General features: G+C 70.3%; 37 protein-coding genes and 1 rRNA gene. 23 read left to right on the top strand and 15 right to left on the bottom strand.

Annotated elements, in window-relative coordinates; all coding sequences use genetic code 11:
- Positions 1-223: leucine zipper domain-containing protein (locus ACZ4LX_RS34290; RefSeq protein WP_467650893.1), on the bottom strand; the 223-nt coding region annotated here is incomplete at its 3' end.
- Between the two features lie 493 nt (positions 224-716).
- Here ACZ4LX_RS34290 and pstS point away from each other — a divergent pair.
- The 4 genes from pstS to pstB all read left to right on the top strand — a co-directional run bounded on the left by pstS (position 717) and on the right by pstB (position 4,891).
- Positions 717-1,853: a phosphate ABC transporter substrate-binding protein PstS gene (pstS, locus tag ACZ4LX_RS34285; RefSeq protein ID WP_467650892.1), complete on the top strand. Its 1,137-nt coding sequence runs from the start codon at positions 717-719 to the stop codon at positions 1,851-1,853.
- Between the two features lie 165 nt (positions 1,854-2,018).
- The gene (pstC, locus tag ACZ4LX_RS34280; protein WP_467650891.1) at positions 2,019-3,011 is read left to right on the top strand and encodes a phosphate ABC transporter permease subunit PstC; all 993 of its coding nucleotides are present in this window, start codon (positions 2,019-2,021) and stop codon (positions 3,009-3,011) included.
- On the top strand, positions 3,008-4,090 hold the full coding sequence (gene pstA, locus ACZ4LX_RS34275) for a phosphate ABC transporter permease PstA (RefSeq protein WP_467650890.1): 1,083 nt from the start codon (positions 3,008-3,010) through the stop codon (positions 4,088-4,090). The genes pstC and pstA overlap by 4 nt, the downstream gene beginning before the upstream one ends.
- Positions 4,091-4,114: 24 nt before the next feature.
- On the top strand, positions 4,115-4,891 hold the full coding sequence (pstB, locus tag ACZ4LX_RS34270) for a phosphate ABC transporter ATP-binding protein PstB (protein ID WP_467650889.1): 777 nt from the start codon (positions 4,115-4,117) through the stop codon (positions 4,889-4,891).
- 126 nt (positions 4,892-5,017) lie between these two features.
- Here pstB and ACZ4LX_RS34265 read toward each other — a convergent pair whose 3' ends face one another.
- Both ACZ4LX_RS34265 and ACZ4LX_RS34260 read right to left on the bottom strand, forming a co-directional pair.
- Positions 5,018-6,016, bottom strand: a complete 999-nt coding sequence (locus ACZ4LX_RS34265) for an inorganic phosphate transporter (RefSeq protein ID WP_467650888.1) — start codon at positions 6,014-6,016, stop codon at positions 5,018-5,020.
- Between the two features lie 5 nt (positions 6,017-6,021).
- A complete protein-coding gene (locus tag ACZ4LX_RS34260) occupies positions 6,022-6,642 on the bottom strand; it encodes a DUF47 domain-containing protein (protein WP_467650887.1) in 621 nt (206 codons plus the stop codon).
- A 200-nt stretch (positions 6,643-6,842) separates the two neighbouring features.
- On the opposite strand from ACZ4LX_RS34260, the gene ACZ4LX_RS34255 reads away from it, so the two are divergent.
- Positions 6,843-7,247: a metal-sensitive transcriptional regulator gene (locus ACZ4LX_RS34255; RefSeq protein ID WP_467650886.1), complete on the top strand. Its 405-nt coding sequence runs from the start codon at positions 6,843-6,845 to the stop codon at positions 7,245-7,247.
- Positions 7,248-7,385: 138 nt separating this feature from the next.
- Here the strand turns inward: ACZ4LX_RS34255 and ACZ4LX_RS34250 are convergent, their stop codons facing one another.
- On the bottom strand, positions 7,386-7,580 hold the full coding sequence (locus tag ACZ4LX_RS34250; protein ID WP_467650885.1) for a hypothetical protein: 195 nt from the start codon (positions 7,578-7,580) through the stop codon (positions 7,386-7,388).
- Positions 7,581-7,724: 144 nt separating this feature from the next.
- Complete coding sequence (locus tag ACZ4LX_RS34245) at positions 7,725-8,597, bottom strand: SCO4651 family lipoprotein (protein WP_467650884.1); 873 nt, start codon at positions 8,595-8,597, stop codon at positions 7,725-7,727.
- Between the two features lie 151 nt (positions 8,598-8,748).
- Between ACZ4LX_RS34245 and ACZ4LX_RS34240 the strand changes: the two genes are divergently transcribed.
- Positions 8,749-8,937: a hypothetical protein gene (locus ACZ4LX_RS34240; protein ID WP_467650883.1), complete on the top strand. Its 189-nt coding sequence runs from the start codon at positions 8,749-8,751 to the stop codon at positions 8,935-8,937.
- Between the two features lie 47 nt (positions 8,938-8,984).
- Entirely contained in the window at positions 8,985-10,598 is a 1,614-nt protein-coding gene (locus tag ACZ4LX_RS34235; protein ID WP_467650882.1) for an FAD-binding oxidoreductase, read from the top strand.
- Between the two features lie 220 nt (positions 10,599-10,818).
- Here ACZ4LX_RS34235 and ACZ4LX_RS34230 read toward each other — a convergent pair whose 3' ends face one another.
- From ACZ4LX_RS34230 to ACZ4LX_RS34210, 5 genes are all read right to left on the bottom strand, one after another.
- Positions 10,819-11,550 (bottom strand): phosphatase PAP2 family protein, encoded by a 732-nt coding sequence (locus ACZ4LX_RS34230; protein ID WP_467650880.1) that lies wholly within the window; start codon positions 11,548-11,550, stop codon positions 10,819-10,821.
- Positions 11,551-11,818: 268 nt separating this feature from the next.
- Positions 11,819-12,817, bottom strand: coding sequence for a C40 family peptidase (locus ACZ4LX_RS34225; RefSeq protein ID WP_467650879.1), 999 nt, complete (start codon positions 12,815-12,817; stop codon positions 11,819-11,821).
- A 177-nt stretch (positions 12,818-12,994) separates the two neighbouring features.
- Entirely contained in the window at positions 12,995-13,618 is a 624-nt protein-coding gene (locus ACZ4LX_RS34220) for a hypothetical protein (RefSeq protein WP_467650878.1), read from the bottom strand.
- Positions 13,615-16,101, bottom strand: a complete 2,487-nt coding sequence (locus tag ACZ4LX_RS34215) for an alpha/beta hydrolase (RefSeq protein WP_467650877.1) — start codon at positions 16,099-16,101, stop codon at positions 13,615-13,617. Before ACZ4LX_RS34215 ends, ACZ4LX_RS34220 begins: the two co-directional genes overlap by 4 nt.
- Before the next feature lie 637 nt (positions 16,102-16,738).
- Complete coding sequence (locus tag ACZ4LX_RS34210) at positions 16,739-18,496, bottom strand: hypothetical protein (protein WP_467650876.1); 1,758 nt, start codon at positions 18,494-18,496, stop codon at positions 16,739-16,741.
- Between the two features lie 432 nt (positions 18,497-18,928).
- Here ACZ4LX_RS34210 and ACZ4LX_RS34205 point away from each other — a divergent pair, with 432 nt between their 5' ends.
- Entirely contained in the window at positions 18,929-20,098 is a 1,170-nt protein-coding gene (locus ACZ4LX_RS34205) for a low temperature requirement protein A (protein ID WP_467650875.1), read from the top strand.
- Between the two features lie 116 nt (positions 20,099-20,214).
- On the opposite strand, the gene ACZ4LX_RS34200 is transcribed toward ACZ4LX_RS34205, so the two are convergent.
- Positions 20,215-21,411: a hypothetical protein gene (locus ACZ4LX_RS34200; RefSeq protein WP_467650896.1), complete on the bottom strand. Its 1,197-nt coding sequence runs from the start codon at positions 21,409-21,411 to the stop codon at positions 20,215-20,217.
- Positions 21,412-21,685: 274 nt separating this feature from the next.
- Between ACZ4LX_RS34200 and ACZ4LX_RS34195 the strand changes: the two genes are divergently transcribed.
- On the top strand, positions 21,686-22,960 hold the full coding sequence (locus ACZ4LX_RS34195; RefSeq protein WP_467650874.1) for a tetratricopeptide repeat protein: 1,275 nt from the start codon (positions 21,686-21,688) through the stop codon (positions 22,958-22,960).
- A 268-nt stretch (positions 22,961-23,228) separates the two neighbouring features.
- Positions 23,229-24,011, top strand: coding sequence for a DUF4232 domain-containing protein (locus ACZ4LX_RS34190; protein WP_467650873.1), 783 nt, complete (start codon positions 23,229-23,231; stop codon positions 24,009-24,011).
- Between the two features lie 149 nt (positions 24,012-24,160).
- Here the strand turns inward: ACZ4LX_RS34190 and ACZ4LX_RS34185 are convergent, their stop codons facing one another.
- Positions 24,161-24,577 carry a VOC family protein gene (locus ACZ4LX_RS34185; protein ID WP_467650872.1) on the bottom strand — a complete coding sequence of 139 codons (417 nt, stop codon included), beginning with the start codon at positions 24,575-24,577 and terminating at the stop codon, positions 24,161-24,163.
- A 93-nt stretch (positions 24,578-24,670) separates the two neighbouring features.
- The gene (locus ACZ4LX_RS34180) at positions 24,671-25,030 is read right to left on the bottom strand and encodes a helix-turn-helix domain-containing protein (protein WP_467650895.1); all 360 of its coding nucleotides are present in this window, start codon (positions 25,028-25,030) and stop codon (positions 24,671-24,673) included.
- A 383-nt stretch (positions 25,031-25,413) separates the two neighbouring features.
- Here ACZ4LX_RS34180 and ACZ4LX_RS34175 point away from each other — a divergent pair, with 383 nt between their 5' ends.
- From ACZ4LX_RS34175 to ACZ4LX_RS34135, 9 genes are all read left to right on the top strand, one after another.
- Positions 25,414-26,145, top strand: a complete 732-nt coding sequence (locus ACZ4LX_RS34175) for a DUF5701 family protein (protein WP_467650871.1) — start codon at positions 25,414-25,416, stop codon at positions 26,143-26,145.
- Between the two features lie 234 nt (positions 26,146-26,379).
- Positions 26,380-26,967: a hypothetical protein gene (locus ACZ4LX_RS34170; RefSeq protein WP_467650870.1), complete on the top strand. Its 588-nt coding sequence runs from the start codon at positions 26,380-26,382 to the stop codon at positions 26,965-26,967.
- Between the two features lie 61 nt (positions 26,968-27,028).
- Positions 27,029-27,769 (top strand): ribonuclease FAU-1 family protein, encoded by a 741-nt coding sequence (locus ACZ4LX_RS34165; protein ID WP_467650869.1) that lies wholly within the window; start codon positions 27,029-27,031, stop codon positions 27,767-27,769.
- 279 nt (positions 27,770-28,048) lie between these two features.
- Complete coding sequence (locus ACZ4LX_RS34160) at positions 28,049-28,357, top strand: hypothetical protein (protein ID WP_072489575.1); 309 nt, start codon at positions 28,049-28,051, stop codon at positions 28,355-28,357.
- A gap of 183 nt (positions 28,358-28,540) precedes the next feature.
- Positions 28,541-29,404: a DUF8175 domain-containg protein gene (locus ACZ4LX_RS34155; RefSeq protein WP_467650868.1), complete on the top strand. Its 864-nt coding sequence runs from the start codon at positions 28,541-28,543 to the stop codon at positions 29,402-29,404.
- A complete protein-coding gene (locus tag ACZ4LX_RS34150) occupies positions 29,394-30,767 on the top strand; it encodes a hypothetical protein (protein WP_467650867.1) in 1,374 nt (457 codons plus the stop codon). Before ACZ4LX_RS34155 ends, ACZ4LX_RS34150 begins: the two co-directional genes overlap by 11 nt.
- Positions 30,764-32,314 carry an SCO6880 family protein gene (locus tag ACZ4LX_RS34145; protein WP_467650866.1) on the top strand — a complete coding sequence of 517 codons (1,551 nt, stop codon included), beginning with the start codon at positions 30,764-30,766 and terminating at the stop codon, positions 32,312-32,314. The genes ACZ4LX_RS34150 and ACZ4LX_RS34145 overlap by 4 nt, the downstream gene beginning before the upstream one ends.
- A 40-nt stretch (positions 32,315-32,354) precedes the next feature.
- Positions 32,355-33,782 carry an ATP-binding protein gene (locus tag ACZ4LX_RS34140; protein ID WP_467650865.1) on the top strand — a complete coding sequence of 476 codons (1,428 nt, stop codon included), beginning with the start codon at positions 32,355-32,357 and terminating at the stop codon, positions 33,780-33,782.
- Position 33,783: 1 nt separating this feature from the next.
- Entirely contained in the window at positions 33,784-35,430 is a 1,647-nt protein-coding gene (locus ACZ4LX_RS34135) for a type IV secretory system conjugative DNA transfer family protein (protein ID WP_467650864.1), read from the top strand.
- Positions 35,431-35,647: 217 nt separating this feature from the next.
- Here the strand turns inward: ACZ4LX_RS34135 and ACZ4LX_RS34130 are convergent, their stop codons facing one another.
- Complete coding sequence (locus ACZ4LX_RS34130) at positions 35,648-36,205, bottom strand: GNAT family N-acetyltransferase (protein WP_467650863.1); 558 nt, start codon at positions 36,203-36,205, stop codon at positions 35,648-35,650.
- A 141-nt stretch (positions 36,206-36,346) separates the two neighbouring features.
- On the opposite strand from ACZ4LX_RS34130, the gene ACZ4LX_RS34125 reads away from it, so the two are divergent.
- The 4 genes from ACZ4LX_RS34125 (at position 36,347) to ACZ4LX_RS34110 (ending at position 40,208) form a co-directional block, all read left to right on the top strand.
- On the top strand, positions 36,347-37,387 hold the full coding sequence (locus ACZ4LX_RS34125; protein WP_467650862.1) for an ABC transporter ATP-binding protein: 1,041 nt from the start codon (positions 36,347-36,349) through the stop codon (positions 37,385-37,387).
- Positions 37,384-38,208, top strand: coding sequence for an ABC transporter permease (locus ACZ4LX_RS34120; protein WP_467650861.1), 825 nt, complete (start codon positions 37,384-37,386; stop codon positions 38,206-38,208). Before ACZ4LX_RS34125 ends, ACZ4LX_RS34120 begins: the two co-directional genes overlap by 4 nt.
- A gap of 129 nt (positions 38,209-38,337) precedes the next feature.
- A complete protein-coding gene (locus tag ACZ4LX_RS34115) occupies positions 38,338-39,546 on the top strand; it encodes a sensor histidine kinase (protein WP_467650894.1) in 1,209 nt (402 codons plus the stop codon).
- Positions 39,543-40,208, top strand: a complete 666-nt coding sequence (locus ACZ4LX_RS34110; RefSeq protein WP_467650860.1) for a response regulator — start codon at positions 39,543-39,545, stop codon at positions 40,206-40,208. The genes ACZ4LX_RS34115 and ACZ4LX_RS34110 overlap by 4 nt, the downstream gene beginning before the upstream one ends.
- Before the next feature lie 85 nt (positions 40,209-40,293).
- Here ACZ4LX_RS34110 and rrf read toward each other — a convergent pair.
- Positions 40,294-40,379, bottom strand: a 5S ribosomal RNA gene (gene rrf / locus ACZ4LX_RS34105); the annotation flags it as partial.

Genomic DNA, 40,379 nt, shown 5'->3' with positions numbered 1-40,379 from the left:
CGGTACGGGTCGGTGTCCGGCGCGGGCTGCGGTGCGGTCGGGAGGACCGGTCGGACATCCCGACCGCACCGAACTCGCGGTACCGGGCGGCCCACCTCTGAGCGGTGGTGGGCGAGACCTGGAAGCGTTCGGCGGCCCGGCGCAGGGGCCATCCGTCGTCCACGACGCAGCGGGCCAGGCGCAGGCGTCCGGTCTCGGTCAGGGGTGCATTACGGTGGGGCATGAGGGCCTTCTGGTCGTTCGATGTTGATGTCGCAATCCACACCGAACCCGGAAGGCCCTCACTCGTTCAAGATCACCCCACCGTGAAACCTGTCACCAACCTCCGTGGACAGAACAGCTAGGGCGCGTTTGCACGCGTTCGCACCGTGCGGGAAGCCTGCCCGCACTCCCCACGGCCCGGCGCCGCTCCCCACGGCCGGGCCGTTCCCGTACCGCGGCACGCGCGGGACCCGGCCGTCCCCATGTGAGCGCACGCCCTCGTGCGCCCCTTCACGCCCCTCGGGCCACAGGCCCCCGGCGGCCGGAACCAGGCCGCCCGACACGGTTCACCTCCCGTTCACTCACCCCCGCAGACCGCTTCACCTGTTCTGCCTAATTTCGGCGGTGCACGGTGCGAGGCACACACCGCACCGGCCACGACTTCCGTACCACCCACACCTCGCACGCCGTCGTAGTCGAAACGCCTCGGCGGCTCCTGGAAGGAACACCCGAAAGTGAAGCTTCAGCGCAAGAACCGGCTTCGTGCCACCGCGCTCGGTGCCCTCGCCGTCTCCGGCGCCCTGGTCCTCACGGCGTGCGGTTCGGACAACAACAGCGGCGGCGACACCGGCGGGAGCGGCGGGCAGACGAAGGCCGCGTCGAACGTCACGTGCGACGGCGCCAAGGGCCAGCTGCGGGCCTCCGGCTCCAGCGCGCAGAAGAACGCCATGGACCTCTGGGTCAAGGAGTACATGGCCGCCTGCTCCGGCGTCGAGATCAACTACAACTCCTCCTCGTCCGGCGAGGGCATAGTCGCCTTCAACCAGGGCACCGTCGGCTTCGCCGGCTCCGACTCGGCGCTGAAGCCCGAAGAGGTCGCCGACTCCAAGAAGATCTGCAAGACCGGCCAGGGCATCAACCTTCCGATGGTCGGCGGCCCGATCGCGGTCGGCTTCCACCTGGAGGGTGTCGACAGCCTGGTCCTGGACGCCCCCACCCTCGCCAAGATCTTCGACACGAAGATCAAGAAGTGGAACGACGCGGCGATCGTCAAGCTCAACCCGGACGCCAAGCTCCCGGACAAGGCGATCCAGGCCTTCCACCGCTCCGAGGACTCCGGCACCACCCAGAACCTCGGCAAGTACCTCAACGCCGCGGCTCCGGCCGACTGGAAGTACGAGGCCGAGAAGAAGTGGCCGGCCCCCGGTGGCCAGGGCGCGACCGGCTCGTCCGGCGTCGCCACCCAGGTCAAGCAGGTCGACGGCTCGATCGGCTACTTCGAGCTCTCGTACGCCGCCTCGCAGCAGATCACCACGGTCGACATCAACACCGGCGGCGCCGCCCCGGTGAAGGCGTCCTCGGAGAACGCCTCCAAGGCCATCGCCGCCGCCAAGGTCAAGGGCACCGGCAAGGACCTGGCGCTCGACCTCGACTACACGACCAAGGCCGAGGGCGCGTACCCGCTGGTCCTGGTGACGTACGAGGTCGTCTGCGACACCGGCAACAAGGCCGACACCCTCGGCACCGTCAAGTCCTTCCTGACCTACACCGCCTCCGCGGACGGCCAGAAGCTCCTGACCGAGGCCGGCTACGCCCCGATCCCCGAGGCGATCAACGCCAAGGTCCGCGAGACGGTCGCCGGCCTCTCGTAACCCGCACGACGCGGACAGCGAAAAAAGCACAGCGCACGACGTACGAAGCGACACAGGCGGACCGGTCCGGCGCACCCCTCCGGACCGGCCCGCCCCACCCCCCACCCCCATCCGGTGCACCGCCGCCAGGGGAGCCCCGGCTCCCCCACACAGACCGGAAAGACCATGGCTTCCACCACACAGACAGAAGTTCCACCGGCCCCGCCGGGCAGGCGCACCCGCGCCAGGTCCACCGGCCGCGCCGGTGACAGGATCTTCCTGGGCCTCTCCCGCGGCTCGGGCATCCTGCTGCTCGTGATCATGGCGTCGATCGCCGTGTTCCTCACCTACCGCGCCGCCATCGCCATCTCGAAGGACGAGAGCAACTTCCTCACCACCTTCGACTGGAACCCGGCCGGTGACCCTCCCGTCTTCGGCATCGCCGTCCTGCTCTTCGGGACCGTCGTCAGCTCGGTCATCGCGATGGCCATCGCCGTTCCGGTAGCCGTCGGCATCGCCCTGTTCATCTCGCACTACGCACCGCGCAAGCTGGCCGGCCCGATCGCGTACGTCATCGATCTGCTCGCCGCTGTGCCCAGCATCGTCTACGGCATCTGGGGCGCGCTCGTCCTCGTGCCGTATCTCGAAGGCCTGAACCTCTGGCTCGACCAGTTCTTCGGCTGGACGTACGTCTTCGAGAAGACCGAGATCGGCGTCGCCCGCTCGCTCTTCACCGTCGGCATCCTGCTCGCCATCATGATCCTGCCGATCGTGACCAGCGTCAGCCGCGAGGTCTTCCTCCAGGTCCCGAAGATGAACGAGGAGGCCGCGCTCGCGCTCGGCGCCACCCGCTGGGAGGTCATCCGCCTCTCGGTCCTGCCGTTCGGCCGCTCCGGCATCATCTCCGCCTCGATGCTGGGCCTCGGCCGTGCGCTCGGCGAGACGATGGCCGTCGCCACGGTCCTGTCGCCGAGCTTCCTCATCTCGCTGCATGTGCTCAACCCGGGCGGCGGGACGTTCGCCCAGAACATCGCCGCGAAGTTCGGCGAGGCCGACGCGTTCGGGCGCGACGCCCTGATCGCCTCCGGCCTGGTCCTCTTCGTCCTCACCCTGCTGGTCAACGGCGCCGCGCGGCTCATCATCGCCCGCCGCAAGGAGTACTCGGGGGCCAACGCATGAGCCACGCATCCACGAGCGTCCAGGAACGCCCGACACCGGCCCCGCCCGCTCCGGCGTCCACCCTCAGCAGCCGGGCCCTGCCCCGCCTCGCGCCCCTCGGCTTCGCCGTCGTCTCGATCGCGCTGGGCGTCGGCCTCAGCGCGGCTGCCGGCTGGCAGAGCCGCGTCCAGTGGGGCCTGATCTCCGCGCTGCTCTTCCTGGTGATCTCGTACGTCGCGACCAGCGTCGTGGAGAACCGGCGCCAGGCGAAGGACCGCCTCGCCACCAGCCTCGTCTGGGTCTGCTTCCTGATCGCCGTCGTCCCGCTGGCCTCCCTGCTCTGGACGACCATCAGCCGCGGCTCCGAGCGCCTGGACCTCTACTTCCTGACCCACTCGATGGCCGGTGTCCTCGGGCCCGAGGCCAGCGGCGGTGTCTACCACGCCCTGATCGGGACGCTGGAGCAGGTCGGCATCGCCACGGTGATCTCCGCCCCGCTCGGCCTGCTCACCGCGGTCTACCTGGTGGAGTACGGCAAGGGCGCGCTCGCCAGGGCCGTCACCTTCTTCGTCGACGTGATGACCGGCATCCCCTCCATCGTCGCCGGTCTGTTCATCCTCTCGATCATGCTGATCGCGGGACTGGAGCCCTCCGGCCTGATGGGCGCCCTGGCCCTGACGATCCTGATGATCCCGGTCGTGGTCCGCTCCACCGAGGAGATGCTGAAGCTCGTCCCCAACGAGCTCCGCGAGGCCTCCCTCGCCCTCGGCATCCCGAAGTGGCGCACCATCCTGAAGGTGGTCCTGCCGACCGCGATCGGCGGCATCGCCACCGGCGTCATGCTCGCCGTCGCGCGCATCGCCGGCGAGACCGCGCCGATCATCCTGCTGGTCTTCGGCAGCCAGCTGATCAACCCGAACCCCTTCGAAGGCGCCCAGTCGTCACTGCCGTTCTACATCTACGAGCAGTACAAGATCGGTGAGGCCGCGTCCTACGACCGCGCATGGGCCGCCGCCCTGGTCCTGATCGCCTTCGTCATGATCCTCAATCTGGTGGCCCGCGGCATAGCCCGCTGGAAGGCCCCGAAGACCGGCCGCTAGGGCCGACGGAAAGCAGTGATTCAGATGGCCAAGCGCATCGACATCAGTGGCCTGTCCGCCTACTACGGCAGCCACAAGGCGATCGACGACATCTCCATGACCGTGGAACCCCGCTCCGTGACCGCCTTCATCGGCCCGTCCGGCTGCGGCAAGTCCACCTTCCTGCGCACCCTGAACCGGATGCACGAGGTCACCCCGGGTGGCCGCGTCGAGGGCAAGGTGCTGCTGGACGACGAGAACCTGTACGGACCGAACGTCGACCCGGTCACCGTGCGCCGCACGGTCGGCATGGTCTTCCAGCGCCCGAACCCGTTCCCCACCATGTCGATCTTCGACAACGTGGCGGCGGGCCTGCGGCTCAACGGCTCCTACCGCAAGAGCGCCCTGAACGACATCGTGGAGAAGTCGCTGCGCGGCGCGAACCTCTGGAACGAGGTCAAGGACCGGCTGAACAAGCCCGGATCCGGCCTCTCCGGCGGTCAGCAGCAGCGGCTGTGCATCGCCCGCGCCATCGCGGTCGAGCCGGACGTGCTGCTGATGGACGAGCCGTGCTCCGCCCTGGACCCGATCTCGACCCTCGCCATCGAGGACCTGATCGGCGAGCTGAAGGAGCGCTTCACGATCGTCATCGTGACGCACAACATGCAGCAGGCGGCCCGCGTCTCGGACCGTACGGCGTTCTTCAACCTCGCGGCGGTCGGCAAGCCCGGCAAGCTCATCGAGATCGACGAGACGGAACGCATCTTCTCCAACCCCTCCGTCCAGGCCACGGAGGACTACATCTCCGGCCGCTTCGGCTGACCCGGTCCCTCCCCAGACGGCCTTGGGGTGCTGCATGGCGGTGCCACCACAAGGCGAAGGGTCCGCCCCGCTCTCCGGGAGGAGAGCGGGGCGGACCTGTTCGTACGGTGTACGGACGCTGCGCGGTCAGCCGAACAGCAGCACGACGACCCCGTAGCTCGCCCCGGCGACCAGCGCCGCGGCCGGCATCGTGATGAACCAGCCCAGGATGATGTTCTTCGCGACACCCCAGCGCACCGCGTTCACCCGCTTGGTCGCGCCCACACCCATGATCGCCGAGGTGATCACATGCGTCGTCGAGATCGGCGCGTGGAACAGGAACGCCGAACCGAACATGATCGACGCCCCGGTCGTCTCGGCGGCGAAGCCCTGCGGCGGGTCCAGCTCGATGATCTTCCGGCCGAGCGTCCGCATGATGCGCCAGCCGCCGGCGTACGTACCCAGCGACAGCATCAGCGCGCAGACCAGCTTCACCCAGACAGGGATCGGGTCGCTGTAGGTCTCGTGGCCGGAGATGACCAGGGCCATCACCACGATGCCCATCGTCTTCTGCGCGTCCTGCAGACCGTGACCGAGCGCCATGCCCGCGGCCGAGACCGTCTGCGCGATCCGGAAACCACGCTTGGCCTTGTGCGGGTTGGCCTTCCGGAACATCCACATGATGGCGACCATCACCAGATAACCGACCACCAGGCCGATCACCGGCGAGATGAACATCGGGATGACGACCTTGTCGAGCACGCCGTCCCAGTGGACCAGCGTCCCGCCCGCGAGAGCGGCGCCGACCATGCCGCCGAACAGGGCATGGGAGGACGACGACGGCAGACCGAAGTACCAGGTGATCAGATTCCAGATGATCGCGCCGACCAGTGCGGCGAAGAGGATGCCCATCCCCTTGTCGCCCGTGGGCGTCGCGATCAGACCCTCGCTGACGGTCTTGGCGACCCCGCTGCCGAGGAACGCGCCGGCGAGGTTCATCACCGCCGCCATGGCCAGGGCCGCACGGGGGGTGAGCGCCCGGGTGGAGACCGACGTGGCGATGGCGTTCGCCGAGTCGTGGAAGCCGTTCGTGTACGTGAAGCCGAGCGCGACGCCGATGGTCACGACCAGTACAAAGGTGTCCACGTGGTTCAGGACTCCTTGACCGCGATGGTCTCCACCGTGTTCGCGACGTGCTCGAACGCGTCGGCAGCCTCTTCCAGCACGTCCACGATCTGCTTGAGCTTCAGCACCTCTATGGCGTCGTACTTGCCGTTGAAGAGCTGGGCGAGCAGCTTGCGGTGGATCTGGTCGGCCTGGTTCTCCAGACGGTTGACCTCGATCCAGTACTCGGTGAGGTTGTCCATGGTCCGCAGGTTCGGCATGGCGGACGCGGTCAGCTCAGCCGCCCGTGCCAGCACCTCGACCTGCTGCTCGACACCCTTCGGAAGCTTTTCGACCTGGTACAGCACGACCAGGTCGACCGCCTCTTCCATGAAGTCCATGATGTCGTCGAGCGACGAGGCGAGATTGTAAATGTCCTCGCGGTCGAACGGCGTAATGAAGGAGGAGTTCAGCTGGTGGAAGATCGCGTGGGTGGCATCGTCCCCCGCGTGCTCCGCTGCCCGCATGCGCTCCGCGATCTCGACTCGGGAGGCAGAATCCGCCCCGAGCAGTTCCATCAGGAGTTTCGAGCCCGTGACGATGTTGTCCGCTGATGCGGAGAACATGTCGTAGAAGCTCGTCTCCCTGGGGGTCAGACGAAAGCGCACGTGGGGTCCTCGGGGTGCTTTGGATTCGGTCAGGCTGATGCTAGGCGCATCATCCGGCCACGGCTAACCGGCATTCTTCAGTGTCGCGCATCAGGCACAGTGATCAGCACGGGGCCCCGGTCACGTTTCAGCTGAATTCGTTAGGATATACCCACCAGGGGTATATAAACGGCAGGGTAAAGGGAAAACGGGAGGCAGCAATGACCACCACCGAGGCGGACCGGACGCCGGACGCGGCACACGGCACGGACACCGCCGACGCCACGGAAACGGCCGACGCCACGGCTCCCGCCGAAGTGATCGTGACCGACCACGACCGGGGAATCCACGGCTACCACCACCAGAAGGCCGAGCACCTCAAGCGCCTGCGCCGCATCGAGGGACAGATCCGCGGTCTCCAGCGCATGGTCGACGAGGACGTCTACTGCATCGACATACTCACCCAGGTGTCGGCGTCCACCAAGGCACTCCAGTCCTTCGCGCTCCAGCTCCTGGAGGAGCACCTGCGTCACTGCGTCGCCGACGCCGCGGTCAAGGGCGGCGAGGAGATCGACGCGAAGGTCGAGGAGGCCACCAAGGCCATCGCCCGCCTGCTGCGCACCTGACCGGGGCACGGCTCGCACCCGGCCAGCACCTCGGCCCCGCACTCGGCCAGCACCTCGGCTTCGCACCTGGTCAGGACTTTCGGCCTCGGACCCGACCGGGGCCCCGGCCTTCCGGCCCGCTGCCCGGCGCCCGCCCCGTCACCCCCGGTATTCCGCCTGCCGGGGGACGGTGGTGCGCTCGGCGATCGACTTGACGTCGAGCACCTCGTCGATCCGGTCCGCGCTCAGCCGCTCCCCGATCGCCGCCGACGCGGCGATCATCAGCTCCCCGCACAGTTCGATCTCGGCGAGAGCCACATGGTCCGATGCGGTCCGCGGGCTGAGCGTCACCACGTCACTCACCTCTCACTGCCGTCGCCGGCTTCCCAGGGTAGGGATTGCGCCACATGCCGCGCATGGCACGGACGGACCATTTCGCGTCCGCCAGATGCCTAGACAGCGGCATCGAGGGCGGCCGAGAGCGACGGGCCGGGCCGGTCAATCCCGCCACCCCTGCTCGATCTCACCGGTATAGATGTCGCCCGCGTCCGGCAGCGGTACGGAGACCGCCACCCCGAACCCGTACAGCAGCGTCGTCGACACCACTTCCCGCGTATGCCCCTCGTTGGCGAAACTGAACCGGTGCCGCACCTTGCGCAGCCGGCCCTGTTCGTCCAGATACGCGTCGAACGGCACCGTACTCCTACGGAACCCGTTGGCCGCGGCCGTCAGCGCACCCCGCGAGGCGGGCGAGGCGCGGCGCGCGGCCTGCGCGATATCGGTGGTGCCCCGGTAGTGCCGCACCGTCACCCCGGCCAGGTCGGTCTCCCCCACGTACGTCACCGTGCGCGCCCCGCCCAGCAGTTCGGCCGCCGCCATCGGATCGGTGACGCCACCGGTCACCAGGTTGCCGTCCGCCAGCGCCGTCGTGTCGATCCTGACCCATTTGTCCGCGGGCACCCCGGCGCCGCGGTTCATCATGTACAGCGCGCCCGGGGCCAGCAGCTCCGTGATGGGCCGGTGCTCGTCCTCACCCGCCGCGTCCTGCGGCAGCACGACCTTCAGCCGGCCGGACTGGGTACGGAAGTCGTATGTCCCCTTGCCCCGGATCGTCACCCTGGTACCGCCGACCGCCGTCTCCATCGCCGTGACCACCTCGGCGCTTCCGGCCGCGGACCCGTCCCCGGGCCCCACGAGCACCGCCGCGGCCCGCTGCACGGCCTCGACCGCGGCCGGACCGGACCGGTCGCCGTCCTCGGCACCACCCCCGCCGTCCACCGCACACCCGGCGGCCGCCGCCATCACGCCCACCGCGGCAAGGGCGCACACAGCGCGCGCCCCGCCTCTGGACCTGTGCTGCTGCACCACCATCGCCTGCCAACCCCCAACGCCGACCGACTGCCCGTGCCCCACCCGTTCCGCATAACGACGGCCCCCGCGCCCCGTAACGACCGGACGCCAGGTCGTCACACTGCCCGCACACACCTCACCACCGGACGGCCCCGCCCAGTACCGTGGACGCGTGTACGACCAACACACCGCCGAGGTCCCGCCGTCCGTTCCGCCGGCCCGGCCCGCCCATGAAGCCACCACCGTCGAACGCGGCTCGTTCTGCACCGCCCGCTGCGACTGCGGCTGGTCGGGGCCGGCCCGCAGATCCCGCGACCTGGCCCGCGCGGACGCCGCGGGCCACCGCGCGTCGGCGGCCTGACCCGCGCCCCTCCCCGTCCTCGCCCTCTCCCCCACCCCGGAGGCCCGATGACCCTGCCCAACCGGCGCACCGTCCTGACCGCGGGCGCCGCGGCCGTGCTCACGGGCGCCGCCGCCACCGCGTGCGACAGCGGCGGCCCCGGAGCACCGGCCGCGGGCCCCACCCCGGCCACGTCGGCGGCCACCGCCACCTCACCCGGCTCACCCGCCTCCCCCACCTCGTCCGCGACGGCCTCACCCGTCGTTCCGGCGGACTGGCCGGCCCTGGGCAGGAGCCTCGCCGGTTCCCTCGTACGCCCCGACGACGCGGCCTATCCGACCGCCCGTCAGCTCTACAACACCCGCTACGACGGACAACGGCCCGCCGCGGTCGCCTACATCCGGCACGAGGCCGACATCCGCGAGTGCCTGGCCTTCGCCCGCCGCAGCTCCGTGCCCGTCGCCATCCGCAGCGGCGGACACTCCTACGGCGGCTGGTCCAGTGGCGACGGGCGGCTGGTCATCGACGTCTCGTCACTGAACCGCGTCGACGGGAACGGCACGATCGGGGCGGGCGCCCGGCTCCTCGACGTCTACCAGGGCCTCGCCGCCCACGGCGTCACGATCCCCGGCGGCTCCTGCCCCACGGTCGGCATCTCCGGACTGACCCTGGGCGGCGGCCACGGCGTCGCCTCGCGCGCCTACGGCCTGACCTGCGACAGCCTCACCGCCGCGACGATCGTCACCGCCGCCGGCAGGACACTCACCGCCGACGCCACCCACCACCCCGACCTGTTCTGGGCGCTGCGTGGCGCGGGCAACGGCAACTTCGGCGTCGTCACCGAACTGCGCTTCCGCACCCGACCCGCCCCGCAGACCGTCTCCGCCTACATGTCCTGGCCGTGGTCGCGCGCCCGAGCGGTGGTGACGGCCTGGCAGGAGTGGGGCCCGGACCAGCCCGACGAGATCTGGTCCGCCGCGCATGTCGCGGCGGGTCCGGGCGGCGGCAGCCCGACGGTCTCGGTCTCGGCCTTCAGCCTCGGCACGTACAGCGATCTGCAGAACGCCGTCGACCGCCTCGCCGACCGGATCGGCGCCTCCGCGTCCTCGGTCTCGCTGCGCCGCCGCAGCTACCAGGAGGCGATGCTCGTGTACGCGGGCTGCTCGGGCATCACCGACGCCCAGTGCCACCTGCCCGGCACCACACCGGGCCGCGCCGTCCAGGGTTCGCTCCAGCGCGAGACCTACGCGGCGGCGTCCGACTTCTACGACCGCTCCCTGCCCCCGCAGGGCGTCCAGGCGCTGCTCGAACGGACCGAGGCCTTCACCCGCATCGGCGCGGACCAGGGCGGCGGCGGCTCGGTCGCGCTCACCGCCCTGGGCGGCGCGGTCAACCGGGTCGCCCCGCGGGCCACCGCGTTCGTCCACCGCGGTTCACGGGTGCTCGCCCAGTACATCGGCGCCTGGCGCACGGGCACGGCCGGCACCGCTCAGCAGAAGTGGCTGAAAGACACCCATGCCACGCTGCGCCGTTACGCCTCGGGAGCGGCCTACCAGAACTACACGGACCCGGAACTGACGGACTGGCGCAAGGCGTATTACGGCCAGGCCGTCACTCGCCTCGGCGAGGTGAAGAGGAGTTACGACCCGGAGGGATTCTTCACGTACCCGCAATCACTCTGACCGGATCGGTGAGCGGGCCGACGGGCCCGGTCGGGGGCAGGCCGGGGAGCGGGCCGGGGACCGGATCGAGGTCGGAGCGGGACCGGGACCGGGTCGGGTCGGGTCGGGTCGGGTCGGGTCGGGTCGGGTCGGGTCGGGTCGGGGGGACCGTTTCGGAGCGGAGCCGGTCCGGGCGGTGAAGCCCGGACCGGAATGAGTCCCGAATGGGCCTCGGCCTCCCTCAGGCGGCGAGGCCCTTCTCACCCTCCGAGCCGCCGCCCGAGCCGGGGCGCGGCTCGGGAATCCCGCGCGCCTGACCGCTGTCCCCGGCCGTCACCGCGATCGGGGTGCGCGACCTGACCAGCCTGCCCAGCCGGCCGGACCGCGAGACAGCGGCCACCAGCGGCGTCAGCAGCATCATCGCCAGCGGCGCGAGCAGCAGCGCGGCGGCTGTGCCGAGCGCGAAGCCGCCGATGACGTCGGTCGGGTAGTGGACTCCCATGTAGATCCGGCAGAAACCCTCCAGCAGCGCGAGCGCGATCGCCGCGATGCCGAACTTCCGGTTCGCCACGAAGAGCCCGACACCGAGGGCCATCGCCATGGTGGCGTGATCGCTGACGAAGGAGAAGTCGTTCTTCCCGTTCACCAGGACTTCCAGCCCCTGGTGGTCCTTGAACGGTCTCGGCCGTTCCACGAATCCACGGATCGGGATGTTGATCAGCAGCGCGATCCCGGCCGACAGCGGCGCCCAGACGAGCCCGGCGACGCCGGTCACCGAATCCTCGGCCGTGCCGCGCCGGCGGACACTCCACCAGCACCACAGGACCACCAGGACCATGCCGAGCATGATCCCGTACTCACCGACGAACTCCATGACCCGGTCGAACCAGGTGGGAGCGGACTTCGCGAGCCCGTTGATGTCGTAGAGCAGGCTGACATCGGGGTTCGACCCATCCAGTGCGAGTCCAGCCATCTGCCGCGGCCCCTTGCCTTGTCTGCTGCCGCGGCGCACGCCCATGTGCGCCGCTATGACGAACCCCCGTATTCGGTTCGATCACTTACTTCCGTCGGGGCGACGCCAGGTCAATGGCTGCGGCCCCGGTCCCACCAGAGAACGACGCGCCCCGTGCGTACGTTCCACTCTCTACCGAATGATCACCATGACGTTATCGAAGAGTGACTCATCGTCGCAGCTCAGGGCCCAGGCTTCACAGAGAGTTCCGGCCACCGTCGGCCGGCGGTCATGCCGCCGGCCGGGCGGTCGGAAGAGCCGCGGCCCCTTCCTTGGTGACGCGTGTCGCACCGAAGTAGTCGGGCGTGTCGATCTTGTCGAACCGGATGACGGCCCCGGTGTACGGAGCGTTGATCATGTACCCGCCCCCGACATAGAGGCCGACGTGGTGAATGGCCCGCGAGTTGGTCAAGTCGTCGGAGAAGAAAACCAGGTCACCGGGGAGCAACTCGTCGCGCGCGGGGTGCGGACCGGCGTTGTACTGATCGTTCGCCACCCGGGGAAGCTCGATGTCGACGGTCCGGTACGCGGCCTGGGTCAGCCCCGAACAGTCGAACCGCCCGCCCTGCGCCGCCGTACCGTTGCCGCCCCACAGGTACTTCGTACCGAGCTTCTTCTGAGCGAAGTAGATCGCGCCCGCCGCCTGCTGGGACGGCTGCACCCGCCCCACGGGCCGGGCGAAGCTCTTCTCCAGCGAACGGATGATCCTGACGTAGTTCTGTGTCTCCGAAATGGAGGGGACACCACCGGACTTGATCACCCGGTACGCACCGGCGTTGTAGGCCGCCAGCATGTTGTCCGTCGGGTCCCCGGGGACCTTCTTCACATAGCCGGCCAGCTCGCAGTCGTACGAAGCAGCGGACGGAATCGCGTCGGCCGGATCCCAGACGTCCCGGTCACCGTCGTTGTCCCCGTCGACCCCGTGCGAGGCCCAGGTGCCGGGGATGAACTGCGCGATGCCCTGAGCGGCGGCCGGACTCTGCGCGCGCGGGTTCCAGCCGCTCTCCTGGTAGAGCTGAGCGGCGAGGAGTGCGGGGTTGATCGCGGGGCAGAGGTTGCCCCACTTCTGCACAAGAGGCTGGTACTTGGCCGGCACGGCCCCCTTGGCCAACGCCACGGCCCCGCCCCCGCCCGCACCGCCGACGAGTCCGGCGGCGGCGGAGTACGTACCGACGACGAGCAGCGCCACGAAGGTCATGGCGACGCCTACGCCGATCCCACCTGCCATCCAGTATTTCCGCACCCCTCAACCATCCCCCATCCGACCGGGGTTCATGGCCGTTCTCGACGGTGTGTGCGAGTCGGGTGAGGCATTGGGGTCACAGACCGACCGTTCCGGCGCACCGGACACCCGGCCCGGCGCGCCGGGTGCGCCGGGCCGGGACATCCGTGCGCCGACCGGCCGTCAGGAGGCGCCGGAGGACCAGTAGTCGGACCGGACATTGGGGCCGGGCAGCGGATAGACGCCGTCGTAGTCCGGCCCGTTCGGCTCGGACGCGGAGTCGGTGACCTTCGACTCCTTCACACACGGGGTGTCCGCCTCGAAGAAGGCCTGTCCCTTGGCGCGGACGCTCACGCTGATGCCGAACCCGTCCTTCGTCACCGCGTAGACCGCCGGGAACACCGTGTCCTCGTTCTTCGCCTTGATGCGGTAGTCGCTCGTGCGCCAGAACTGCTCGACCTGCTCCAGGAACGTCTGCCGACGGTCGGCGGAGACGATGGTCATGACGGTGCGTCTGCGGGTCACGTCACAGCTGCCCTTGGTCGTCGGCCCATGGGCCCACTGCACCTCGGGGTCGATCTTCTTCAGTACGGCGTCGAGCATGCCGTCGGCCCGGTCCGCGGCCTCCTGCATGTTCATGTTCTTCCCCTTGGTGCCTTGGGTGTCCTTGGTGTCCTTGGTGTCCTTGGGGCTTTCGCCGGCCGCGGTGCCCGCGTCCGCTGCCGCCGGACCCTTCTCGCTGCCGCAGGCGGACAGCGTGAAGCCGACAGCCAGAGCCACCGCCACGATCTGGAACCTTCGGCTCATCGCTGTTCCTCCATCTTGAGCCGGTCGGCATGTCCCGACACGATAAGAGCAATGGCGTCGGCGGACATGGCGTCCCGTGCCGGGTTGAAGTAGTTCGAGTGTGCGTCGAAGCTCAGACCGTCACCACTGACGAGTGGCTGGCCGGGGGCCACGGGGAACCGGACGGCCCCGAAGGCCTTGCTCGCCGGGTCCTTGCCGAACCAGAGGTCGTCGTCGCCCGGGTCGGCCAGGTCCCCGGCCGCGTACGCACCGGCCGGCCCGCCCAGGATCATCCCGATCGCGCCCACGACCGTCTGCGTCTTGGACGGGAGCTTGGTCACCGGGTCGTTGGCGGCCGCTCCCACATAGACGTGCGCGGCGCCGACCCCGAGGTCCACGGCATGGTCCACACCCACCCCGGGGCTGCCGACCAGAATGATGTCGTCCACCCCGGGTATCCCGCCCAGGCGCTGGGTGGCGGCCCCGACCGTGCGGGAACCGTAGGAGTGCCCGATGGCCGTGATGTGCGGATCCTTGTTCTGGTTCGTGGCCACGATGCCGCCCATGAAGTCGTCGTAGGCCGCACCGCCCTTCTCCGCCCGGCCGGTGCCCGCCACTGCCAGACTCTGCCACCCGTCCGGGGTCTGCGGTGCGTCGTAGCCGAGCCAGACGATCGCCGCGCTGGACGGGTCGTAGCCCTGGGCGCCGATCGCTGTGTCACGCGCACGCTTGAGGTCGTTCTTCGCGAACTCCTCGTCGAGGGAGGTGTTCAGCCCCGGAACGTACGCCGACACGTTCTGCGAGGTATCGGGGTTCCCGTAGGCGACGATCGCCCGGCCGTTGCCCTCGTTGCTGATGCCTATGAGGTACATCGGAGGCTGGCTGCCCTCCTTCAGCTGCCGGTCGATCTCCCGGAGCCCGGCCAGCTTCTCCTTCGAGGCCTTGTCGCTCCGGCCCTCCAGCTCCGAGATCAGGTTCGGAAGGTTCCGGCGGTTGGCCGTGTCCCGGTCGGCGGCCGGAATACCGTCCAGGTTGCCGATCCGGTCCGGGGAGAGCTCCAGGTAGCGATCGCGCTCCTGCTGCGAAAGCCCGTCCCACCACGCCTTCCGGCCTGCCGCGCTGGAACCGGTCGGGATGCGCCCGTTGAGGTACTGCCGCTCCGAGTCGCGTACGGCCGAGTCGACGCGCGTACCCGACCCGGGCAGACCGGTGAGCGCGCCACCGACCCCACCGGGCCCCGTGGCCACGTCCCAGGCGGCGGACACGTACTGCCCCTTGTCCCACTTGCCGCCCGACTTGTTCGCGGCCTGCGCGTACTGGTCGACGATGCCCTTGGCGGTGTCCACGGGGTGGGCGATCGTGTCGATGGCTCCGGTGACGTCGCCGAGCAGTCCGCCGTCGCCCATGAGGCCGGTGAAGAAGCTGCCGTCCGAGCCGTTGCCGGAGGAACCCTTGGTCGAGGACTGTCTACCCGCGTCGACTCCTGAAGAAGAGCCGCCGGTCGCGTCCGAACCACCCGAGGCGGAATCGGACCCGCCGGAGGCGGAGCCGGACCCGCCGGAGGCCCCGGACGCACCGGCGCCGGACGTACCGTCGCCGCTGCCGCCGGAACCACTGCCTCCGCTGCCGCTGCCTCCGGACGCGTCGGATGAGCCGCTCGCGCCGGATGCGCCGGATGCACCTGAGTCGGCACCGCTGGAGCCCGATCCGCTGGAGTCACTGCCGGCGGATTCGCTCCCGCTGGAGCCCGATCCACCGGTCACGGTCGCGCCTTCGAAGCCGTCGCCGGAACTGGTGCCGCTGCCGCCGGTCTTGCCCTTCCCGCTGTTGCTGCCGTCCGCGACGACCACGGGGGCCGGGCAGGAATTTCCGGTCACCTCGCAGACGGCACCGCGGAACCGGCCGGACACCTGCCCGCCCATCCCGGTGGCCAGGAGCCCGCCGACGATGGCCACCACCACAAGGATCAGGCCCACGTACTCCAGCGCGGACTGCCCGGTGTCCACCCGCCACCTCATCATCCGGGGGACGCTGAACTTCTGCTGCTCGGCGCGCTGTTCGGATGCGAGCCGGAACCACGCACGCGACGTGGGGCGGCACAACAGGATGACAGCGGCCACGGGCAACGCCAGCTGCGTCAGGCTCCGGGTGTTGTCCGCGTCGTTCAGCGTCGCCAGCGCACCGAGGAGGAGCCAGGCATGCACGGCAAGCAAGCCGTACCAGACCCGGGGGCCACCGGCCCGCGCGTAGAGCGACAGCACGAACCCGGCAATGCCGGGAAGCACGGCGTACAGCACCATGCCGAGCAGCCGTCCGTCCACCGCGTCGACCGACGCGGCCACGAGCAGCGCGTTGAACGCGCCCACGATCGTGACGACGAAGAGCAGACGGACGAGAATCAGCACGGCCTGCAAGGGACTCGGCAGCGCCTGCCGGCCCGGACGCACCTCGGCGGCGCCCACGTCGGCACCCTCCGGTGACGCTACTTCTCCTATGCCAGACACGACGAGTCTCCCCAGCTTTGTGAGCAGGCGCAGCGACAATTCCCCCCGGTATTCGTATGCGACCACAACACCGCGGGGTTCTGCATGGGCCCCAGGGCCCAAATGCCGGTCTCAACATCCGGTCACGGAGCCTTTGTTACCGCTGACGATCACCCGCTGCGGTCCCCACGAAAGTGATGTGACGTCAAGAATGCCTGCCGGTCCATAAGTCGGAAAGGGCACCGGGTGCCGCCACCGAACCGCCCCCGTGCCGCGTCATGCCAGGCCGCCGTGCGCGGCGCGGCACAGGAGCTGAGGCCCCCATCCACACCAGGCAGCCGCCTCGAAGAAGGCTCGGGCACCTCCGCCCATGAGGAGCCGTCAAGCCCGAAAAGCCTCTGTCGTACCGAAGAGAACGTCGGACGCGCCGCGTTCGCATGGGCTCCACTCCGACGGCACCCGGCTTCCCGGCACCCGTGTTCCACCACGCCCGGAGAACTCCCCCCGAGCGCCCAGGAAATGACGGGTTTCGGGCCGACTGCCCAAGCCTGTCCACGGCAGCGGCCACCTCTGCTCCCCGTCGACCCGCCTCAGCCGGCCCGCACCGGCACGACCGCCGCCCCTGACGCCGGCCGTCGGATCGCTCGGTCACCGGGCGCTACACGCCGTACGTCCTCGGGTCCGCCGTGCCGAGCCTGCGCAACGCGTCGGCCGCACGGGTCCCGGGCGGGGGGCCGTCCTCCGGGATGTGCCACATGCGGTACGCCGGGGAGCCGTCCTCCCCCTCGTACCTCAGACACAGCGCCGTACGGTCCGGGTCCCGGAAGTCCGTGCCGATCCAGCTCAGTTCCATGCCCCAGCGGCTGAGCAGTTCCGGCCGGTCACGCAGCTCTGCCGCCATCAGCCTGGCGACCTTGCGAGCCGGCCACGTCCACGCGTGGTCGTTCTCGGCACGGCTGATCTCGGCGTCGTACGCGGTCGCGTCGAAGCGGAGGTCCGGGATGGCACGCACGTGCAGAGGGGAGGGCGGAGGTGGCGGGCAGCGCCAGTCGGACCAGATGACCTGGTCGCCGTCGCGCCTGATCGTGACGTGCAGCGCACCGCAGCAGCCCTCGGTGCAGCAGGCCTCCGCGAGCCGTATCTCGCGCGGCTCCTCCGTGGCGCGCAGCCGGCCACTGTCCAGCAGCCACTCCGGACTGTGCGCGGGGCCCCTGCCGAACACCTCCGGCACCAGGGGCCGGCCGTCGATCAGGATGCGGACCTCGACCGTGTCGGAGTCGACCGGATCGCGCACAACCGTCTCGATCCGCAGAATCCGCCGTGCTGGGCCCCCGGGGCCTACAGGGCCCACCGGGCCCACCCCACCGGCGAACGGCCGCCCCGCATTGCGCCGGGCCCACCGGAACCGCCGGTGCGCGACCCGGTCCGCGCCCTCCCCCGGCTCGGCGTCCGGGGACGTCACGGCGCACCACTCGGGCCGCCGCAGTACGGAGTCCAGCTCCGCCAGCAACGCCTCGCGCCGGCCCGGCCCCCAGTCGTGCAACCGGCTCGGCCCGCTGTGGAGGTCGAACGCGGCGGAGAGCAGCAGCCCGAAGTGGTCGAGCGTGGGCTCCAGCACTCCGGCGCACGAAACGAACGCCTCGTACGACCGGACCGCCTCCGAGCAGTAGAGGATCTCGGCCCGGTCGTCACGCAGGCTCGACGCACGGAACAGCAGCCACCCGGTGCGCGCGGCCAGCGCGGCGCGCAGCGACGTCGGCATCGGTGGCGGTGGCGGTGGCGGGGCCGGTGGCGGCAGGGGGTTCGGGATCTGCAACGGCAAAGCCTCCGCCGTTCCCGCTCCTCCTCCTGCCCCTGCCCCTGCCCCTGCCCCTGCCCCTGCCCCTGCCCCTGCCAGGATGTCGGCCGGTCGCACCGCCTCCAAGATTCTCCGTGCGGTCTCCGCCCCCACGATGCCGGGATCCCGGGTAACCACCGCCATTCTCCGGAGCACCGCCGCCCCGTCCGCCGCCTCCAGGGCAGCGGCCAGTCCCCGCAGTTCCGTCCCCGCCGCGTGGCACCCCAGCCACACCAACGCCGCGGCCTGCCGGTCGATGGTGTCGAGGGCGTGCACGACCGGGGTCACCAAGTCACGGACGCCACCGAGGGGCTTGAGGTACGGCACGTCCTCCGGCTCACCGAGCCCGGCCAGCAGGGCGAGGCCGACACAGACGGCCTCGAAGCTGCTTCCCGTACGGGTCAGGCACCGCGCGAACGCCCGAGCCCGGTCTTCGTCGCGCAGCTCCACATCGCGTACGGCCAACAGGATCTGGCTGCCCCTCACCGGGTGTCGCAGGGCAGCGAGGCGCCGTTCGGCCTCGGCTGCGGCCCGGACCGCATCGGGGTCGGTGAGCAGTGTTCTCAGGAGATCAGCCACCGCGGTCCGGGTCTCCCGCCAGTTGCCGCCGGAGCGGCGTCCCGGCGCGGCAGGACCGGGCAGCGCGTATCCCCCTTCAGGGGGCAGCCCATTGGGCTCCGCGCGGGAAAGACGCAGGGCGCACGAGTGCAGCGACGGCCGCGAGGTGAACGCTTCGCGCGCTTCCGGGGCGCTCAACGGGCGGGGTGGTTCTCGATTCGTGAAGTCATGCGGCGGATTGTGGCAGGGCCCGCGTTGCCGCACCAATGGATTTCGCCGTCGCCGCCCGCAAGCGGTGTCCACGAGAGCACTGCCGGCCACTCCCGACCGGAGCAGCGGGAAGAATATGCCCCCATGAGCCATTCACCCCCTTCTCCTTCTTCCTCTTCTTCCTCTTCTTCCCCTTCCTCCCCGTCACTCCCCCCGCCGTCCCCCGCCTCGTGGCGCCGGCCCATGGTCGCCCGCCTCGCGGACGAGCAGCACCGCACCGCGACCATGCTGGAGCTGTTCTTCGACCTCTGCTTCGTCACGGCCGTGGCCCAGGCAGCGGCGGCGTTCGAGCACGAAGTCGCGGAGGGGAACGTCGCCCACGGTGTCCTCGGCTACGCGATGGTCTTCTTCTCGATCTGGTGGGCGTGGATGAACTTCACCTGGTTCGCCTCCGCCTACGACACCGACGACGTGCCCTACCGGCTGCTCACCCTGGTCCAGATCACCGGCGCCCTCGTCCTCGCCGCGGGGGCCTCCGAGGCCCTGCGGCAGGAGGATTTCACGGTCATCACCTGGGGCTACGTGATCATGCGCCTCGCCATGGTCACGCAGTGGCTGCGCGCAGCCAGGTCCGACCCCGAGCGGCGCTCCACCTGTCTGCGTTACGCCGTGGGGATCCTCGTCGTACAGATCGGCTGGCTCGTGCGCCTGACGCTCCCCGAGGACACCGGACTCGTCACCTTCGCCGTCCTCGTCCTGGCCGAGATCGCCGTGCCCGCCTGGGCGGAGCGTGTGACCGCCACCACCTGGCATCCGCACCACATCGCCGAGCGGTACGGCCTGTTCACCCTGATCGTGCTCGGCGAGTCCATCACCGCGGCCACCGGAGCGGTGCATGCCGCACTGGACTCCGACGCGGCGCTCAGCGATCTCGCCGCCCTCGTCGCCGGGGGCATCCTGACCGTCTTCGCCCTCTGGTGGCTCTACTTCGCACGGAGTGCCCGCGTGCACGACCGGCTCACCACCCTGCGCATGGCCCTGCTGTGGGGGTACGGCCACTACCTGGTCTTCGCCTCGGCGGCGGCCGTCGGCGCCGGTCTCGCCGTCAACGTCGCGCACGCCACCGGCCACGGCCACCTCTCCGACCGTACAGCGGCAGCGGCCTACACCATCCCTGTCGCCGTCTTCGTCATCCTCGTCTGGCTTCTGCACCACCGCACCGGCGGGCTGCGCCGACCGGTCGACGCGCTCCATCCTCTTGCCGTCATCGCCGTCCTGGCCGCGACGTTCGTACCCTCGTCGGTCCTGGTCACGGGCATCATCACCGCACTCCTCATCGCCGCGACGACCGCGTTCTCCGCACAGAACGCGCATGCCGGAACCACTGCCGAGCCCGGCCCTCCGGCCGCATGATTCCGCCCCGGCCCTCCGGCCGTCCGAACCCGCCTCGGGCCGCCCTCCGGCCGTCTGAACCCGCGCCCGGGGATCGCGGCCCATCCGCCCCGCCCCGCCCCGCAGCGCGGCGCAGCTCAGCGAGTGGTCCGGGCAGCCGCCGCCTGTCCCGGGAGCACGATCCCCTGTGCCTGGGCGGTCCTTCCCGGGCGCAGGGTCCACGGCACGGGAGCCGTCTCGGTCAGCCACCCGTCGGCGAGGATTCCGCTCACGACGAGTCCGCGCAGCGAGCGCGAGAGCTTCTTCCAGCCCAGGCCCTTGCACAGCTGTCCGTACGACGGCCCGTGGCCGTGTTCCGCACGGAAGGCCACGGTGAAGGCGGCGGCCTCCCGGCCGCACTCCGGATGCGCTTCCCGCCACGCCTCATGGTCGCCGGCGGCCGGCCGGGGCGCCGGGACCGGTGACGGCGCGGACATGAACGCCTTCGCGAGCCGCCCGAAGGAGCACCGGCACAACCCGCACTGCTCCACGGCCTCCACATGCCGCAGCAGCGCCGGGCTGACGCCGGACTTCCACTCCGCCCACTGTGCCGGGGTGATCTCCACGAGTTCGGCCGCGGCCGCCGCCTCACGCGCCGCCCTGCGCACCGCCTCCTCGGCCTCGATCTCCGCGACCTCCTCGGGGGTACGGAACATGCCGGCGAGGTGCCGAACCGCCGGGCCCAGCCGGTACGTCCGCCCGGACACCTCGGCCAGGAAGCCCTTCTCCAGGAGGACGGGAACGGCCGCGTAGCAGCCGACGGGCAAGTCGCCGGGCGCCTCCCCGACGAGTTCGTCCGTGCAGTACGCGGCCAGGAACAGGGCGGCAAGCCGGGCGGCGGGCGAGGCCTTCTTCACGGGCTTCGCGATCCTCGTACGCATGGCCCATCCCGAGACCTTCGACCGCGTGCCCTTCCCCAGGGGCAGCACGTGATCCGGCCCCGGCGTCATCTCCGGCACGATGATCCCGGACGGCTTGTCCGGATCCCCGTCGAGCAGCGAGCCGGGCACCTGCCATCCGGCGGCGGCGAGTTCGGCGACGGCCTGCTCCGGGTCGTCCAGCCGGAGCGACCGCAGATCCGTGCCCGTAAGGTTCCCCACCCCGGCCCGCGCGGCCCGGATCGCCACGACGACGGCGAGGAGTTGCGCGTCGACGGACGTCAGCGGAAGGCCGACCACGTACGAGAGAAGCTCACGCGCCGCCTCTCCCTGGCGTGGCGTCAGAAGAAAGGGCAGGGGCGCGGGAGGCGGAGGCGGCACGGCAGCCGTCTCGGCGGAAAAGGCAGGCTTGGGCACATCACATCTAACGGTGATCAGACCGCAGAAGTCACGCGTGACGTGAAGCACACTCACGCCCCGCTCGCGCCGCTGTCCTCCTCGCGCCCCTCTCACCCCGCCCGGCCGCTGCCGGTACCCGCGACCGGGCCCGGCCGCCGGGCCCGGGGCCCGGGACTCTGGCCCCGCGTTCCGCGATCCGCGCTTCGGGCCTCGGGCCTCGGGCCTCGGGCCCCGTGCCCCGGGCGAAGAAAGACATTGCGTCACTCCACCCGCTCACCCATGATCTCCCGCAATGACACATGAACTCGCAGGAGCGGCTGAACTCCTGGATGCCGGGGACGTACCCGGAACCGTACGGGCCCTGCGCCCCCTCGCCGACAAGGCGCCCCTCAAGAACCTGGCGAAGCTCGTGCACCGGCTCGCCGCCACCGCCGGCGTCGACGACCTCGCCGCTGCGGCCAAGGCTCTGGCTGGAGAACCCGGCCGACCGCAGCAGCTCTACGACTTCGGTTACGCCTGCGTGGAGCACGACCTCGCCTTCCTCGCGGTTCCCGCCCTGCGTGAGGCCCTTCGCCTGGTACCCGGCTCCCGGGCGGCACGGTCCGAGCTGGTCTCCGCGCTGGAACGCGAGAACCGCAACGCGGAGGCGGTGACCGTACTCGCCGCGGCCGGCGACGAGCTGCCCGCCTGGCCCGAGCGCTATCTCCTCGTCCACAACTCGCTGCTGGCCGGAGACCTTTCCGGAGCCCGGGACGCCTTCGGCCGGCTGCCGGCACCCGACGACGCGAAGTGGGAGTGGGCGCACGGCCGCGTCACCCACATGCTGCGCCGGGCCGGGAGCGCCGCACTGGCGGGACCGCTCGACCGCCGGGACCTCCGCGGCTGGCACTACGCCCTCACCGGCGGATACCTGGCCATGCTCTCCCCGTACGGCTTCGACGCCGCGATGACCGGCCGGTACGCGTATCTGGGGGACACCGTCGAGCTGTGCCGGTACGGCCTCGGCCGGCTGGCCCTGGTCCTGCGCACCACGGGACGCACGCCCCGTTCCGTCTCCCTGCTGCCCGGCCGGAGCGACCGCGTGCTGGGTCTCGCCGCGGCGCGACTGCTGGGACTGCCCACGGAGCCGTACGACCCGCAGCGGACCGACACCCTCGTCGTCGCCTACGACATCAACGCGGTGGAGCCGGACGTGGCCGTCACCCTGCGGCGGCGTCCGGCGCGCCAGATCCTGTTCGAGCACGCCACCTGCTGGACGAATCCGCCGGTCGCGACAGCGGACGTGAGCACGTTCCTGGTGCAGACCGTGGTCGAGCCGTGGGGCGCAACCATGCGGATGGGCGACAACGGCGTGGAGCAGTCCCCTCCGGACGAACGCCCGGAGCCGGAGATCGCCGAGGCGATCGTACGGGCGGACGGCACTCCCGAAGGCGGCGACGGCGAGACCCCACCGGACGGCGACGCGGTGTTCGGCGCATTCGTCTCCGCCACATCGGCGGACTGGGCCATGGCGCCGCGCGACCGTGTCGACGCCCCCGGTCCGGTCCCGAGCTCCCGGTTCGCGTAGCGACGGAACAGCGCAACGACGGACCGGACCGGGCGGGGCGGGCGGATCCGACGGGCAGGCGGACCCGGCGGGCGGACCGGCAGGTCGTGCGAGGGGCCGGGCACCGATTCCGGGCGCGTCAGCGGGACGACAAGCGGGCGTTAGCAGAACATGAGCGGCGGGCGGGAAGCTTCATAAGTCAGCAGGTCAGGAGGGGGAGCGGTTCGCCGCAAGTTCCGGGCCTCGGCAGCACCGCCACACTCGACCGCCACACACTCGGGGAATTCACATGCGTACGATCCACACCCGCAAGCGCACCGCCACCCTCGGCGCCGCAGTCACCGCCGTACTCGCCCTGGCCCTCACGGCCTGCGGTGGAGACGGCAGCGGCACGAAGTCCGCCGGCCCGGCGGACGACTCCTCGAAGACCGTCGCCTCCGCGGACGCCACGCAGCCCGCCGGCTCCGCCGATTCCGCGGACACCGCGAAGTCCGGCGGCTCCGCGAAGACGGCCACCTCCCACAAGGGCTCGGGCTCGGACACGGGTTCGTCCGAGGGCGGCTCCGCGAAGACCGGCACGACCACCGGCGGGAACACCAGCGACAGCTACGCCTACAAGCACCCGTGCAAGAGCGAGGACCTGTCGGTGCGGGTGTACGCCCGTGAGGGCTCGGCCACCCAGCACGTGATCGAGGTCAACAACACCGGCGCGAACTCCTGCGGTCTGAGCTACTTCCCGAGGGTCAGCCTGGGCAGCGCGAGCGCGAAGGACCACAGTGGCGACATCACTCCGCTGATCCCCAGCGGCCTCGGCGGCGCTCCCGCCTACCCGGTCAAGCCCAAGAACGCCGCCATCGCGGTGATCGACCTCAACCCGAGCGGTGCGAGCGGCGCCCTGACCTGGATCAACGAGCTGAATGTGCTGGCCGACGGCGACCACATGCCCAACGCGGAGCAGCTCAACTTCCCGCTCGGTCCCGACGTGAAGGTCCTCGACCCGAAGCTGGGCCTGTACAGCAGCACGATCGCCGACGCGGTGGCCTCCATGAAGCAGGCGGACTCGAAGTCCTGACCCCGGCCCCCCGGACCCCGGGCACCAAACAACGGACACCAGGCACCCAAGCACCGGGCACCAAGCACCGGGCACCCGCACCCGACCGGGCCGAGTGGCAGTGGCTCCGGACCGACCACGACGGCCGGTCCGGAGCCTCTGCCACTCCGTCAGCCCACCTGCTTCGGCTGCGTGAAGCGGATACGGTTGCCGAACGGATCGCGGAGCCCGCAGTCCGTACCGTACGTACGCTCGGTGGGCTTCTCGGTGAACTCGACGCCCCGGGCGAGCAACGTCTCGTACGTCTTGCGGCAGTCGTCCGTGGTGAGGATGAGCCAGCCCCCCATCGCCCCCTTTGTCACGAGGTCGCGGACCTGTGCCGCCGTTTTCTCGGACATCGCCGGGGCGCCCGGCTTCTCCAGAAGGATCTGGCGTTCCGGATGCCCGGGGACGCTGACGGCCAGCCAGCGCATGAACCCGAGGTCGGTGTCGGCGGCCACCTCCAGCCCGAGCTTGCCGACGTAGAAGTCGAGGGCCTCGTCCTGGTCGAGGACGTACATCTGCGAGTGCGTGATTGCGGTGAACATGACGTTCACGCTACGGCGGGAACGGCACAGGAACTTATCCAGAACTGCTCAGTCACCACCCGGAAGCCCTCGGTCGCAGAGCTGCACGCACACTCAAGAACTCGGCCGGGTCCACGCCATCGTGAAGCAGGTCGGCACCCCGGTGGCCATCGCTTCCCTGCGGTACGTCCTCGGCGGCCGGCCGACGATGTCGCGGAAGGTCCGGCTGAACGTGCCCGTACTGCCGAAGCCGACCTCGAAGGTGATGTCCGTGACGCTGCGGTCGGTCTCCCGGAGCAGGAACATCGCCCGCTCGATCCGGCGCCGTTGGAGGTAGCGGTGCGGCGTCTCGCCGAACGTGGCGCGGAAGGTGCGCGAGAAGTGCGCCTCGGACACGTGGGCGAGGCGGGCGAGGGCCGGTATGTCAAGGGGCTGGGCGTACGCACGGTCCATCGCGTCCTTCGCCCGCAGCATGCGTCTGTTCGACTTCTCAGCAGCACTGTTCACCCCACAGCTCCGGTCCCGCAACAGCGGAACGCAGCCTTCACCACGACGAGACCGAGCGCCCCCGGCAGCGGAATCCGCCCATGCGTCTTTCCGCCGCGCCCCGAGAGGCCCTCACCTACTTCGGACATCACACCCCCAGATGCCAGAGCCCGACACACGTCCACTACACACAGTCACAGTAGATCGCCCCACTGACAGTCGGGCTCGGCAGCGCGTTCCGCCCGGAGCAGGCTCCCGCCCAGCCCGGCAAGTCGGCCGCATACCGGGAACGTTCCGGCCGGACCTCCTCGTTACGCCTACGCCTTACGCCTGCGTCCGTCCACGGCACCCACAGCCGCCCGAGGAGCACCGTGCCCGCACTCACCCCCGTCACCGCAGCCGCCCTCCCCGCACTTCCGCCCCTGAGCGCGCAGGCCGAGGCTCTGATCGGGCTCGGGGTGCACGAGATCGCAGGCCTGACGGCTGCCGAGATCCGCGACTTCGCCAGAACCGCCGAATCGGCCGAACCGGCCGAACCGGCCGAACCAGCCGATGCCGTTGGTGCCAGCAGGGGCACCGGCAACATCGGCGCCCTGCTCGCCGTCCACCCGGACCGCGCACCCGCCTCCGCCCTCGTCCCCCTGCTCCGCCGTGAGGGCAAACCAGGCTTCGTAGTGGTCGACATGCCCGATGTCGACCTCTTCACCCCGCTCGACACCGTCGCGGTCCCCGACGCACCGCTGTACGTCCTCGGCGGCGTCGACCGAGGCGACCGCATGGCCAACTGGAGCCCGGACGAGGCACTGCCCGCCCTCCTCGCGCGGAACCGCACCCCGCTGCTGCTCACGGAGGGAATCCACTGGGTGCTCCAGCAGCCCGCCGCCCTGGAACGCAACCACTGCTTCATGACCATCGGCTCCCGGCTGCGCAAGCCCGACGGCACCCTGGACTCCCGCACACCGGCGCTCTGGATCAGCAACGGCACCGGCCGGGACGGCCGCGAGCGGCGCAACGCCCCGAAGGCAGGCTGGTGCTGGGCAGGAAACCGACACACATGGCTGGGTTTCGGTTCCACGACGGGCCGCCGGGCCGAGGGGCGGTAGCACCGCCGTCACCCCGGCCCCGCCCCGCGGGACAGCGGCGTACGAGAACGGCCTCGCGCACACCGTTCTCGCCGAGGCCTTCGACACCGAGGTCCTTGCCGCCCGGAGTATCGCCGTGGACCGATCAGGCTGCCGGCCGAGTCGGACGGCCGGCGCCCGGCCGTAGTCGCGCGACGACAGGCTTACACCTACCCCTCCCCGAGGCGCGCACGGCCAGGGCCGGACACTCATGTCATGTCCTTCACCACACGCCTCAGACGTACAGCCGTAGCGGCAGCCCTCCTCGCCCTCACCACGACCGCGTGCGGCACCGAGCACGCCGGGCAGCCGCAGGCCGGACCGGCCGTCCCGCGACCGTCGTTCACCCCTCGGCCGAAGTGCGCCCAGCCCGCCGAGACGCCCCCGGCCCCGCCTTCTTCCTCCTCTCCCACGTCGAGCACGCCCGAACCACCGCAACGGGAAAGCAACGAGGACCGGCCGCCCAACTACGCCGACAACCACGCCTATCGCATGTCGGCCGGGCTCAGTCCGGCCAAACGCGCCAAGGGAGAGGCGTCCGCGGCTCTCATTCAGCACGAACTGGAGAAGGCGCGAAAGGAGAGCGATGTCAGCGAGAAGCGGATCACCGCGGCCCTGGCACACCTCGGCTGCGGAACGGAGCACGGCGTCTACGTCGGGGACGGGTTCTACAGCGTTCACACGGGAGACGTCTGCGTGTCCGGGTACGTGACGGAGAAGGAGCTGACCATCCAGGTACACGGCGCCTACGCCGAACCCCAGCCGGGGACCGGTCCGTGCGTGGAAAACCGGGGAGGTCACTGAGCCGACCGGCCGCACGGACGGGCACGTGTCCCGAGGCCCGGCCACGGGCATGATCAATCGCATGAAAGTGGGCAAGCGGGACGACGCGAGCAACGGCACCGCAGGTGCCGATCCGACAATCGGCACCACCAAGCGAGGGAGCGACGAACCGGGCCGGATCCTGCACTGGAACTTCTTCATAGGCGGCCACCTGAGCGCCTCCGTACCCGTCCGCCTCGTCGAACGTACGCCCGAGGCCCAGCTCGTCTGGATGGAGGCAGGCACCCCGATGTGGCGCACGGCCCTGCCGCGCGGCACCACCCACCTGCGTGACATCGCCCCGCACAAGCGCCCGGCCGCCGGCTACCCCGTGATCGCAGGCCGGTGGCCGATGGGCAACGCCCTCTTCTACCAGCCGGCCGGCGCCGCGCATTCCGTTCTGTGGCTCTTCGGCCGCAGCCAGAAGTTCCGTGGCTGGTACGTCAATCTGGAGCGCCGCGTCCACCACGGCGACGACATCGACATCGCCGACCACGAGCTCGACATCAACGTGGCGCCGGACCGCAGCTGGCAGTGGAAGGACGAGGAGTCCTTCGCCGAGAAGACCGGCCATCCCGCGTACTGGACCGCCGAGGAGGCCACAGCCATCAGGACCGAGGGCGACAGGGTGGCCCGGCTCGCCGAGGCCGGAACCTTTCCTTTTGACGGGTCCTGGTGCGATTTCCAGCCTCCTTCGGCCTGGCGAACCCCGCGCCGTCCGCCGGTCCCCCGCCACCCCCTCCTCCAGCCCCCGACTGCCCCGACCTCCCCGCACCATCCCTGAACGGTGCGGGTCGGCGCCTGTCGCGGGTCTCGGTCAGGGCGGCGCGATGCCGATCATTGCCCGGCGTCACCCTCCGTGATACACAGAGTAATCAGACGCAAATCGCCCACACACCGATTCGATCCGCAGGTCAGGACGGCCAGACCGGTCATTTGTGCGAGATCCGGGTAAAGAGAGCCGTCAAGTCGTCGTACGAAAGCAGTTTCATCAGCGAAGATAGAGGCTGACCCACGCCGTGCGGCGCGGGCACCGAACTACCCAACAGGGGCGGTGACTTACATGATCCTGGCAGCTGAGAAGGGCGACATCACCACCATCATCGGCGGAATCGCCCCGAACTGGGGGCCGTTCGGGACCTTGGGAAACGAGGCCCGCGTAATGATCGAGGTCGTGATGGCGATCGCCATCCTGCTCTGCCTCGGCATCGCGGTCTGGGGCGCGGCGAAACAGCGCATCGGCGCGACCGCCCTGCGCGACACATTCAGCGCGGAACAGGGCAAGGGACTGATCGTCGCGGGCCTGACCGGTGTGTTCATCATCGGATCGCTGGGAACCGTGTTCACCATCGTCTACGGGATGGCTGTCTAACCAGCCGTCAGCCCGCACACCGGGGCACACCGGCCCCAGCTCCCACCATCCGTCCGTCGTGTCCACCGGCAGAGGTTGCGTCCCCCTGATGTCGACTCACCACACCGCGTCCACGCGGAAACCAACACGGCTACCGTCGTACCACGACACGGTTCAGACAACGGCTGAGGGGGCGTACGCGGCATGAGTCACGACGACGGCTACGGCAACGACTCGGGGCGTACGGGCGACGGCTACAGCACCATCGGCGGCACCCGCCAGACCCGCACCCGCCTCCCCGACCGCGAGGGCGCCGACGCCTACGGCCCCCGCCGCCCGGCCCGCAACTCACGCTCACTGGTCACGATCGTGGGCGTGATCGTCCTGCTGCTCGCGGCCATCGCCTTCGCCAACATGGGCGAGGGCGGCGGGAACGGCGGGGACGGCGCGTCGGGAAGCGACGGCAAGAAGGCGGGCGCGCAACCGACTGCGGCTACGGGGACGAAGCCGGTGACCGGGAAGAACGGCGAGATTCCGTCGGGGTTCGCGCATGACGAGCAGGGGGCGCAGAGCGCGGCGTCCAACTTCGCGGTGGCGCTCGGATCGGCCGGCATGTTCAACCCGGTCTCTCGTCAGACGATCGTGCAGACCACGCACGACCCGTCAGTCGTCGACAAACTGGTCGCTGATCTGAACACGGCTTACTCCCCGGGGTTCCTCAAGAACATCGGCCTGAATGAGGGTGGCAGCGCACCGGAGGGTCTGACGTTTGTCTCACGAACGGTCCCAGTGGGCACCAAAGTGGTCGACTCCGACCGCGACACAGCAACCATTGAGGTCTGGTGCACCGGCCTGGTCGGCATGGCCGGACAAGGGTCCACGAAGCCCGTGACCGAGACCTGGTTCACGATCTCGGAGAAGCTCAAGTGGGTCGATAACGACTGGAAGATCGAATCGTCCAGCCAGACAGAAGGACCTACCCCTGTCAGCGGTGACAATCGGGCTTCGTCTGCCGATGAGATCGCCGGAGCAGTCGAGGGATACGGAGGCTTCGTCTATGCCCGCTAACCGGCGCCCCGGCGCACGCGTCCTGACCGCTCTGGGCAGCCTGCCCGCCATGGCGATCCTGCTGGCCTCGCAAGCCGCCGCCGCCCCATCGCCGTCGCCCTCTCCCAGCGAGAAGGCCGACGCAGGGTGCGACCTCATTGTCGGGCTTGCCAAGGACTACTGCGAAGGCGACTTCTCCCCCGGCTCGTCCACCCCCGACGGCACCGACTCCGCCCTGGACCCCCTCACCTCCCTGGGCCGCGGCTGTGCCGACGCCGCGGCGTGGATCGTGGGCAAGCTCAGCGAGGCCGTCAAAAGCACCGCAAACGTCGACTTCACCAACACCCGCTTCCTCCAGCAGTACGCGATCGTCTTCGCCGCCTCCACCGTGCTGACGCTCGTCCTGTGGCTCCTCGCCGTCGCCAAGCGCGCGATCCGCGGAGTGCCGCTCACCACCGCGATCTCCGAAGCCATCGGGTTCCTGTGGCTCACCGTCCTCGCATCCGCGTTCACGCCGCTGATCCTCTACACGATCGTCTCCGCCACCGACGGCGTCACCGAGGTCATCTCCTCGTCCTCCGGCGGGCAGACCGACGTCTTCTTCGGGTCGTTCGCCGACGCTCTCAAGAAGGACTCCGACATCGGCGGCGGCCCGATCATGCTGATCGTCGTCTCGCTCGTGTCCATCCTCGCCGCAGGCATCCTCTGGCTGGAACTCGTGATCCGCGCCGCCCTGCTCTACGTCGGCGCCCTCCTCGGAACAGCCGTCTACGCGGGCCTCGTCGACAAGAACATGTGGGGACACGTACGACGCTGGGCGGGCATCATGATCGCCGTGATCATGGTGAAGCCGGTCATCGTCATCGTGCTCGCCCTGGCAGGCGCCCTGTCCTCGGACGACGGACCCGACGCCTTCTCGGCAGTGGTGTCCGGGCTGGCCATCATCCTGCTCGCGATCTTCGCCTCCGGCATGATCTACCGCTTCGTCCCCGGCTTCGGCGACGAGATCCAGGGCGCCCGGACCAACCGCAAGCAAGCCACCGACGGCTCCCAGGCCGCCGCGATGATCAGCTCCCCCGCCGCTCTCGTCTCCCAGGGCATCAAGACCCACAGCAGCCGCGGCGGCGGCCAGGACGGCGGCGGCAACAGCGGCGGCGGACGCCCCGCCAACCCGGTCAGCGGCGGAGTCGCCGCACACAGCTCCCGCAACTCCGGGAGCGGGGTCGGCGGCGGATCTGTCCCCTCCGCCGCACCTCCGCCCCGCAGCGGTTCGGGCCCCACCTCCGGCACCCCGCACGGCAGCCGGAGCTCACGCGGTGGATCGGGCCGATCCGGCGGATCCGGCAGTTCCGGTAACAACAGCACAGGAGGTGGCGGGCGTTGAGCACGCAGTCCCATCCGATCACGCCCCGCCGTACGTATCTCATCGGCCGCGCCCGGCCGAACGCGATCGTCGGCAAGAACCGCGAGACGGGCGAGATCGCCCTGATCATCGGCGGCGCGTTCCTCGGCATGATGAGCGGGCTGCTCGTCCCGGTCCTCTCCCTGCGGATCGTGCTGCTCACCGGCTTCCCACTGCTCGCCCTGGCGATCGTCTACGTCCCGTACAAGCACCGGACCTTCTACAAATGGTTCGAGATCAACCGCAGTTTCAAGCGCTCCCTGCGCCGCGGTACGTCCTACCGCTCCTCCGCCATGGAGGCGGGCGTCGGCTCCGACGGGCGTGAGGTCGAGATCGGGCCGCCCCCCGGCATCGGCCGGATCAACTGGCTGGCTGCCCCCTTCGGGCCGGACGAGATCGCCGTACTGCTGCACGCCGACCGCCGCACCGTCACCGCGGCCATCGAGATCGAGGGGCCCGGCGTCGGGCTGCGCGACAGCGAGGACCAGGAAGCGCTCGTCGACCGCTTCGGCACCCTGCTCAAGCACGTCGCCAACGGCGACGGCTTCGTGACCCGCATCCAGATGCTCGCCCGCACCCTGCCCGCCGACCCCGACGCCCACGCCAAGGACGTCGCCCAGCGTGGCGACAAGGCCTCCCCGGACTGGCTCCAGGAGTCCTACGACCAGCTCCAGTCGATGGTCTCCACCTCCAGCGAGCAGCACCGCGCCTACCTCGTCGCCTGCATGCACTTCAACCGCGAGCTCGCCGCCGAGGCCCACGCCATGGCCCGCGCCGCCCGCCCGCAAGCCGGACGCAAGATCGACCGGGACGCCGGTCTCGCCGTCGTCATGGCGCGCGAGCTCACCGACATCTGCGCCCGCCTCGCCGAGGCCGACATCCGGGTCCGCCAGCCGCTCGGCCAGAGCCGGCTCGCCTCCCTCGTCCACTCGATGTACGACCCCGACCACCCCATCGACCACATCCAGGCCATGACCAAGCGCAACGCCTGGCCGGCCGAACTCGACGCCGTCGAGCCGACGTTCCTCCAGGCCAAGACCCGCGAGTCGTCCACCCGCGCACCCTGGTGCCACTCCACCGCCTGGGTGAAGGAGTGGCCGATGACGCCCGTGGGGGTCAACTTCCTCGCCCCGCTCCTGGTCCACACACCCGACGTCATCCGCACGGTCGCGGTCTGCATGGACCTCGAACCCACCGAGATCGCCATCGAGCGGATGCTCACCGAGAAGACCAACGACGAGGCCGAAGCCAGCCGCCAGGCCAAGATGAACCGCACCGTCGACCCCCGCGACATCGCCGCCCACGGCCGGCTCGACCAGCGGGGTGAAGATCTCGCGAGCGGCGCGGCCGGAGTGAACCTCGTGGGGTACATCACCGTGTCGTCGCGCTCACCCGAGTCCCTCGCCCGCGACAAGCGGACCATCCGGGCCTCGGCGGGCAAGTCGTATCTGAAGCTGGAGTGGTGCGACCGCGAGCACCACCGCGCGTTCGTGAACACCCTGCCGTTCGCCACCGGAATCCGGCGCTAACCCACCAGTCCGCGACACCGAGAGGGAGGTCAGTCACGCCATGCGAGATCCGCTGTCCGCGTTGTCGGACGCCTTTACCGCCTTCCTCTTCGGGAAGGTGGAGACGACCCGGCTGCCCGTCCGCACCTCCACCGGACAGGCCCAGGCGGTCTACCTGCCCACCGCCGCCCCCGGCCTCGGCGACTCCGGCGTGATCATCGGCCGCGAGGTGTACTCCGGCAAGGGCTACATCTACGACCCCTTCCAGCTGTACGGGCAACAGCTCCCCGCCCCGCACTGGCTGGTGCTCGGCGAGTCCGGCAACGGCAAGTCCGCGCTGGAGAAGACCTACGTGCTCCGCCAGCTCCGCTTCCGCGACCGCCAGGTCGTCGTCCTCGACGCCCAGGGCGAGGACGGCGTCGGCGAATGGAACCTCATCGCCCAGGAACTGGGCCTGACCCCCATCCGCCTCGACCCCACCTCCGCGCTCAACGGCGGCATCCGCCTGAACCCGCTCGACCCCTCGATCACCACCACCGGCCAGCTCGCCCTGCTGCGCACCATCATCGAAGTCGCCATGGGCCACGGGCTCGACGAACGTTCCGGCTTCGCGCTCAAGGTCGCGCACGCCTATGTGAACGAGACGACGACCGACCGTCAGCCCGTGCTGATGGACATCGTCGACCAGCTCCGCCACCCGGAGCCGGAATCCGCTCAGGCAATGAACGTGGACATAGACGACGTACGGGCCTGGGGCCTGGACGTCGCCCTCGTCCTGGACCGGCTCGTCGACGGCGACCTGCGCGGCATGTTCGACGGACCGACGTCCGCGGGCATCGACCTCGACGCCCCACTGATCGTCTTCGACCTCTCGCACATCGACCGCAACTCCATCGCCATGCCGATCCTGATGGCGATCGTCGGCGTGTGGCTGGAACACACCTGGATCAGGCCCGATCGGAAGAAACGCATCTTCCTGGTCGAGGAGGCCTGGCACATCATCAACTCGCCCTTCGTCGCCCAGCTCTTCCAGCGCCTGCTGAAGTTCGGCCGCCGCCTCGGACTCTCGTTCGTAGCAGTCGTCCACCACCTCAGCGACGTGGTCGACGGAGCCGCGGCACGGGAAGCGGCGGCCATCCTGAAGATGGCCTCGACCCGCACGATCTACGCCCAGAAGGCCGACGAGGCGAGAGCCACCGGCCGGGTCCTGGGGCTGCCCCGATGGGCGGTCGAGATCATCCCCACACTCACCCCCGGCATCGCCGTCTGGGACGTCAACGGCAACGTACAGGTCGTCAAGCACCTGATCACCGAGGCCGAGCGCCCCCTCGTCTTCACCGACCGCGCCATGACCGAGTCCTCAGCCGCAGAAGCCGCCGATCTCCTCCCGGAAGACGTACGCGCCGCCGAACTGGAGGCGGAGCAGCGTGCGGAACGCATCGAGAACCAGCAACGGCTGAACGAGTCGTCCGAGTCAACGGTGGCATGACATGGCGGGTGCGGGGCGCGGCAACGTACGCGGCGGCAACGGCAGGACCGGAAGGGAACCCCAAAACGGACCCCAAAACGGAACCGGAACCGGAAACGGCAGCGGCGGAGGCATCCCCGACGGACTCCTGATCGGACTGCTGCTCTTCCTGCTCGGGCTCACGCTGCTGGCCTGGACGGCCACCGGCCTGGCCGGCCTCCTCGCCCACGGCAGCTGGCCGGAGGGCGTCACCCTCGCCGAGACCCCGTTGGCCATGCGCCGGCTGGTGGAGGCCCCGCACGACCTGCCGGCCGCCTGGCCGACCACCCCGGCCGACGAGCTCTCCGGATACGGACTGTTCTGGGGCCTGTTCATCGGCCAGCTGATGGTGCTGGTGGTGCTGACCGTTTTCGTCATGGGAGTGATCGCCCGCTGGCGAGGCGTACGGGAACGGCAACGCGCCGAGCGGCTGGAAGCCACCCACGCCGACCCCCCGCAGGAGTACGCGTACGAGCCCCGGACCCCCCACCCGGCACCGGCACCGGCACCGGCACCAAATCCAGCACCGGTCCCCCGCCACGCACCCACCACCGGCCCACTCACCGAGCCGCCCATCGCCACCCAGGCCGACGCCGCCCCGCCCAACGCCACCCAGGCCGACGCACCCCCTCTCACCCCGGCCCCGGCCCCGACCCCGGCGATGGCTTCCCACCCGCCCGCCGTCCCCTCCCCCCGGACGCCCCGCGTCGTCTACGGCTCCGCCCCCACCCGCCGGCCCACCGCGGTCCAGGCCATCCGCGAGGCGGACGGCCCCGTGCTCGTCGTCACCTCCGACCCCAGCATCTGGGCCGAGACCAAGGACGCCAGGGCCAAGCTCGGTCCGGTGCTCGTCTACGACCCCGGCCACCTCTGCGACACCCCGGCCCGGCTCCACTGGTCCCCCACCAGTGGCTGCGAACAGCCCGACCGCGCCGCCGAGCGCTCCGCCGCGCTCCTCGCCCCCGTACGGCCGCAGTCCCGCATCGACGCGGCGACGGCCGACACCGCGGAAACCCTCCTGCGGTGCTGGCTCCACGCCGCAGCCATCGACGGCCGCCCCTTCCGCCAGGTCCACCGCTGGGCCATCGGCGGCAGCGCACACGAACCGGTGCGCCTGCTCCGTACCCACCCCAAGGCGGCCTCCGGAGTCGCCGGCCTGCTGGAGTCCGCGCTCACCGCCCATCCCGAACGACGCGAGATGGCACAGGAACTGACCGTACGGGCCTTCGGCGCCCTGTCGTCGGTCCACATCCGGGACGCCTGCACACCGAACCGCGCCGACGCGCTCGCGCTGGAATCTTTCGCGGACGAAGGGGGCAGCCTCTACATGGTCGGTGAACCCATCGAGAACCCGCGCCCGGGCCCCGGGGCGATGCCCCTGCTCACCGCGCTCGCCTCAGACGTGGTCGACCGCGGCCGCCGCAAGGCAGCCCGGTCATCCGACGGCCGGCTCGACCCGCCCATGACACTCGTCCTCGACGACGTCGCGGCCGTCGCCCCACTGCCGCGACTGCCCGAGCTGCTGGCAGCCGGCGAGAAGCAGGGCCTCCCCACCCTCGCTCTGCTCCGCTCCCCCGAACAGGCACGCGCCCGCTGGACCCAACAGCTCCGGACCCCGACCACGCTCTGAACCGGGGCCCCGGCCCCAACCGGCCAGACCCCGGCCAGACCCCGGCCAGACCCCGGACGGAAGCCAGGCACACACCCGGGCAGCCCCCCAGGCCTGACCGGCGCTGCAACGGCAGCGACAAACCCTCGAACGCGCACGCCAAATGCCACCAGGCGCGCCCATCCGCCTCCATCCGCCTCCATCCGCCTCCATCCGCCTCCATCCGCCTCCATCCGCCTCAGGGACGCGCGACGGCGTACTCCAGTTCCCTGGCCGTCGGGTCACCCGGCATCGGCACGCTCTCCCCCGTCGGCACGAACCCGATCCGGCGGTAGACCGCCGCCGCCCGCGGGTTGGCCTCGTGCACATACAGCCGTACTCGCTCGATCTGCGGCTCACCCAGCGACCACGCCCAGTCCATCCCGGCCCGGAACAACTCCTCCGCCAGTCCCCTGCCGCGCGCCTCGGGCCGCACGAACACCGCGACCACGTGCGCCTGGTGGACCGCCGTCGCCACACCGAACCGCACTTCGTCGTCCGGCCGCTCGATCAGCACACTCACCGTGCCCGCCCAGCCGCCGTCGGGCGCCTCGGCGACGAACTGCCGCACCCGGCCCGCACCCTCCTCCGAACCGCCGAGCGTCCGCTCCCGCCAGAAGTCGTCGCTGCGCTCGCGGCCCTGCTCGTACGTCTCCAGGAACGCCACCGGAGCCACCGGGTCCTGAAGCGCGGCCAGCCTGAGTTCCTTCGCAGACTGCCACTCGTCGGCCCGCACCACTCGTATCACGTAGTCCATGGGCCGATCCTGACCTGCGGCGGAAGGCCGTGCAAACACATTCGGCCGACGCCGAAGCGTCGTACCCCGGTACTACGCCCGCCGCCACGTCCCGCCCCAGGTCCGACGCCCGCCCGCCGCCCGCTCCGTAGCGTCGACCGCATGATCAGGGCATACGAACTCACCAAACGGTACGGCGATGTCACCGTCGTCCAGGACCTCGACTTCACCGTCCGGCCCGGCACCGTGACCGGCTTTCTCGGCCCGAACGGCGCCGGAAAGTCCACGACCATGCGCATGCTCCTCGGCCTGGACGCACCCACCCGCGGCCGCTCCACAGTCGGCGGACGCGCGTACGCCACCCACAGCGCGCCCCTCACCGAAGTCGGCGCCCTGCTGGAGGCCCGCTCCGTCCATCCCGGCCGGACCGCCTTCCACCATCTGATGGCACTCGCCCACACCCACGGCATCCCGCGCAGCCGCGTCGAACACGTTCTCGGCCTGGCCGGGCTGAGCGATGTGGCCGGAAAGCGGGTCAAGGGGTTCTCGCTCGGCATGGGCCAGCGGCTCGGCATCGCCGCGGCCCTGCTCGGCGATCCCGCCACCCTGATCCTCGACGAACCGGTCAACGGCCTCGACCCGGAGGGCGTGCTCTGGATCCGCAACCTGCTCACGTCCCTTGCCGCACAAGGCCGTACGGTCTTCATCTCCTCGCACCTGATGAGCGAGATGTCCCTCACTGCCGACCATCTGGTCATCATCGGACGTGGCCGCCTCCTCGCCGACACCGCGGTCGCCGACTTCGTCACCACGGCAGGTGGCGGCGCCGTCAAGGTCGTCACCCCACAGGCCGCAGCCCTGAGAGACCTCCTACACGGCCCCGGCATCGACATCACGAACACCACAGCCACCACAGCCACCACAGCCACGGAACCAGGCCGCCCAAGGACCCCCAGCACCGAACCCGGCCAACTGGAGATCCGAGGCACGGACGCCGCCCACATCGGACGCATCGCCGCAGCCCACGCCACCCCGCTGTACGAACTCACCCCACTCGCCGCCTCACTGGAGCAGGCCTTCATGGACCTCACCCAGGACTCGGTCGAGTACCGGATCACCACCCCCGAACCCCCCGAACCTGCCAAACCCGCCGAACCCGCCGAACCCGCCGATCTCACCGAACCCACCGGAGCCCCCGCATGACCACCGCGACTCCCACCCCGACCCCGCCCTCGCTCCCCACCCCCACTCACGCCCTTCCGCCCTACCGCGTCACTCCGGCCCGGGTGCTGCGCTCCGAATGGCACAAGCTCCGCACCCTGCGCTCCAGCTGGATCACTCTGGGCTCGGCGGCCGCACTGATCCTCGCTGTCGGCATCGTCATGGGCACGACCTACACGTCCGGCGGCGACGCGGATGTCGACACCGTCATCCTGGTCCTCTACGGCACCACGCTCGGCACGCTCTGCACGATGGTCCTCGGCGTCCTCGTCACCGCAGGCGAGTACTCCTCCGGCATGATCCGTGCCTCGCTCACCGCTGTCCCGCGCCGGCTGCCGGTCCTGTGGGCCAAGGCGGCCGTCTTCACCGCCACCGTTCTCGGCACCCTGCTGGCCACCTCACTGCTCACGTTCGTCGTCGCGCAGTTCTTCCTCCACGACACGGACCAGGCTGCCTCCCTCAGCGACCCCGGTGTGCTCCGGGCCATCGCGGGGAACGCCGTCGGGGCCACTCTTCTCAGCCTCATCGCCCTGGGCCTCGGCGCCCTGCTCCGCTCGGTGCCGGGCGCGATCGGCGCCTTCATCGGAGGCGTGATGGTCCTGCCCGAAGTGCTCACCATGCTCCCGTACGACGCGGTCGAATCGGCCGTCCGCTACTTCCCCACCCAGGCCGCCGGCGTGCTGGGCTCCGCCACACCGCTCCCCGACGCCGCCTCCGCCGGCGGGGCCCTGCTCGCCCTCGTCCTGTGGGCTGCGGCCACACTGATCGCAGGGGGCACCCTGCTGCGACGCCGCGACGCATGACACGGACGGGACCGGACAGGACAGGACGCGAGGAAGGACGGCGAGGAATGACGAGTGACGAGTGACGAACCAGTGACGCACGACGACACGAACCGACCGCCCGCCGGCAACTCCCCCCTCACCGGCCACATGCAGCGCCTGCTCCAACGTGTCCGCGCCTCCGACAGCCGTCGGCCGCTCGTGTGGGACGGACTGCTCACGGCGTTCTGGGTGCTGTTCGCCGTCCTCGACGTCTCGTCCGGCGGCTGGCGCACGGTCGCCGTCGACCCGCACGTCGCGGAGCCGCTGGTGCTCACGATGAGCGTGGCGTTCTCCGCCCCGCTGCTGTGGCGCCGCAGCCATCCACTGACCGTGCTGGTGTTGATGGCTCCGTTCGCCCTGGTCAACGTATGGACGGGGGCGGTCATTCAGGCCGCTTTCCTCCAGGAGATCGTGGTTTTCAACATCGCGCTCCGACAGCGGATGCGCACGCTGGCCTGGTCGGGCGCGGTCGTCCTCGCCCCGCTCGTGATCGGCTCGGTCCACTTCCCGGACGACTGGAACCGGCTCTTCATCCCCCACCTGTACGCGTTCGCGTTCGCCTCGCTGGTCGGCATCGTGGTGCGTACGCGCAAGGAGTACACGAAGGCCCTCGTCGACCGCGCCAACCGGCTCGAACTCGAGCGCGACCAGCAGGCCCGACTCGCGGCGGCCGCCGAACGGACGCGGATCGCCCGGGAGATGCACGACATCATCGGGCACAACCTCTCGGTGATCACGGGCCTCGCGGACGGCGGTGCCTACGCCGCGGCCAAGAACCCGGAACGGGCCGCCCAGGCCTTGGACGCCATCGGCACCACCAGCCGCCAGGCACTCGCCGAACTCCGCCGTCTGCTGGGCGTCCTGCGCGACGCCCCGGACCCGGCCGACCGCACCCCGCAGCCCACGCTCGACGACGTCGACGCCCTGATCGCAGGCGTACGCAGCGCAGGGCTCCCCGTACGCCTGCACCTTCGCGGTACACCCCCGGCCCTCCCGCCCACCCCTGGGCGTCAACTGACGGTGTACCGGGTGGTGCAGGAAGCGCTGACGAACACACTGAAGCATGCGAAACCGGCCCCTGCCCTGGCGGCAGAGGTCACTCTGACGTACGGTCCGGCGGAGCTGGAGGTCCTGATCACGGACAACGGCTGCCCACACCCCACAACCGGCCCGCCCGACGGCGCCGGTCAGGGCATCACGGGAATGCGCGAACGCGCCTCTCTGTACGACGCCGCACTCGAAGCGGGCCGGCCGACCGCCACAGACACCGGCTGGCGGGTACGGCTCCGACTCCCCCTGGAGGACTCCCCCTCGTGACGACCGTGCTCATAGCGGACGACCAGCCGATGCAACGCTTCGGATTCCGCATGCTGCTGGAGAGCCAGGACGACATGACCGTCGTCGGCGAGGCCGCCAACGGCCATGAAGCCCTCCAACTGGTCGCCCGGCACCAGCCGGACGTCGCCCTGATGGACATCCGCATGCCCCTGCTCGACGGCATCGAGGCCACCCGCCGCATCATCAGGGCCGGCTCCCGTACGCGCATCCTCATCGTCACCACATTCGACCTGGACCGCTATGCGTACGACGGTCTGCGCGCCGGCGCCAGCGGCTTCCTGATCAAGGACGTGCTGCCGGAGGAGCTCCTCTCCGGGATCCGCGCGGTGGCCGGCGGAGACGCGGTGGTCGCCCCGAGCCTGACCCGTCGTCTCCTGGACGCCTACGTCCAGCACTTGCCGACCGATCCCGGCGGACCCACGACCCCGGACGCACGGATCGCGAAACTGACCGACCGGGAGCGGGAGATCCTCACCGTCATCGGTCAGGGCTGGAGCAACACGGAAATTTCCGAACGCTTCCACGTGGCGGAATCGACGGTGAAAACACATGTCTCGCGAATCCTGGCAAAGACGGGGGCCAGGGACCGTGTCCAGGCGGTCATCCTGGCGTACGACACCCACTTGGTGACGGCAGGCTGAGCCCCACCTCTTCTGACGACCAAATCCGGTCGTGAACGCAGAAGAGCCCCGTGCCACAAGGGCACGGGGCTTTTCTACAATGATTGTTCGGCGGCGTCCTACTCTCCCACAGGGTCCCCCCTGCAGTACCATCGGCGCTGAAAGGCTTAGCTTCCGGGTTCGGAATGTAAC

The organism is Streptomyces sp. NPDC026062 (assembly GCF_055568375.1).
This window is presented reverse-complemented; position numbering and strand designations above follow the sequence as displayed.

What these genes read in the sequence shown, in the direction of transcription:
- ACZ4LX_RS34255 (WP_467650886.1), top strand. Translation starts at nt 6,843, where the DNA reads ATGACCACCACCGAGGCGGACCGGACGCCGGACGCGGCACACGGCACG.
- ACZ4LX_RS34235 (WP_467650882.1), top strand. Translation starts at nt 8,985, where the DNA reads ATGACCCTGCCCAACCGGCGCACCGTCCTGACCGCGGGCGCCGCGGCC.
- ACZ4LX_RS34165 (WP_467650869.1), top strand. Translation starts at nt 27,029, where the DNA reads ATGAAAGTGGGCAAGCGGGACGACGCGAGCAACGGCACCGCAGGTGCC.
- ACZ4LX_RS34220 (WP_467650878.1), bottom strand. Translation starts at nt 13,618, where the DNA reads ATGAGCCGAAGGTTCCAGATCGTGGCGGTGGCTCTGGCTGTCGGCTTC.
- ACZ4LX_RS34140 (WP_467650865.1), top strand. Translation starts at nt 32,355, where the DNA reads ATGCGAGATCCGCTGTCCGCGTTGTCGGACGCCTTTACCGCCTTCCTC.
- ACZ4LX_RS34150 (WP_467650867.1), top strand. Translation starts at nt 29,394, where the DNA reads ATGCCCGCTAACCGGCGCCCCGGCGCACGCGTCCTGACCGCTCTGGGC.
- pstA (WP_467650890.1), top strand. Translation starts at nt 3,008, where the DNA reads ATGAGCCACGCATCCACGAGCGTCCAGGAACGCCCGACACCGGCCCCG.
- ACZ4LX_RS34120 (WP_467650861.1), top strand. Translation starts at nt 37,384, where the DNA reads ATGACCACCGCGACTCCCACCCCGACCCCGCCCTCGCTCCCCACCCCC.
- ACZ4LX_RS34160 (WP_072489575.1), top strand. Translation starts at nt 28,049, where the DNA reads ATGATCCTGGCAGCTGAGAAGGGCGACATCACCACCATCATCGGCGGA.
- ACZ4LX_RS34205 (WP_467650875.1), top strand. Translation starts at nt 18,929, where the DNA reads ATGGTCGCCCGCCTCGCGGACGAGCAGCACCGCACCGCGACCATGCTG.
- ACZ4LX_RS34245 (WP_467650884.1), bottom strand. Translation starts at nt 8,597, where the DNA reads ATGGTGGTGCAGCAGCACAGGTCCAGAGGCGGGGCGCGCGCTGTGTGC.
- ACZ4LX_RS34135 (WP_467650864.1), top strand. Translation starts at nt 33,784, where the DNA reads ATGGCGGGTGCGGGGCGCGGCAACGTACGCGGCGGCAACGGCAGGACC.
- ACZ4LX_RS34155 (WP_467650868.1), top strand. Translation starts at nt 28,541, where the DNA reads ATGAGTCACGACGACGGCTACGGCAACGACTCGGGGCGTACGGGCGAC.
- ACZ4LX_RS34170 (WP_467650870.1), top strand. Translation starts at nt 26,380, where the DNA reads ATGTCCTTCACCACACGCCTCAGACGTACAGCCGTAGCGGCAGCCCTC.
- ACZ4LX_RS34230 (WP_467650880.1), bottom strand. Translation starts at nt 11,550, where the DNA reads ATGGCTGGACTCGCACTGGATGGGTCGAACCCCGATGTCAGCCTGCTC.
- ACZ4LX_RS34190 (WP_467650873.1), top strand. Translation starts at nt 23,229, where the DNA reads ATGCGTACGATCCACACCCGCAAGCGCACCGCCACCCTCGGCGCCGCA.
- ACZ4LX_RS34130 (WP_467650863.1), bottom strand. Translation starts at nt 36,205, where the DNA reads ATGGACTACGTGATACGAGTGGTGCGGGCCGACGAGTGGCAGTCTGCG.
- ACZ4LX_RS34225 (WP_467650879.1), bottom strand. Translation starts at nt 12,817, where the DNA reads ATGGCAGGTGGGATCGGCGTAGGCGTCGCCATGACCTTCGTGGCGCTG.
- ACZ4LX_RS34115 (WP_467650894.1), top strand. Translation starts at nt 38,338, where the DNA reads ATGCAGCGCCTGCTCCAACGTGTCCGCGCCTCCGACAGCCGTCGGCCG.
- ACZ4LX_RS34180 (WP_467650895.1), bottom strand. Translation starts at nt 25,030, where the DNA reads ATGCTGCGGGCGAAGGACGCGATGGACCGTGCGTACGCCCAGCCCCTT.
- pstC (WP_467650891.1), top strand. Translation starts at nt 2,019, where the DNA reads ATGGCTTCCACCACACAGACAGAAGTTCCACCGGCCCCGCCGGGCAGG.
- ACZ4LX_RS34195 (WP_467650874.1), top strand. Translation starts at nt 21,686, where the DNA reads ATGACACATGAACTCGCAGGAGCGGCTGAACTCCTGGATGCCGGGGAC.
- ACZ4LX_RS34185 (WP_467650872.1), bottom strand. Translation starts at nt 24,577, where the DNA reads ATGTTCACCGCAATCACGCACTCGCAGATGTACGTCCTCGACCAGGAC.
- ACZ4LX_RS34125 (WP_467650862.1), top strand. Translation starts at nt 36,347, where the DNA reads ATGATCAGGGCATACGAACTCACCAAACGGTACGGCGATGTCACCGTC.
- pstB (WP_467650889.1), top strand. Translation starts at nt 4,115, where the DNA reads ATGGCCAAGCGCATCGACATCAGTGGCCTGTCCGCCTACTACGGCAGC.